This window comes from Clostridium sp. chh4-2, assembly GCF_002899675.1.
Classification (GTDB): Bacteria; Bacillota; Clostridia; order Lachnospirales; family Lachnospiraceae; genus CHH4-2.
The window spans coordinates 115,343-173,013 of sequence record NZ_PKUU01000004.1 but is presented as its reverse complement, the minus strand read 5'-3'; the positions used below and the strand labels follow the sequence as shown (position 1 = coordinate 173,013).

Here is a 57,671-nt window from a genome sequence, read left to right as displayed (position 1 = left end):
CCAACTGGATCAGGAGCTGGAGACGGCTTGGCGCAGACAGAGGAACCTCCGGGAGCAAAGGACGTATGAATGGGAAATCCGGCAGACAGAATTCCTGATCAGCATCTTTAAAAACCGCCCGTCAATCATCGAGCAGTTTGATGAGGAGTTGTTCCGCCTGATCATTGAACAGGTCACGGTTTATCCGGAGAAGCGGCTGGAATTTCAACTGAAGAATGGATTGAAGCTGGAAGAAACCGATAGAAAGGAGGTGGGCTGATGGCTCAGAGACACATACCACTGGGATATCGCATACAGAATGGGAATGCGGTCATTGAACCGGTTTCCGCCACTGCGATCCAAATCATTTTTACAGACTACAGAAAAGGAAAATCTACATACCAGATAGCGAAGGAGCTTACTGAACAGGGCGTATTAAATGCCAATCATGAACCAAAGTGGCATCACGGAGGGGTAGGAAGAGTTCTGGAAAACCGGAAGTATCTGGGGGATGACTTTTATCCCACAATCATCGAAGCAGAGCTGTTCGATGCGGTACAGGAGCGCAGAAACATGCAAAGAAAAGATCTGGGCCGTCTGATCCATCCAAACAGTTTTGCTGAACAAACCGTATTTTCCGGGAAGGTGTACTGCGGCGTCTGCGGGAAGCCTTACCGAAAATATATCGAACACTGCAATCAGCCGGGTGAGAAGACCCGGTGGAGATGCAAGCAGTATATTAAGAACCATGCGGTGCATTGCCGGAATATCCCCCTGCTTGAGGAAGAGATTCAGGCTGCGTTTCTGAGCGCGGTGGACTTTCTTGTAAGCCACCCGGATTTTATTGACAAAGTACCAAAGGAAAAAAGGGAACCGGCCTGGCAGGTGTTGAAGCTGGAACGGGAAATACAGAGGTGCAATGACAGCGAAGAATATCAGGCAGAAGAGATAATCCGCTTAATATATGAACGGGCAAAGGCACAGTACCAGTCAGCGGTAGTCCATGACAGCTTCTATCAAACGGAAAAGCTGAAGGCTGCGCTTAAAGAGTATGGAAGTATAGAGGAATTTCAACCGGATTTTTACCAGAAGGCCATCAAAAAGATGGTGGTTCAGGAGGATGGAATCCTTCAGGTCATCTTTATCAACGGAGTCAGCCTGGGAATCCAGGCGGCTGATTATCAGGAAGGGAGGAAAAACCATGGCAAGAACTGCAGCTGCAGTAAAGAAAAATATCGCGGTCATACCAGCGAAACAAGAGTATGACCGGAGCATCCGGCCGCAGCTTCTGCGGAAACGGGTAGCGGCGTACTGCCGCGTCAGTACCCTGGAAGAACAACAGGCGACCAGCTATGAAGCACAGGTTGAGTATTATACAGAACTGATCCAAAACACACCAAACTGGACGCTGGCAGGCATCTATGCAGATGATGGAAAAAGTGCCACGATGATTCGGAAACGAGATGATTTCCAGGCAATGATTGATGACTGTATGGCAGGGAAAATTGATATGGTTATCACAAAATCAATCAGCCGATTTGCCAGAAATACGGTGGATTCCCTCACTTATATCCGAAAGCTCAAGGAGCGGAACATCTCCGTATTCTTCGAGAAGGAGAACATAGATACCCTGGGAAGCGGCGGGGAGATGTTGATCACCATCTTAAGCAGCCAGGCTCAGGAGGAAAGCCGGAATTTAAGTGAGAACGTACACTGGGGATATGTGAGAAAGTTTGAAAACGGAGTCGTGTATGTAAACTGCAAAAAGTTCCTTGGCTATACAAAAGATGCAGACGGCAACCTTGTGATTGTTCCGGAGGAGGCAGAGCTGGTGCGCCGGATCTTCCGAATGTTTCTGGAGGGCAACAGCAGTATGAAAATAGCCAAAATCCTGACGGAAGAGGGAGTCAGGACTGTGACGGGGAAGAACACATGGCATGCAACCGTCATTGACAAGATGCTTTCCAACGAGAAATATATGGGAGATGCACTACTGCAGAAAACTTACACAGTGGACTTTCTATCCAAGAAGAAGGTCATCAACAAAGGGCTTGTGCCTCAGTATTATATCGAGGGGAATCATGAAGCGATTATCCCCAAAGAACTATTTTATAAGGTACAGGAAGAAAAGGCGCGCCGGGCGAACATCTACCGGCCGGCAAAGAAAAAGGGAGCGACCATAAAGAGTAAATACAGCTCTAAGTATGTGCTGTCCGATATCATGTACTGCAAGGAATGCGGGCAGCCTTACCGCAGACAGGTCTGGGTGAGAAACGGAAACAGGAAGCCGGTGTGGCGCTGTGACAGCCGTTTGAAGCAGGGAGCCAAGCGGTGCAGACATTCCCCAACTCTGGAGGAACGGACGCTCCACGGGGCGATTATGCAGGCCATCAACAGTGTCATCGAGGATGACGGGGAGTTCGTGGAAGCCTTCCGAGAGAATGTTATCCGGATTTTTGGAAGCTATGCAAAGGACGTAGAGCCAACTGAGTATGATGAAGCGATCGAACGGCTTCAGAAGGAAATGTTGCAGTTGATTGAGAGGAGCGCCAGAGAAGAGTGTGTGGATGATGAGTTCGACCGGGTTTATCAGGAGATCACGAATCAGATCAAGATACTGAAAAAGGAACGGTTGAAAGCACAGAGAGAAAAGCAGCTGGCGGAATCCTATGAGGAACGGGAAGCCGGATTGGATGGATACGTGAAAAAAGTCAACTATTTAAAGCAAGAATTTGACGATGAACTGGTCCGAAGCCTGTTGGAAAGAATAGCGGTGGTAAGTGAGGACAAAATAGAAATCCAATTCCGATCCGGGATTGTGATGACACAGAGAATCGACTACTACGATTAAGGCGAGCGGCGGGCGGGAAAAGCCCTGCCGCCGATTATCCCATTGTTAACAATAAAATCCTCAGACATGGGAGCTGAGGACTTTATTGTTGGCAATGCGTATAACCAGATGGAAAGAAAAGAGGGAGGGATACTGTATGGGACATATCGATGAATTGAAACGATTGTTTGAAAATAGGATTGCCATGAGTGAAACCAAATTTTTTGGCAGGACCTGCATGGGGAGAATTGGGGATGGCCTGATCGGAAAGATTGAGTTCCATAACACTTCAGGAAGAGAGTTTTATCCTCATATAAAAGTATCTGTGTTTGAACGGACGAATGGAATGGTGGATCAGATAACCTTTTTGATGATGGATGTCATTGGGAAGAATCAAAAGAATGACAGTGCTATCATTCCGGCACTCATTCATTCAGAAGGAAAACTGGTATGGAATTTTGATATTACAGAAGAGGACCGCAAAGAACTGGTGGATGCAGTCAATGAATATTTGGGGATGTTCCAGAGTCTGGAGGAAAGGCAGGCCCAACTCCAGAACAGCCATGCGCTTCCAGATCATGTCCTTTTCTGATATCTGTGAAACTACGATTCAATCATATTGTTTATAAGGAGGAATGTGGATGGAAGTATTGGTGAAACGAGAGAACTGGGACGAGGGAATTTGGCTGGAACTGCCTGCCACGGAGGAAGCAGCCAGGCAGGTGTATGAGCAGCTCAGACAGATGCATCCATCAATAATGGTACCATTTATTGGAGATGTCGCAGAAATGAAATTGATTACGGAACTTGCGAAATGTCTGAGAGGGGAATCTGTTTTTTCCGAAGGGCATCTTGAACAGCTCAATTCCCTGGCAGAGAAGATCAACGTCTGGAGGGATGGGGAACAGCTTCTGTTTAATGCGGCACTGGAGATGGAGCAGCCAGATACGATAGAGAAAGTGATGGGAGTGATTGACCATCTGGATGAATTTGAGTGGAGGAATGATATCACAAACATGTATCAGCTTGGCCTGTATAAAATGAAGGAAATGAACCTTCACCTTCCGCTGGAGCTGGAGAAGTATTTTGATTATGAGTATTTTGGAAGGCTGAACCAGACTTCCAATGAAGTTATGACAGACTATGGATTGTTACAGAGGAAAAAACCAGAACCAGATCTGAGCCAGAAAGAAAACCAGGACGCAGTACGGTACGGACGCATGATTTTTGAAGTGCGTGTACCATCCAATACAAGACGCTATGAGAATCACCGATTCGGGCTGCCAATGAAGGAATCAGAGTTGGAAGAGGAAGGAAATCGACGGGAATTGGACCATCTGGCAGAGAGGACAGATTACTATGTGTCCAGTAAACTTTCCTATCTGGATGCATACCTGCCTCCGCTAAGTTCCATTGGGGAACTCAACCAGGTGGCATGGGAGATCTGGAAGCTGGCCGACCGGATGGAAGTGTCACAGAGAAAGCTGTTGGCCATCCTGGAGGCGGAAGCCCCCAGAACCATCGATGAGACTTGCCGGGTAATTCGGGAATATGCAGATTATGAGATATTGCCGGATGATATCATAAAGCCGGATGACTATGCACGTTATTTATTAAACCTTCACCATATACAGATACCGAAGGAATTGGAGCCTTGTGTCCGGTTCCGCGAGTATGGATTAGACTTGTTAAATGGAGCAGGCCCTTATCGGACCTCCTATGGACCTGTTATTAACCGATCACATGCGCTGAATCAGCCAGAGGGAGAGATTCGGGAATTCTGTCTTTATAATTCCCTGACTTTAGCCGGATATTGGCATGACCGGGAATCCTCCCTTCCGAAGATGCTGAGTGGGGAAGAAGCCATATCCTATCAGGATATGGTGGAACAGAAAATCACCAAGAGCTTATTGGACTACGATAGCCGGGGGCTGGGGGAATCCATATATAATGAAGTATTAAAACGCAGAGTCGCTTCCATGGTACCGGGGGTGACGGAGTATGCAGGAGAGCTCTGGGGCATACTGACGGTTAAGACTTATGGAGAACTGACGGACAGGGAAATGGAGGGGCTCAAGGCAGAGTGGAAGGAGATAGCAGAGATCGGCTGGGGAGAGCAGTTGATGGAACGCCCAATCCGCTTGGAGCGGGGCGACCTCTTTGTGGGGTTCTGGGACCGGGATAATAATGAAAATCTGTTTATCAAGACAGAAGAGGAATTCAAACAGGGATTCCAGTCTGGGCCGGCGCTTGGATGAGTGTGAGCAGTGTGAGAACCGTCTGAGGTAGAAATCGGGAAGATGCAAGGATACCAATCACTGAATCATTTTATACGGGTGTGATTTTATGAAAAAGAGCTTCTGGTCAAAATCCAGCGGCTTTTTATTTTCTGTGGAGAGGAGGTGAGGAAACATTTAAGGACAATAATACAATAAAACAGTTGGCTGCCCAAGGGGATACTGGTTGAAACCGGTATCCTTTTTCTCTTGCAGGAGAACAAAAAAGAAGGAGGCAGGGTTCCGGCCGGGAAAAGATATCTGACTCTTTTCTGAATGGATTTAGAGAAAAAGGCAATCGAAAGGGTAAAGACAGCGTCCGAAATGTCCCTTCGTCTCTATGGAAGCCCATTGGTGGTAACCGACAGTGGTGGGAAAGACAGCACTGTGTGCCGGGAAATTGTGAAAAGAGCAGGAATTCCTTACGAAATCCAACACAATCTTACCACCGCTGATGCTCCTCAAACCATCTATTATGTTCGTGAGATATTCAGACAACTGGAACAGATCGGGGTTCCATGCCGCGTGAATTATCCTACTTATAAAGGGCAACAGGTAACGATGTGGACCCTGATCCCAATGAAGAAGTTCCCCCCTACGAGGCTGCAGCGGTATTGCTGTCAGGTGCTTAAGGAGAACTACTGTCGGGATCGGTTTATAACAACCGGGGTTCGTTGGGCGGAAAGTACAAAACGTAAGAACAATCGCGGTGTATTTGAGAATTTCACAAAAGATCCAAATAAGAAAATCATCCTGAATAATGACAACGATGAGAATCGGAGGCTGTTTGAGAACTGTGCAGTGAAGGGGAAACGTATCTGCAATCCGATTGTAGACTGGGAAGACCGGGATGTGTGGGAATACATTCATTGCGAAAGACTACTTGTGAATCCGCTTTATGATATGGGATTTCATCGGGTCGGCTGTCTGGGCTGTCCGATAGCAGGCAAGAACCGCTGGACGGAATTCCGCCTGTTTCCGACCTATGAGCGGGCCTATATCCGGGCCTTTGGGAAAATGCTGGAGGCCATTCATGCGAGCGGAGTAAAAACAAAGTGGAAAACAGCAGGCGATGTGTTTTCGTGGTGGATGGAGGAGGGTATGGTTGAGGGGCAGATCAATCTGTTTGATCTGCCGGAATGGCAGGGAGAAAATGGAACATAGCAGAGAAGAATAGGATTTATGGCGCGGAGCCATCGGAGCGGAGGCAGTCTGATACAGCGCCCGAACTCCGATGGATACATAGTACCAGCAATCAGGTGTATAGAACGATAGCTGCAGGGAAATTGAGAAGAATCAAGCTATCATAAAAATAGAAGGAGGAGTTTCATGGAGATCACAATCAATGAGTTACGTCGAATGAAAACGGAGGGACTGATTTTGCAGGGCTGCGCAGGCGATATACAGGAGTGGGTGGATGGGATCAATGGACTATTGGCGCAGGAAGATATCTTACTGGAAGGGACCAAGTTTAAAAATGTGAGGTCCTTTTGCCATGATGGATTAACCAACCTGCTGTTTCCATTTGAGGATGTGAAAATCAATGTCGGAAAGTTGGCGATATGGAGGCTGCGCAGTTATGGGACATTTGGAGGCACATGGCTGTCTGATTATGTTCCAAACAAGTTAGGAGGTTTTCTTGATGGAGGGCCGGAACAAGAGACGGAAGAGCATCAGCAGACGGCGCTTTGTCAGGATATTTCTGTCGAGGAGAACGAGGAGCCTGGGCTAAGTGATATATCCATGAGATAGTAGGCGCAGGAACAAGACCGCAGAAAATCAACTCGGATTATGATAATGATGACCAGGCTCTGGTGGGTACATAATATCCAACAGTTTTACAAAACGAACAAATGTTCTTCTGGGGCTTGCGTGATAGAGGCTGGTCCGATATAATAGAGAGAAGAGGTAAGGAGGCAGAGAGATGATTCGACTATTTGAATTTCGGGATTTAGACAAGATTATGAACATATGGCTGGAGGGAAATCTGGAAGCTCATTCATTTATAGATGCAGAGTATTGGAAGAAGAATTTCGATTCCGTAAAATCAGTGTTGCCCAATGCAGAGGTATATGTATACGAGGCGGGGGGAGAAATTCTGGGATTCATCGGAATGGATGCGGAATACATTGCCGGGATTTTTGTAGCGATAGGACATAAGGGACAGGGAATCGGCCATCAGCTGATTGAAACGGTGAAAAAGAAGAAGAGGCTGTCCCTGCATGTGTTTGAAAAGAATACAGGGGCAATGGCCTTTTATCTGGCAGAGGGGTTCAAGGTCCGGGAGCGAATGACAGAAAAAGAAACCGGAGAGAGGGAATGCCTGATGGTCTATGAGGACGGACAATAAGGGCTTGATGAAAGAAAAAAGGCGCTCCCGGCGTATTTGATGGAGGAAACCGGAGGTGGTGATATGGCAACCTGGAATCCATGGCACGGATGTAAAAAAATCAGCCCAGGCTGTGCAAACTGTTATGTATATCGGAGGGACGCTGAATTTGGTAAGGACAGCAGTATGGTGACCCGTACCTCCAGCTTTGATATGCCAATAAAACGTAACCGCAAGGGTGAATACAAGCTGCAGCCGGATGGTGAGAGCGTGTATGCCTGCATGACCTCTGATTTCTTTCTGGATGAGGCAGATGCGTGGCGTGCGGAAGCATGGGATATCATTCGCAGGCGCAGCGATCTGCACTTTGTTATTATTACCAAACGTATACACCGATTTGAGGTGGAATTACCGGGGGACTGGGGAAGCGGATATGAGAATGTGACGATCTGCTGTACTTGTGAAAATCAAAACCGGGCCGACTACCGTCTTCCTGTTTTTCTGGAATTGCCGATCAAACATCGGACTGTGATTCATGAGCCGATGCTGGAACAGATTGATATCAGGAAGTATTTGGCTACAGGAAAGATAGAAGGGGTTACCTGCGGAGGAGAGTCCGGACCAGATGCAAGAATCTGCGACTTCGCCTGGATACTTGATTCCATGGAACAGTGTGTGGAATATGATGTACCTTTCTGGTTTAAGCAGACTGGGGCAAGGTTCAAGAAGGGGACTAAGATATATCTGATAGATCGGAAGGATCAGATGAGTCAGGCGCAGAAGGCCAGGGTGAATTATAGAAGTGCTATTAATATTAAAATATGAGAAGTTGCGAGATGGCAATTGCGTCACGATAAAAACGATAATGCAATAAAAAATAACTAAAAACAAAAATATAATAACAAAAATGTTGACTTTAATAACAAAAAGAAGTAATATATTAACATGAAAGAGATAGAGGGAGTGATGATAAGTGTATACCGAAATAGTGAAAATTATTGAGGGAGGTTTAATTGGAGATAAAGAAAAAGTACAAAATTATGCAGAGGTATTAGCGAATAATCTGGAAAAAGAAGGTGAAGTTGCCCTTTCAAAAAAAATTCGTAATGCTATAGTTAAGAAAAAAGGAAGTTTAATGGCATTAGACAGCTTTGCGACTAAACCAGTGGATACGGAAAGCAGAATGGATATAGTTGAGATAACAGCTCCCCAGATATCAATTAATCAAATTGTTTTGAGTAAGTACACAGAAGAGGAGATATCCTCTTTTGTAGAGTGTTATAAGAAAAGAGATAGTCTCTTAAAAGCTGGTATAGAATTATCAAATTCATTGCTTCTATATGGTCCTCCTGGTTGTGGGAAAACAACAGTTGCTCAATATATTTCTACATTAACGGGACTCCCATTAGTAACAGCAAGATTAGACGGATTAATTTCTTCACTGCTGGGAAGCACTGCGAAAAACATTAGAAAAATATTTGATTATGCAGCTAAACGTGAATGTATTTTATTTTTAGATGAGTTCGATGTTATTGCTAAACTGCGAGATGATAAAAATGAACTGGGGGAATTAAAACGAGTTGTCAACAGCTTAATTCAAAATATTGATGGGTTGAATAATGATAGCATATTGATCGCAGCAACAAACCATCATGAATTGCTGGACCCTGCTATATGGAGACGATTTTCAAAAGTAATTACATTAGATAAACCGCAAGCAGAAGATATCGGTAAACTTATTAATATTTTACTGGGTAATTACGAAAACAGCATTGTAGGGTATGATAAGAAGATTGAATTACTTGAAAAAGCATTTGCAGGTTTGAGCCACTCGGATATAAAGACAGTAGTTAATAATGCGATACGCGAGAATATAATAAGAAAAAAAGCGACATTGTGTTTTGCGGATGTTTTGAAGGAGATATATTTTCACCGGTTTCATAATATTGACAACGAAGATAGTTACATTCAGTATCTTTTACAATTTGGAGCAACACATAAGGAAATGAATGAAAACTTGGGAATTCCATTAAGAAAGATTCAAGGAATTTCTAAAGCAGAGAAGGGAGACTAATTTATGGAGAATGAAAAATTACCGATTAAATTTTTTGCTCCACGAGATATTGATGAATTACGGATTGAACCAGGTGGCAATTCTGAAGCGCCTAAGTGGGTTTTAAAGGGAGAGGAGTTGCAAAAAAAAGCTCAAATGTTATCTACTTCTCTGGATGGTATTGAAGATCTGATGAAAGATCATATAAGGAGACAGACGGTTATTCCGTTTGTATTTGTTGCAAAAACAAAAGATGATGCAACTGCAAAATCAAAACGTAAAGATATATCTGCTTTTTTTCAAGTCAAGCAAAATGATAGTTTGATAGGTCTTACATCAACTAGCCATTTACTTGTTCGTATGGATACTTTAGAAGAGATGCAGGAGGTGTCCTCAAGAATTCGGAATTATGAAAATTATGATTATGCAATTTCCTGTCTGGAGACTTTTGAACCATTTGAACCAGAAGTACGGATTATTGACGAAGAGTATAACTATAAAGTAAAATTATTGGATTATCAGAACTATGAGCAAAATGTTGTTATCAAACGTTTATTAGAGAGGACATTAGAAAATAAAAACGTTGAATTTCAGAAAACAGAATATTCGGAAGAATATCATGTATATAAGCTAAAGAATTTAACAAAAGCTAAATTGGATGAGTTAAAAGAGACCGAAGTTTATAATGCGCTATTTTCAATAGAGCCAATGCCTAAATATTGTGTTTCGTTGGATAGCCTAAGTCAAGAGAATGAAATCTCTATTCTGAAACCAAATCCCAATAAACAATATGTCACAATTGGAATTTTAGATAACGGAATTGAACCAATCCCTCATTTGAAGGATTGGTTGAAACCAGATAGATGGTCTGTTTATCCAGAGTCCAGTATCAATCCAACACATGGCACATTTGTAGCAGGAATTGCACTATATGGAGATGCGTGCGAAGATGAAGATTGGGTTGGCCATCATGGAATTCAGATATTTGATGCAACTGTATTTCCGGATACTACAAAAGAGGGATTGGATGAAGATGAATTAATAGAAAATATTAAAGAAGCTGTACGGTTATATCATGAAAATATAAAAATTTGGAATTTGTCGATTAGCATTACTCGACCGGTGGTTGATACAAAATTTTCCGATTTTGCTATTGCGTTAGATGCAATACAGGAAAATTATAATGTGTTGATTTGTAAATCGGCTGGGAATTGTGACAACTTTGTAAATAATAGACCTAAAGGTAGAATTCATGAGGGTGCGGATTCCGTTCGCTCACTTGTAGTGGGCTCTATTGCTCATAAAAAGGGGCCTTTTGATTATGCAGAGATTGGAGATCCATCGCCCTTTTCTCGTGTAGGTCCTGGGCCGGAATTTATTATTAAACCAGAGATTTCCCATTATGGTGGAAATGCGGGTATAAACAAAAGTGGGAAATTGGTGACAACAGGTGTTAAATCGTTTTCAAAAGATGGAGGACTTTCTGAATCTGTTGGGACAAGTTTTTCTACTCCAAGGATAGCAGCATTAGCGGGGGGACTGCAGCAAGAATTAAATGAAGAATTTGACCCGTTATTATTAAAAGCCCTTATTATTCATTCTGCCTCTTATCCTAAAGGAATGACTGTACCATCAATCGAAAGAACAAAGCAAGTAGGATTTGGTGTTCCGAAGAATGTAGCAGATATACTCTATAATCATCCATATGAAGCTACGCTTATTTTAAGGGATAGCTTGGCTAAAGGGGAAAAAATAGACATTATGGATTTTCCTATGCCGCAGTGCTTGATAAAGGATGGGTTTTATACAGGACAAATAATTGCTACTTTAGTTTACGATCCGGTGCTTGACCCATCGCAGGGGATTGAATATTGCCAGTCTAATTTAGATATTAAGTTTGGTTCTTATGATGAGAAATTTGCTCGAGATACTTCCCAGCGACACATTTTGAATCCAGTCGGACGTAAAGGTGCACAAAATTTATTCTTAGGTAATATGTTTAGTAAAAATAAGATGAAGAATAAGGCGGAGGATTTCGCTTTAAAAGAAAGATTGTTAATCCAATATGGTGACAAATATTATCCAGTAAAAAAATATGCTATTGATTTATCAGAATTAACAGAGAAGAAAAAAATAGATTTTCTGTCCGAGGATAAAAAATGGTTTTTGTATTTACAGGGGGTATATCGGGACCATATGGAAAAAATGGCTATACTTGAAGAATTTCAACTGAGTCAAGAATTTTGTTTAATTTTGACAATAAGAGATCCGTTAGCGAAGGAAAATGTTTATGATGAGGTAACACAAAAATTGGATGAATATAACTTTTGGCATAGTAATATTAAGGTTAGTACAGATATTAATATACCAGTATAGCGAGCGTGTGTCAAAAGGAGCGCTTCAATTCGTTGTGTTAAATGTAAATACATAAGAAGCTGACATAATGCTGGATTCAGTTATTTATGACAGCTTCTTTTCTATTCCCATTCTGAATATTTCGAAATGGGTTATCATTAAAGGAGAAAGGTGGTAGAATGACTTTTTTTGAAGAAGAGCTGAGGAAGCTCATGGAAAAGAGCTGCTATAATGATAAGGTGACTTTTTTTCCCTCGATGTGTTATGTAAAGGTAGGGAGCTATATTCGGATGCGCATGGAGTTTGAAGGGGATGGAGGATATCGTTATAATGGTATAAAAATGACGATGATCAATTATCGTGAAGCAGAGGTTGATAATTATACTTTGTGGTTTAAAGATGTATTAGGAGTTGAAAAAAATGATAATCCTTTGTTTAGAGATGGATTGGTACCACACATATGGAATGAAGGAAGTAAATGGGAATGGTACATTTACAAGCCGGAGCCAGAAGATTATCAGGAATTAGCTAAGGTGATAGACAGTTATGCAACATTGTTTCAAGAGCCGACCATGGGACAGGGATGGCAACTTCATCAATAGTGTGAGTGAATGAAAATACTTAGTAAAAATATTTTTAATGGATCACAATATATTTGTTTTGATGCTGAATTGCCACTGGAGAAATCCGGTGGCAGTTAAAGCAAGTATAGAGAAAGTTACATAGGTATGGTAAATGCTTTGCTCTACTGTTAAGAATAAAGTTTTTGATACTTGTGGTATCAAGAATTTTATTGTTGGCAGTAAGGGGCCAGCAAAGGACATATCTAAAAAAGCGCTTCCGGAAAAAACGGGAGTCGCCAGTTCTAGAAAATCATGTTATAATTTTGTGGAGGATCATCACATCAATCGGTCTGCAAATAGAAAGGTTGATTCGTTAGTTGGAGTGGATTATGGCGTTTACGCCAAGGCCCTTTTGCGCCTTTTGGAAATCAGAATCACACACTCCAGACATACAGAGGTCTGTGTCGAATTGTGTCGAAAATAGGAGTATATGAATCGATAAAGGACGGGAGAAACAGCTATGAAAATAATAAAGAGTTGTATTCAATGCAAAGCATGTGGCGAGGAGATTGAATCAAAATCCGAGCATGATTTCGTTCGTGACCTGTTCTTGTGGGAGATGTAGTGTTGATGGAGGAGTGGAGTATCTCTGGCGAACTGCGGAAACAAGGGATGCTTTTGTAGAAATGTCGCAGTTTGAAAAAGATTAGTTTTTTGCCGGTTGCGTTAAAACGGTGCCAGATGCTTCAGAGCAGAAACAGGAAGCGCAGAAACCGGAAAATAAAATATGGGAACTCAAAAGCAGAACTATGTATTGCAGAAAGTCCTATTGGACGGTGGTATTGGTTCAGCTTTTTATAGGGAAACAGCAGCTACCGGATCAAGCGGGTGCTGGAAGCGGACGGCGTCAAGACTGTCACCGGACACACGGTATGGAGCGCCACGGTCATCGACAAAATGCTCTCCAATGAAAAGTACATCGGTGACGCCCTTTTACAGAAAACCTATACCGTGGACTTTCTAAATAAAAAGCGGGTGCAGAACAACGGCATTGTCCCGCAGTATTATGTGGAGAACAGCCACGAGCCGATCATTCCCCGCGACCTCTATATGCAGGTGCAGGAGGAGATGGTGCAGAGGGCGAACCTCCATAGCGGAGAGAAACGCAAGAAACGGGTTTACAGCAGCAAGTATGCTTTATCCAGCATTGTCTACTGTCCGAAATGCGGAGAAATCTACCGCAGGATCGCCTGGAACAATCGGGGCAAATCCTCCATCGTCTGGCGGTGCTGCACCCGCCTGGAGCATGGACCGAAGGGGTGTGATGCACCTACGATTCAGGAATCCGACCTGCAGGCGGCGGTGGTAGAAGCCATCAACCTTGCCCTTGGAAACCGGGATAGCATAATCTCCACTCTACAGAAGAATGTGGAAACGGTCATCCGGCAGGAGGATGAAACCTCATCGGAGAGCATTGACGCCAAGCTGGTGGAGCTGCAAAAGGAACTCCTAAAGCTGGCAAATTCCAAAAAGGACTACAACGGCATTGCGGATGAGATTTACCGCTTGCGTGAACTGAAGCAGAATGCCCTAGTGGAGTGCGCCGAGCGTGAAGGCTTGAAACAGCGGATCAAGGAGATGCAGAACTTTCTGGCCAGCCAGCCCACAGAGGTCATGGGGTATGATGAACTGCTGGTGCGACGGTTGATTGAAAAGGTCACAGTCTACGAGGAACGGTTTGAGGAGGAATTCAAATCTGGTGCGAAGGTGGATGTGGAAAGATAAAGAATAGAATGAATGGAGTGCCTTGTGACTTTGGAATAGCTGCAAGGTGCTTTTTTAATGGGATGTAAATTATGGAATAGATGGATTGTGTTTATCAACCAGATGGTTTATAATAGTAATGTACTGATGGAGGTGGAAAATGACAACATCGGATATGATAAGAGAACTGTGTAAGAAAAAGAATATCAGTATTGCGGAGCTTTGCAGACGGATTGGACAGACTCCGCAGAATTTTAATAAGAAACTGCAACGCGAGACGGTTTCCTTTGAAGAGATGATGGAGATTGCGGAGGTTGTTGGTGTTGGATATGAGCAGGCTTTTATTCTTCCAGATGGTGATGAAATAAAGATGGGAAACAAATAGGCAGGAGGTACATATATCGCAATGGGAGAAATAACAAAACGGGAGGAAGGAACATTTCTGATGCTGTTTAACAGGAGCGGATATGTCCTGAATTTTTCAACTAATGATTTTGATGTATTTACGACAAACAGTATAGGAGAGGCATTATGTGAGAAGTTTGGTTTATCAAAGGGTAAGTCGCTTACTGCATACTTAAATAGTGCGTCTGATGAAGATAGGGTTAAGTTGCTTTCTGATTTGTTTCACTATTATGAAGACAATATGGAATATGAGTATAACGAGAATTATGAAGATGATGCCTATTGGAGGAGCAGCATTTCAAGGTATGATGAAAGATATGCAAAGATTTTCAAAAAATGCAAGGTCATTATAGATAGAGTAGAAGGGGTGTCCTCTGCTATTGCGAAGACAGCCGATAATTTAAAATGCAAGTTTTCGAGTGAATATATGTCTCAGCAAATAGAATTAATGGTTTCAATGCAGTTGACAAACCCTACAAATGCTATTGGACTGGCAAAGGAACTTATAGAGAGCTGCTGTAAAACAATTTTAGACGAATTGGGAATTGAATGGAGCAAGAATGATGATGTTCCCCAGCTTACCAACAAAACAATGGGGGCACTGAATTTATTGCCTGCAAATATACAAGAAACAGATCAAGGCGCAGATGCGATAAAAGCTGTTTTAGGGAATTTAAGAGCTATTCCGACAAAATTAGCTGAAATCAGGAATCCTTTTGGTAGCGGACATGGGAAAAGTGCGTCTTTTCAAGGATTAGAAGAACGACATGCTAAACTGGCAGTGGGAAGTAGTATTACATTTGTTGATTTTATTTGGAGTACATTTGAAAATCAGAAGAAAACAGGAACAAAGGTGATATAACTCAAACAGTTTCAGGGTGTCACTGTTTCTATTAAGAAAATGTTGAAAGATAGGAATGTAGTTACTGTAAGGAGTAGATTTATGGATGAAAAAATAAAAGAATTAAAAGAAAAACTTCAATATATTGGCACGAGAGATTTGTTGGGTATGATTGGGATTCATTTTATAACATTTGCAAACGGATCAGCAGACATTGCCGAGCAATCAGACATATTCAATAAAACGGATTTAACTTCTCCACAAAAGCAATACACTTATTTGGCGGGGTTACTTATGAGTACAGATGATAAAAGTAACGGTCATATTACGAGAGATGAAGAAAGTGGAATATACAATGAGTTAGAAAATGATGTTCAAGAGATCACTTTGGAATATGCGAAAACTTTTCTCAATATTGATCCGACATCGAATTTTGATGACATAAAAAGAAATTTGGTATCAATGGATGCCTTTACATCTTATTTTGATACAGGAATATTAAGATATGCAGAACAAACAATTAACCTGATTAAAACACTTTATAGTCCTTTTGATTCGGAATTAGATAATTTGACGGGGTTAAGAACTGAGGATTATATTTCATTCTATCAATTGGTATGCGATGAGTTTGAAAATGCAATGAGTTCATCCAAATATGCAATGAATAGCATAAAAGAGCTTTTAAATTCATTAAATCCATATGCAGTTGATGTTGAAAAAGAGTACGAACGTCTAATGGCATTTGCTCAAGGTTCGACAAGTGTAAGTATACAAAATGCAATGGATAGTTTGAATTCAATAAAGGCATCAAAAGTACAGGATATATTCGGAAAAGAAAAAGGAACGAAGTTATTAGATACTTTTGGACTATATAGAGAACCAAGAGATTTCTTGTATTACAATGGGAAAAATCCGTTTGCAGAGCGTCCCCTTTGCTGGATTGATGAAGGAGAAACATTATTTATTGTTCACCCACAGTTTCTATTAAATGCAATTTATAATTACATAACCGAAGTTTTAGAAAAACCGCAGAATAAATTTGCAGACAAGTATAAAAAAGTTAAAGCCGAAATTGTTGAAAACCAATTTCTCGGTTATTTAAAAAGTATTTTTGGAGATGAAGCAATATATCATACAAGTGTGTGTGAAGAACGAGGAACGAAAGAACATGATATTTTAATTGAGTTTAATAATTACATTTTGATAGCAGAGGTGAAAGCCTCAAAAGTTAGAGAACCATTTTTTAATCCCCAAAAAGCATACAAACGTATTACTGATCATTTTCATTCAGATAGCGGAATCGGGGGAGCTTATGCGCAGGCAATTACTCTGAAAAGATTAATTGAAGGACAGGAAGATATAGTTTTGTATGAGAATAAAAACAGTAAATTTCACATTCAAAATATTTCACAAAAGACGATATTGCCGCTTGTACTTACTTTGAATCAATTCGGAGGCTTGGCCGTAAACACATCTCTAATATTGGAAAAAGACTTAGATGAGCCTTACCCGTGGGTATGTAATTGGCATGATTTTGAAAATATAATAGAGATTTTGGAATATTTACATAAAGGAGCACAGGATTTTATAGACTATCTTGTTTGGCGAATCAAGAATCATGTCAATGTTTTATCTTCGGATGAGTTGGACGTTATAGAAGGATACTTTTTGGATTCTCACTTAAAAGAAAGTATAAAAAGTAGTGCGGCTTTTTTTCCACCTACTGGTCCAAGTCTTATTGATAAACTTTATTTTGAAAAGCATGGTATTCCATATGAGTATCCGGGGATTGGATATACAGGCATAAGGAAAAAGAAAAAGATAGGAAGAAATGATCCATGTCCTTGTGGTAGTGGGAAAAAATTTAAAAAATGCTGTCTTGGGAAAGGTGTTTATGATTAAAGGGATATGATATGTTTCCTATTACGACCGAGAGGTCAAAAACAGCGGTGGATTAAGCTGGACGAACCGACAAGCAAATGACGTACTTCCTATCCTCTCGTGCCATGTGGAGTCGGTGATAATGATGCGGAATTGTGGTTCAGATGAGAAAAATTGATAAAACTAATACGGGCGTTTATTGCTGTGTATCTGTCAACAATATTGACTTTAGCTGAGTTTCGGGATAGAATACAACATGTGTATTTATATGTTTGAAAACGTGGCTTTCATAAAAGATAGAGAGGTACAACATGGGATATTTACCAATTAGTTAGATGACAGAAAAATGGCTATTTCTGGAAGAATTCAATGATTATAATGGGAAGATAGAATTCCAAAGGCTGTGAAGATTGGATCATATAGGACTGTTCTGGAAGTGTCAAAAAAGCTAAGATGAGAGGATTAAGAACGGGAAATATATCAAGCAAAGTACTGTAAGTGCAAAGTAACTAAAGAGGAGAAAGAACTATGGCTATACAACCTCGATGGAATAAAATGGAGGCTGCAATTCTTCTTGAGGCTGTATTAAATGTTGAAAATGGATTAGAAAAACGGAAGGATGCAATAGTACGGGTCTCAGCTACGCTAAGAAAAATGGCTGAGACTCAGGGCTTTGAAATTGATGATAAGTATCGGAATGTTAATGGCATAACTTTTCAATTTCAAAGCATGGAGTATTCTGCACTGGGTCGCATAAGCCCTACAAACAAGACTGGTTCAAAACTATTTGATGAAATTGTGGGTATAAAAAATCAGTTCCCAAATGAATACAATGTATTGTTAAAACAGGCAAGAGATTTTTTGAAAACAGATAAGACTAAGCCTAAAGATGAAGTGAATAAAATGAATATTAGAGAAGGTTTCAAAGAGTGGCTTCTTAGCCATGGAAAAGATGAGCGTGCTACGGATTATATTACAAAAGAATTTGATGCCATATCAGATTATGCAAAGGATAAGAAAGTCTCTGTAGTAGATATGTGGGAAATATCCAATTCAAAGCAATATCAGAAGTATATGCATGCATTACAGGAGTATAAGTTTTTTCGTGTTTTACAAAAAGAAAAATATAATTTCTTTAAAAATAATTCAAAGATTTATTTGACTTTCCTTAAAGATTGCATCACACCTGTTAAAATGACTCCTCCAGCACAGCAAATCCCAGAGAGTGAATTTGCGGTGACGGATGTTGATAAAAAATTGTATTCCAGCTTTCCTAATGAGCTTAGAAATATTTATCGAATTTTGAAATTAGATTCTAGACATGCATACCTTACTATGAAGCAAATCACAAATCTTGCTAAATGCGAAGAGGCTGCTGCTAGAACCATTCTCTCTGATGCAACTTGGTCTGAGATGTTAGGCGATGGTTTTGTCCTTGGCAGTAATATTAAGTATCGCTCGAAGAAAACAATAGCGTTCAGCATTGACCAAGCATATGGACGGGATAATAAAGAAGATGAAATTCTAAAAAAGGATTTTCGTCGTGGCTTCAGATCTCATTCCATCATGGATAGAAAAAGGTTCATCAATGCTTATGCGGAACAGTATGGTGAAGTGCTGTCTGATGATGAGGCAGTGAAACGCATTTCTAAGGAGTCGTTTACTTTCGATGACCGTCTGTTTTTGCCTAAAGCAGTCGTTAATAAGCAAATTGCTGAGTCAATACGCGATTACGTTGAAAATTACTTTGCACAGCAAGAAATCCTGTTTTATGATGTTCTGTTCAATGTGTATAAAGAACAATTTAATTCTCTGGTTTACAGTCCTAAAATGCTTGCAGCTTTTATAGAATATACCTTTATAGGAACGCCCCTCTTCTTTAGAGAAAAGTATTTTTCATATAGCCAGAGCGCAAAGCCGGATATTTCAAGCGAAGTGATTGATTATTTAATCAGGATGGATAGGCCTTGCTCATATGATGAAATATATGCGGAATTGTCTCATCTTAAGAAGGAGGATATTTATTCTGTTCTTCATTACAATAACCCTGAAATTTTAGGCAATAGTAAGACAGAGTATTTTCATGTTGAGGTGGCCCACATTAGTAGCCGAGAAAGAAATATTCTCGAAGAATATTGTGACAGATTGTTGGGGGGCTGCAGATACATAACATGTAATGAGATCATCGAAAATCTTTTCCAAATTGATGCTATTTTGTATGAAAAATGTGATGGCAGATTTACGAAGCTGGGTTTAAGAAGAATCTTCACATATTATCTGAGAACAAGCTTTGATGTTATGACTGGTATTATCACTAGAAAAGGTGAACAGATGGCGCCTAAGGATGTGTTTGCCGATTTTGCAAAAAGACATCCAACATTTACAATTGATGATGTTCAGGAACTAGCTGAGTATACTGGAACAGTGCCGTATTGGGATTCTATTCATTCTAATGCCATTCGAATTAACAGCAAAGAGTTTGTTTCAGACGGAATGCTGGATTTCGATATAGATGCTATTGATGATGCTATTGCCTTTTATTGTGAGGATTATTTGCCTTTAGCTGGTATTACTGATTTCATGCGTTTCCCATCTTGTGGATATCCATGGAACATATTTCTTTTACAGGAATATGTCTATCGCTTTAGCAAAGCATTCAAGCTATTGTTCTTAGGGTTTGCTAAAGGAAATGCAAGTGGAGTAATAGTAAAGAAACAGTTGGAGTATTCCGATTTTGATTCTGTGGTTGTTGATGCGTTGTCCAACACAGATATTACAGTAAAACGGGATGCCATGAATTATCTTTGTGACCATGGGTTTATTACCGATAGGCGTTACAAGAAGGTGGAGGAATTATTAAAGAAGGCAGTGGTTCTCCGAAAGAAAAATAATGAAAAGTAAGGTATAAGTAATGTATTCATATGAATGGGATGTGGAAACTGGCGGATATAAACTGAATAATACGCCGCTTTCTTTTAGCAAGGAGCCTAGGCCGGTTTACTACAAAGAATTGGATATTCTTGGCTTTGATCAGTACTGGAAATATGACAAAAGTGATGTTTTTCCATATATGTGGGCTGAAGCAAATAATTATTATTATCGCGGGCGGCTGGTTGCAAAAACAAAAGGTGGCTCTTTATACAAGAGGCCAGAAATTATTTTGATAGATGATCCGGAACCAGATGGCGATTACCTGCGATTTGTAGATATTCCAGTTATGGTTGAAAAAAATCGCGAGATTATGGAAAGCCTTGCACAGGAGACAATAAAGAAAATCTACAATTATTTTATGGAATTTCGTAATAAGGTAGATGTTTTCTATGTTGCTTTTAGTGGAGGTAAGGACAGTGTTGTTACACTGGATTTGGTATCGAGAGCGTTGCCACATAATGATTTTAAAGTTTTATTTGGCGATACAGGGATGGAGTTCCCAGATACTTATGAAACAGCAAATAATATTGAGGAATGGTGTGGGGCACAAAACATTGATTTCTTGAGGGCAAAATCCGAATTTAATCCTGAATATACATGGAGCCAATTCGGCCCACCGGCTACGGTTATTCGATGGTGCTGTAGTGTTCATAAAACCTCCCCACAAATACTGATGCTTCGAAAAGTTACTGAGAAAGAGGACTTTACAGGAATGGCCTTTGTCGGGGTTAGAGGAAGTGAAAGTATTTCAAGGAGTGAATATGACTATGTCAGTCTGGGTGAAAAACACAAGGGACAATGGAGTTGCAATCCAATATTAGAATGGAATTCTGCAGAACTTTATTTATATATATTTACTAGGAAGCTAATCCTTAACGAGGCTTATAAAAAAGGAAACAGACGAGCAGGGTGCCTAGTGTGTCCAGGAGCATCAGAACGAAATGAGTATATGGCAAGAGCTTGTTATTGTGATGAGTTTGATGCACTAGTCTCAAAAATAGAAGACCATTATAGGCAGAATTTCCAGTCCGATGAACGCCTAAAAGAGTTTATTGAGAACGGCGGTTGGAAAGCAAGAAAAAACGGTAGGGATTTGCACTTTCTCCCTAAATACTCAGACCACATAGAGAAGAATAATATTATCATTCAGCTTAATAATCCCAATACGGATTGGAAGATATGGATGAAAACGGTTGGTGTTCTTCAAGAAGACAATGGTAGCTATAACATTATACATCGAGGCAAATGTTATTGTTTTGAAGTGATTGAAAGTGTTGATAGTGTTACGGTTTCAATTGCCAATGAAATAGCTAAAAGAGATCCGCTATTTATAAAATTTTTTAAAAATGTATTTAAAAAAGCAACTCAATGTATAGGATGCCATGAATGCGAAGCTGATTGTCATAATGGATGCTTGACCATGGAAAATGGGACAGTCCATATTAGTGATAAATGCAAACATTGTTCGGACTGCCATAAAGCTTTAAAAGGATGTTTAGTCTACAATTCAATTGAGATGCCAAAAGGAGAAACAGGAAATATGAAAGATATGAGTTTGAACAGTTACTCCCATTTTGCACCCAAAGTAGAGTGGTTTGAACAGTTCCTGAAATATGAAGACGAATTCGATGATAATCATTCTCTTGGATCGCAGATGTATAGCTTCTTTAAACGGTTTCTACGTGATAGCAATATGATTATTAACAATCATTTTTCGCCAGTCGCAAGGGTGGTAAAGAATCTTGGACTGAGTAATCTGTCGGCTTGGGGAATCATGCTTGCGAATGCTGTCTATTCACCACAGCTTAGGTGGTTCGTGCGAAATTTGGAGTTTTATACAGATTATCCAAAGGATTATACCATTGCCATGTTACAGGATGCTGGTGCCAAAGAAACATGGGCAAAAGACATATGGAGTTGCTTTAATAGATTTACGGCCCTTCATTTTGGAAATATAGGCATGGGGACTGGGAAAAGGGAGAAGAATAAGCTGGTTGCAGTGTATAGAACAGCATGGAACAATCCGGATCCAGTGGTGATTTTGTATTCTTTGTACAAGTTTGCCGAAATGTGTGGAGGATATTATAATTTTACACTTAGCCGTTTGCTTGATCATGACGTTGATAGCGATGGCATCAGCCCTACGCAGATTTTCGGCTTGAATCGGGATACAATGGTTAGGCTGTTGAATGGTCTGGCTGCTAATTACTCGGAATTCATTACAGTGTCATTTACTATTGACTTAGATAATATTTACCTAAAAAGCGAAAAATCATCAGAGGACGTTCTTGAATTATTTTAAGTGGGGGTGTGGACATGGCGACCAGTACCTATAGAAAGTACTTTAATATTAAGAAACAGTATTATCCTTGTGTTACGGATGAACTGATTAGAAAAGGCAATGTGGATTGGCGAGATTTTTATCCGCATCCTACATTTGTGAATTTGCTTGAGACAGCGGCTAATGTTATTGAAAGAAAGCAACCTTTGGGTATCTGGGTCGAGGGCGGATACGGAACAGGTAAGTCATATGCAGCATTGGCTCTCGATAGCCTTTTGAAGGCAGATAAAGAAGCAACGGAAGCGTATTTTGACAGATATAACCTTGATAAGACTCTTAAAAAGCGTTTCTGTGCTATTAAGGAGCGCAAGGATGATAGCGGTGAAATTAAGAAGATTGTAACTGTTCACTGCTACGGGACCTCATCGATAGATGGTGATGCTGATCTATGTTCAATTATGCAGCAGAGCATTCTCAAGGAATTAAAGAATGATGGCTGTGAGTATACTGGACAGGCGTCTTTAAAGGATGCTGCTTTAAATTGGCTTTCTATAAATCGTAATAAGATATATTTCAATTCAATCATTTCTGAGGACAGCCGATTTATTGGACAGACGGTCGATGACGTTATTGATGGATTAAATACCTATACCGGTGAAGCCTTGACCATGCTCATGGGAAAGATTGCCAAGGTTGGCAAGGAGAATGGCATTGATCCGATGAAACTCGATGTCAAAATTTTTATCAAATGGCTGAAAGATATTATTAAAGGAAATAATCTGCAGAGCTTGTTCTTTATTTGGGATGAGTTTACAAAGTATTTCGAGAATCATATCCATGATCTGACGGGATTTCAGGAAATTATGGAGGTAACTGAGACAAATAATTTCTGTCTCCTTGTTGTGACGCATACTGGTGTTAGTGAAGATGTCGTGGCCAAAGAAGGTGGAAGTGATAAAAAACTGATTAATCGCTTTGTAAAGCCTACATCGGTTATTGATCTCCCTGATAATATTGCGTTCAAGCTGATTGGGCATGCACTTCAAAAAAATGATGATGAGCAGATTGCGGAAGAATGGAAAGAGATTTGCGAAACCCAGTTTTTTGATACAGCTAACAGTAGAAAACTTGTCATGGATAAGCTTAATCGGCTGACAGATGAGGATATTGCTGATGAGGATATGATGAATATCCTGCCCATTCATCCATACGCTGCACTTATCTTGAAATATATTGCATCGTCTTTTCAGGAGAACACCAGAAGCATGTTTGAATATATTAAAAATGATGCCGGTGTGAAATTGAAAGATTTCCAGTGGTACATAGATACTTATGGACCTTATACTGGTAATCCGTTTGTGACAATAGATATGCTTTGGGAATATTTTTATCAAGATGAAGGCCGTTATCTGCGTCAAGAGATTAGAAATATTCTTAGTTCTATCAGTAAATCGAAGAGCTATAAGCTGGATGATGATCAGACCAAAATTTTGAAAACCGTTCTTCTTATGCAGGCTATTTCCTATATGAATGGTGATGCGGTAGAGTGTTTCTTTGCAACAGATAAGAATTTGAATCTGGCATTTGAAGGAACTCCCATCGGTAATAGCGCGTCCAGTATTGCAGAAACGCTTTGCAAAATGGATATTCTTTTTCCAAAAACGATTCAGGGGAAAACAGTTTACATTGTGCAGTTGATTGCTACTTCCACGGTTAGTCGGGAAGATGTTGAAGCAAAATGGTCAACGGCAAAATTGATTGAAGATCCTAAGTTTAGTGATCCATTATCATGGCCGGGGGCATTGAAACTTCGCTATAACTTTATGTCTGCAACATTGGACACTATACCCGGTTGCATCACGAAGTTTAAAAAGCAGGCTTATCGAAAGTGCAGCTTTAATTGTCTATGCGTATATTCGAAGAATGACGAAGAAAGCAGAGCAATAGTAGCCGAAATCGACAAATGCTTGAAAGAACCCAAAAATGAGGAACTGAATTTGATCATTGTCGATACAGGTGCGACTCCTTTTGGCAACGACAAGTGGAACACCTTCATTGATTATATGGTTCAGAGCGAATCATTCGATAAGAACGATAATACTCAGAGTCAGAACTATTCGCAGAAAGCTTCTGAAGTTATAGCAGATTGGAAGCAGACGATGCAGGATAGTGGCGCTTTTTATATCTGCCGACTGGCAGCTAACGGTACTGTTAAGCGTGAACGAAGAAGCAATCTTGATGATTTGTATTCCGGCTTGTATACCATCATCAGAGATATTTATCCGCAAGCGCCAGAGGTGAATTATGATCTAATAGATGGTGTTTATATTATTAGCGCATTGAAGCAGGGCGTAAAGTCCGCGGTAAATGGAAAGACCGAAGGCCCTTATAATGCACCTCAACAGAAGAAAAAACTTGAGAAGGCATTAGAGGGCGCATGGGGAATGCCTGCAGAATACCGCTATTGGGAAGAAAAGACGCATTTACATATTTCCCAGATTAAGACATGTGTAGAGAAGATTATGGCTGAAGAATTTGATAAGAGTGATAGAGTGGCTATTTCTACAATCTACAACAAATTGACCGAAGCGCCATTCGGTTTCATGCCGTGTAATCTGACAGCGTTTCTTCTGGGATTTGTTTTAAAGGATTATGTTGGAGATAAGTACGGATATGATGATGGTATAGCAGGTGGAGAGATGAATCTGGCAAACCTGCAGGCGATGGTCGAATGGGTAATTAAGTATGCTGCTGGTCAGGATACAAAATATCGTGAGAAGTACATTGTCACAATGACGGAGGAAATCCGTAAGTTTAATGAATTGACTTGCGCTGCCTTTGGAATTAGCCCTGAACAGTGCACAAATATTCCTAATACCAGAAATTATATCCGCAACCGAATGAAGGAGCTGACGTTCCCTATTTGGTGTGTGGAATACTGCCTTAGTGATGTTACATTAGCTTCCAGCGAATCAGTTGTAGCTGATGTGATTCAGCTTTATTCTGGTTTAGCAAACAATGGTAATATGGGAAAAACGGAATCGGATATAGCTAAAGAAATCGGTACTCTTTACAAGAATAACCTGACTCTGATTCAAGATTTACCGTATCTTTTTACAAAGGATATGTGTCGGGCTGGCATGACTAATTATTTGGCTGAATACAATGATGGCGAACTTGTTCAGTTGGCAGGGCAAATTGAGGATGACGGCCAGTTCCTTAATGAAGTAAAGAAAAAATTTGATGCAGATTCAGCTAACTGGGTATGGATTAAAGAAACTGCTGACACGAAGATTTCTGAAGTTATAGTGGAATATTCTATCATAGCAGAGAGCAACCGGCTTATTGGAAAGGCAAAAACACTTAGAGAGGCATTGGATGGTTGGAAGTCTAAATGCGGAAATATCAGAGTGTCATATGAAGCCTCTAAAAATTATCTTGGAGATGTTGAACCGCTTGCCAAGGCTTTGTACGACTTGAAGCAGCAAGGATCCCTTCTTGATTCACAGAAAGCATCATTCCTAAAAGTGCTACAGGACAAGGGCGACCTTTTTGATGAGTATTATAAAGGACAGTTTAATCTTTTTGTTAAGGTCTGTAGCTTTTATGTGAATGAGTTTGACACAGAAGAGCAGAACAATTTATTCATAAAACTGCCTACCGGAGACATATTCACCAAAGAAAAAGCACAATATTTTCAGATAATTGAAAAGTCGGTGAAAGACTTTAAAAGCACGTTAGGAAAAATCAAACTTAAAAATTTGTGGAGGGCTAGAACCGGAACCGAATCACCAGAAGAGTGGTCTAAGATCAATTTAACACCTATCATATGCATGGTCGACGCACAGGACTATGATGCGGCTTGTCAGGCGTTTTTGACGCTTTCGCGTGTGCATCCGGAAGATAGCGAAACCGAAAAAGCTATTAGCTTCCTTGAATCTGCAACATTTTATGAAGCTTTGGAGGATTCGAAAAAAATTGATGATGCCTTCAACAGGAAAATCCTTAAAGAGTATGCGGTTTTACTTAAAGCCGATGAAGTTAGGAAGTATTTGAAAGAACGTGCAACAGCACAGCCTCATGATTGGTATTCAAATCCGATGGTTGAAAAGCTTATAAAGGAATATGCTTCTGCCAGATACGATACTGAGGGCAGTGTTATTGCGACCAATATTGTTGATGCAATGGATGATATTAACATGTTAAAGGAATATTTGAAAAAACTTATTCAGGATGACATATCGGTTGGCCTTAGTATTATCAAAGATGCGGACCGAAAGTAACGAAAGGTGACAGCGATGAACGATTGTATTGAAAGAATCAATAATTATCTGCAGGATGAGAATACAACATACCCGCTCTTTGTGAATGTGGAGAATGCTACGCAAAAAATGGAAATCCTAGACTATTACAGAGTGGGTGATAATAAAATCGTTCATATTGCTGATTTTGCTAAGAAAGATAGCCTGCCTAATGTGATGGGTGTCATTGATGACATAAAACACGCATCTGGCAATATGTTTGTATTTGAATTAACCACCTATCTTAAGCTGATTAGTGGATCAGAGCTTCAAAAGACCATGCAGACACTTTGCAATATGAGCATTGCAAAGAAAGCAGTTATTGTATGCTTTCATTGTGGTGATATCCTAAAAAAGATAATACAAAAGGATTTAAGAGTAGCTAAGCGCATTGTTGCAGTTGATTCTACAGTTGATTCTGTAAAACCACATATCACATTTGTGGCTCCGGAATTTTCTTTTGATTCAGCGAATGTCGTGGAAGGCGTGGAGTTTCTTCCTGTGGCGATTGAAAGTGCTGTTCAGTCAGAAATATACATTCGGACAGCTAAAAAGGCGGCTGTTTTTGCCAATGGACAGTATGCCATTGCAACAATGGATACACCTCTGCGGATACTTCAGAATAAATACCCAGAGCTTGAGGGATTTAAATATGATGAAGCAGAAGGGTTCTATTGGAAATATCTATTAAATCTTAGTGAAAACAAGGCCTCGTTCCGAGCAATAGTAATAGCACATTTTAGTAATACAAATAACTATGAATATACGCTGCAAGAATGGTATACCTATGAGGACAGAATGCAGTGGTTACTGTTTATAGCGATGAAGGTCTTTCCAGATGCAAAGAACCAAATTATACAAGATGCGGTTTCGTTTTCCAATAAGCATACCGAAGTTATGCGTAATTTGATAAGGGCGATTTTGAACTATCCTCAGAATGGAAAAGCTTTTTCTCAGATATATAAACAGTGGAAGTCTCTGAGATACAGGTTAAATATCCCGGAAGAGGAAGTTGCAGATTATTGTGAGTTCGTGGATCAGAAGGGAAAGGATGCACTGTACTATCTTTCAGATTTGACCAAGATGGAGAAGGAAAAGGCGATTAAAATTATAGGAACATACCAGGCCGATTATGATGATGAAACGTTACTGAAAGTGCTTAGGAGTAATTTCCTTGACTTCTATAATTATGTCAGTCCTTTTTATTTCGGTAATGATTTGTTGGATTACTACTTTTCACAATATACAATGCAAAAACTTCGGAATGTGATATATCCAGAGTTTGAGAAATTTGTCAATACTGAGGCTGAAGAACAACACTTTGTAGAACTTCCGGCTAGGACAGAAATTGTCAGTGATGCAGATAAGCATAATTCTATTCTATATTTCGTAGATGCATTAGGGGTGGAATTCCTTAACTATATTCTGCAAAAATGTGCTGCGAAAGGTTTGTTTGCTGAAGCTAAAGTTGGAAAATGCAATCTTCCTTCTATTACATCAGCAAACAAGGAGTTCGTTGATGCATTTAAAGCGTGCGATGCTGAAATAGTGGACTTCATTAAGAAAATTGACAAAGATAAGCACGAAGCAATTGGCGACTATAATTTTGAAAAATCAGAATATCCAATTCATTTGATTGATGAACTTGCAGAAATCGAGAAGGTGGTTGCTAATATTTACACAAAACTCTCTTCGAATAAGTACGATCAGGCTTATATCATTTCTGATCATGGAGCGAGCCGATTGGCAGTTATTAAAAAGTCTGTTTTGCCTATTGAATCAAAACGGACTGGAACTCACGGGGGACGGGTTTGCGAGGACAATGAATCAACCAAAAAGCTTTCACATGCAATTCATGAAGGTGGACTTTGCATTTTGGCTAGCTATGATCGATTCGATGGTTCACGACCTTCCGCAGTGGAAACTCATGGTGGCGCTACACTTGAGGAGGTTGTTGTTCCTGTTATCAGGATTACAATGAATAATATTGTCTGGGAATTTAAGGTGATGAATGATGGACGCAAGGTGATATTCAGTTACAAAAAGCAACCAGTTCTTGTTATCTGGTCTAAGAATGAGCTGAACAATCTTTCTGTGAAAGTTAACGGAAAGATGTATGCAGGGAAGCAGGATGCGGATAAGAAAACGTTCAGGTTTGAATTGGATAAGCCTGAAAAAGCATGTGACTGTAGCGCTGATATTTATGTATCAAGCAATTGTGTTAAGACGGGAGTAAAGTTCAAATTTGAGCGTGAAGGAGTCAAAAAATCACAAAAGTTTGAACTTGGTAATATGATGTTTGGAGGAGAAAAGAAGTTATGATAGATAAGTTTCGAGATTGTTTCAACGGAATGATCGTATATAAAGATCTAAAAAAGAACAATTTCTTTTCAACATTAAGTCTTCCATCCTTCATGAGAGACTGGCTTCTCGCAGAGTTTCAGAATGAAGATGGGGATTTTGAACCAGCGCAGATTTCTGAGTTTGTGAAAACATATATCCCAAGAAAAGAAGATTGGACGGCGATTAAGGACAAAATCATTTTTGAACGTGATAAGGTTCAAATCTTAGCAAAAATAACAGTTGATATTGATATTCAGACAAGTGAAATCACGTTCACACTTCCTGATTTTGGCTTGACGGATAAGGATACTATTATCGAAGATAGCGTATGGGAGCAAGTGAAGGACGAACTGATTGCTGAACATGAAACCTGGGGAATGATTGAACTTGGATATCGTGCGCCTAATGAGTATGACCAGCAGTTCGAAGAAGATAAAGTTAAGAAAGGCAAAAAAGGTAAAATTAAGCTCACGAATTTTAAGAATTTCTGTCCGTATACAATTGACCTTGAATATTATAAGGATGTTCGAAATGAGTTTGATATCGATGAATGGATCGATATCCTGCTTGGTGCAATCGATTATAATGCCCCTGGATATAAAAACAAGGAACAAAAACTTGCGATGTTGTCCAGGCTTCTTCCGTTTGTTGAAAAACGTTTAAATATCATCGAATTAGCTCCTAAGGGAACAGGGAAATCATATGTCTTCGGCCATGTTAGCAAATATGGTCTGCTGACCGACGGCGGAAAAGTAACAAGAGCAAAAATGTTCTATGATACTTCGCGTAGAAGTCCAGGCTTTATTATTGGCAATGATTTTGTGGTAATAGATGAGGTAAAACTTGTCCAGTTTGGTGATGTAAATGAAATGCGTTCTGTTATGCAGGGCTACATGGAATACGGAACATTTAACATAGGTGGATATGACGGAAAATCCGACGCTGGCGTTGTGTTCCTTGGAAATATTCATCAGGATAATATGGATGAATATACCAATATGTTTACAGAACTTCCAAAACTTTTCCAAGAAAGCGCTCTGCTTGATAGAATTCATGGCTTTATCAAAGGGTGGGATATTCCTCGAATGAATGATGACTTGAAGATTTGCGGATGGGCATTGAATTCAGAGTATTTTAGCTCTATTTTGCATCATTTACGTGAGGATATAAGTTATCGAGCCGTAGTAGATGCGCTGGTGGAATTACCTGATGGAGCGGATACCAGAGATACAGAGGCGGTAAAAAGAATTTGCACCGCATACCTCAAGCTATTGTTCCCTAATGTGCGGTCACCAAAGGATATAACGATGCATAATTTCAATTTGTATTGTCTGCGACCGGCGTGCAAGATGAGAGGCATCATTAAGACACAGTTGGGTATACTTGATATTGAATATAGGGGAAAGAGCGTTCCTCAATTTGCAGTAAGGGATTTGTCTAATGAAGATTAAGTGTGTTGTATGTGGAAGAGAGGATTTTGATAAAGATACTATCGGTCTAAACAAGAAGCTTTTGAGTAAGAATATTACAGAATTTTATTGCCTAGATTGCTTGGCATCTTATCTTGACTGTACAGTAGAAGATTTGCAGGACAAAATTGAAGAATTTAAAGAAGAAGGATGTATCCTTTTTAGGTAAATAGAGGTGATTAAATTGATATACGCAGACAATGCAGCTACTACACAACTCTCACAAGATGCGTTGGAAGCTATGCTGCCATTTTTTAAGGCTGAATATGGAAATGCTTCTGAACCATATTCCTTTGCGCGGTCAGCAAAAAAAGCATTGCTATTCGCTAGAAAAATGATTGCACAGTGTATAAATGCATTACCAGAAGAAATCTATTTCACCTCAGGTGGAACAGAAAGCGATAACTGGGCGCTGAAGGGCACAATGTTTGTATATGGGGATAATCGGAAGCTTATTACTTCGCAGATTGAGCATCATGCGGTTCTAAATAGCGCGAAATCAATAGAAAAAATGGGTTATCCTGTAGTATATTTGCCAGTAGATGCAGAAGGTGTTGTTCAATCAGACACATTAGAACGATATATTACAAACAGGACGAAGTTGGTTTCTGTAATGCTGTCAAACAACGAAATAGGAACTGTTCAACCGATAAAAGAACTGGCTGAGATTGCACATACTTATGGGGCGCTGTTCCATACAGACGCAGTACAGGCAGTTGGTCATGTTTGCATAGATGTCAAAGAACTTGGAGTAGATATGCTTTCTGCGTCGGCTCATAAATTTAATGGGCCAAAAGGTATAGGCTTCCTATATATTAAAAAAGGAACAGAAATTGCTCCTTACTCAGATGGTGGTGCGCAGGAATCCGGTAAAAGGGCAGGAACAGAGAATATTGCGCTTATTGTAGGAATGGCTACAGCATTGCATGAAAATAACCTCACTATTAGGGATAACGAGGTTCACCTTCTCAAAATGGAGCGGACTTTATTGCGTCATTTAGATGAGGCAGGTATTGATTATATTCGTAATGGCTCAAAGAATCGTATACCGGGAACCCTGAGTCTTTCTTTCAGAGGTTATGAAGGTGAAATGCTATTACATCGTCTTGATCTTAAAGGAATTTGCGTGTCTACCGGATCGGCATGTGATAGTGAGAATACACGTATTTCGCATGTTCTGCAGGCAATTGGACTCGAAGAAGAGTATGCGTTAGGAACCATTCGGATATCCTTGGGAAGATTGAATACTACAGCGGAAGTGATTGCAATAGCGGATGCAATTATATCGATAATCAAGTAAATCAGTAATTGGATGGAAGAACATTGTAGACTTTAATAGCATCTGTAAATTTATCCTATCATGGGCAGTAGGGAAATATTGAAACACCACAAACTGTAGACGAAGTCCGAGGCTCACGCTTCGGATTTTTCTTTAAAAGAACTATAAAGTCTTTTGTTTTTGGGACTTTGTAGCTCTTTTCTGATATAATGGAAGTATCGTGCGAGCTGTGAAATTAGCATAGCTGTTTTCCTTTAGCGAGCGGAAGAAATTCTGCAAAGCTTTGGTAAGCTGATAAAATATAGTGGGAAACCCACCAAGGGAAGAGCTAACCCACCGCCTTGTACCGAGTCCTTGGAGTCGAAGTGGTAAAATAAGCTTTAAGCGTAGGACAGGGAGCAACAGAGCCGAAACGTAAGTGACGTGATTTAGCTGGGAAATTATTATGAGAACGGAAAAGGCTGAGACGTTAATACTTGTCGTAGGCAATATCGGGTAAAATGTTATGGTGAGAGTTACCTGGCATCCTCCAGTCTGAGAACTTGGTCAGATTGGTGATAAGTAGTTTATCGGAACAGCTGAGGACCTGCTATTTCCTCACAAGCAGGTATGGAAAACGAATCAAAGAAATGCGACAGGGATTCAAATGAGTGGCAGGAAGCCCGACACATCATAGTATCGAAGAAGCCGCTAATCACGGTGGAGAGAAGGGCTACGCACTTTATAGCTTCAAGTAAATCAGAATCATGCAGACATAGGAGAGTTGAAGGACATGGTAAATGAGTTGTTTGGAATACAGTATAATATCAGGAAAGCAAATGTAACCGACAGGAAAGTCCAGAATCGTGTGTTATATCTGAATGTAGATGCGCTGACAGCAATTTATAGTAAAATGAAGAGCGGAAAAGCAGATGGCATAAATAAAGTGACAAAAGAGGACTATGGGATGGACATGAAAGAAAACCTTGAAAATCCTGTAGAACGGATGAGAAATGGAAGCTATTAACCGAATCCAACAAGGTGGGGTTATAATCCCAAGGAAACAAAAGGCAAGATGAGACCACGGGGAATATCCTGTTATGAGGATAAGCTGGTGGAGAATGCAATCGCATATATACTGGAACAAGTCTATGAATCGGAGTTTCTACAATGAGAGCTATGGGTTAAGACCAAACAGGAGATGTCATATGGCAGTCAGTGAGGTAATAGAAATGGTACAGTACCGGAAAACGAACTATGTTATGGAAGTAGATATCTGAGAATTCTTTGATAATGTCAACCATGCGCGGTTGATGAAGATGCTGGAATACAATGTAGCAGACAAGGGATTTCTTGAAATCATTGGGGAGTTTCTGAAGGCAGGCAACATGAAAGATGGAAAATACTTGGATAGTGAACAGGGAAATGGAGCAAGTCCAATACTGGCATATATTTATCTGCACTGTGTATTGAATAACTGGTTTGATGTTAGTAAAGAGACAGTGTAAGGGCGAATGTTATCTCATCCGCTATGTGGATGAATTTTTATGCTATTTCCAGAATAAGTGGGAAGTGGAAATATTTCGTAAACGATTGGAAGAGCGGTTCCAAAAATGTGGATTGGAGCTTGCAGAAGAAAAGACTAAGATACTGGAATTCGGGAGATTTGCTAGAGAGAATAGGGAAAGAAGAGGAGGAAAAGCAGAAACCTTTGACTTTCTTGGTTTCACGTACTATTGTAGAATGGATAAAAGACTATAGAACGCTTTCATTGGAGGCGATATTCAAAACAGTAAATGCAAAGTTACGAGGACACTATCAGTATTATGGTGTTACGGACAACACGAGGGAAGTAAAGAATTATCTTTTGCAGATCAAGTGGCTGCTATTTGAGTGGTTAAATTGGAGAAGTCAGAGGAAAAGTCAGAGGAAAAGTTATACATTAAACTCCTTTTATAAAGGACTTCTTATAACCTTTCTGTACTTGAACCAAGTATCAAGGTAAGTTTGTTTTATAGATAGGTAGAATATAAAGTGAAAAAGCCGTATGCGTTAATAGCGCACGTATGGTTTTGAATAGGGGCACTGGGGCGTAAGCCCCGTGACCTACTAGAGAAAGTGAAAAATCTGGCGAAGATTAATGTAAAATGGGGACTCCTGGAGGTCAGGGAGACAGCTGATGGGACATAGCGATGAACTAAAAAATTATAATAGATACCAATCAATAAGTAAAGGTGGCTGGAGATGCGTTTAGATGAATTAATAAACGATAATTACAACAAACTAAATGAAAACGATTTATTAATATGGCAGTACATACAGGCACATAAAGATGAATGCTGTTCCATTTCGATAGAAGAGTTGGCAGGCAAATGCTGCATTTCCAGAACGACAATATCAAGATTTACCCAAAAACTTTCTTTTGAAGGCTTTCGGGAATTTAAAATGCATTTGAAATTAGAATATGAAGCAGAGAAAAAGCAGAAGGATGTTCTTTTAGATGATGTCTGCTTAAACTATGAAAAATGTATTCAAACTGCCAGGGATACAGATATGCAGGAAATATGCCGGCATATTTATAAAGCGAAAAGATTATTCGTGTTCGGCACGGGGGAAGCGCAAAATTCTGCGGCACAGATGATAAAACGCATGTTTATGTATGCGAAGCGGTTTTTTGTAGTGCTTGCAGGGAAAAGCGAGCTTACAATGGCATTAGAGGATTTGGAAACAGACGATTTTATGATTATAATATCTCTTTCCGGAGAGACTGATTTAGCAGTAAAGGCGGCTAAGAAGGTGAAAAGCAAGGGAGCGTATTTATTGTCTATAACGGGGCTGAGCAATAATACGGTAGCAAAGTTAAGCGACAAAAGCCTGTACATCACTACAAATCATTTGATGAAAATCGGCGCGGTTTCCTTTGAAACATGTAGTTCGTATTTTAACATGGTTGAGATCCTCTGTGTAAAATATCTTCTTTATCTGGAACAGAATGAAAAAGAAAACTGAACAATGAATGAACAAAGATTAAAATAATGCTCAAAAAATCCTGGTTTAATTCTGGGTTTTTTGAGCATTTTTATATTTATTTGTGCCGGACGCACAGAAAATGTGCAAAGGAATCAACTGTGTTCTTGTTCCTTAAATGCGCCCAATTCCTTGTAAAAGCGTAAAAACCGCGATATTATGAGTTCATCAAAGACGTCTTGAAAAACAAAATAACAGAAGATTTTGAGGAGGTTTCTATGAAAGGAGTCATGCAAAAAGTACAGCGCTTTGGCGGCGCTATGTTTACACCGGTATTGTTATTTTCCTTTGCTGGTATTATGGTGGGGCTTTCGACATTATTTATGAATGCATCCATTTTTGGAAACATGGCGACAGAGGGACACGTGTGGTATCAGCTGTGGTATCTTGTGCAGGAAGGTGCATGGATGGTGTTCAGGCAGATGCCGGTGCTGTTTGTGATCGGTCTTCCGATTGGGCTGGCAAAGAAACAGAACGCAAGGTGTGTATTGGAAGCATTCGTGATTTATGTAACATTTAATTATTTTCTTGCAGCAGTTTTGCAGTTCTGGGGACCGCTTTTTGGCGTAGATTATGCGGCGGAGGCCGGCGGTACCAGCGGACTTGCGATGATATGCGGGATAAAGAGTCTGGATACAGGAATGTTTGGGGCACTGATCATATCCGGAATTGTAGTATGGATTCATAACCGGTATTTTGACAAAGAGCTTCCGGACTGGCTCGGTATTTTCTCCGGCTCCAGCTTTGTAGTAATGATTGGATTTTTTGTTATGATACCGATGGCTTTTATTTTTGCGGGAGTATGGCCTAAAGTGCAGGCGGCGATTTTTATGCTGCAGGATTTCTTTAAAGCTAGTGGAACATTGGGCGTGGGACTATATGCATTTAGTGAGAAAATTCTGCTTCCAACCGGGTTACACCATTTTATTTATGCACCATTTACATTGGATTCCGCGGTTGTTCCCGGGGGAATTGAAGCATACTGGGCGCTACATTTAAGTGAGTTTGCCAACAGTACGGCGCCGTTAAAAGAACTATTCCCGGCAGGTGGGTTTGAGCTGTTTGGAAATGCAAAGGTATTTGCGCCAATCGGGATTACGCTGGCATTTTTCAGCACTGCGAAGAAGGAGAAACGTAAACAGGTTCTGACGCTGATGATTCCGGCGGCATTGACAGCTATGCTTACAGGTATTACAGAACCGATTGAATTTACATTCCTGTTTGTCGCTCCGGTACTTTTTGTAGTCCACGCTCTGCTCTGTGCCTGTATCAATGCGGTTATGTATATGGCGGGGGTATCCGGCGCTTTTGGAAACGGTCTGATTGCATGGCTCTCTCTGAACTGGATTCCATGCGGGAAAAATCATTGGCAGACGTATGTGATTCAGGTGATCGTGGGACTGGCATTTTCAGCTATTTGGTTCCTTGTATTTCGTTTTCTGATTAAAAAATTTAATTTTCTTACTCCGGGACGGGAGGAAGACGGGGAAGATGCAAAGCTTTACACAAAGAAAGATTACCGGGCGAAGAAGGCGGGAGAAAATGATTTGGGCTATGCAGCGCAGATACTGGCTTTCCTGGGAGGAAAGGACAATATTATTGATGTTACAAACTGCGCTACCAGACTCCGGGTCAATGTAAAGGATGCCGGGCTGGTTCATCCGGAAGTGGACTTCAAGCGGATTGGCGCTCATGGGCTTAGTAAAAATGGCACGGCGATACAGGTGATTGTCGGTCTTAAAGTGCCAAAGGTAAGAGAACAGTTTGAAGAATGTCTGGCAAAAAATATTTTGCCTCAGGAAGACATTGATGACAAAGAAGAAAAGGCGGAAAAGAATGATACAGAAGAAAATAATGGTTCGGCAAAGGGATGTCTATATGCAGCCCAGACCGGCGAGGTGATTGCGCTGGAAAAAGTTCCGGATGAGGTATTTTCTCAGAAAATAATAGGAGAAGGGATTGCAATTATTCCAAGTGATACAATGGTAGTCGCTCCGGCAGCAGGTGAGATTGTTGTAGTTGCTGAAACAAAACATGCTTATGCTATAGCGGCGGAGGACGGCGCGGAAGTGCTGATACATATTGGCCTGGAAACCGTGAATCTCCAAGGCAAAGGGTTTGAGGCGCTTGTGAAACTGGGAGATAAAGTTCAGGTAGGAACGCCACTATGCAGAGTAGATGAGTCTCTGGTAAACGGGAAAACACCATTGTATACACCGATGATCATTACGAATTCCAATGAAATGAAGGATATGAAGTTTCAGTCAGGCAACGTTACGGCAGGTAAGGATTGCGTGGTTGAATACATACGGTAAGGAAGCGCAGTTACATGAGTTCCGGTAAATTTTGAATGGAAAATAAATGAAAAAGGAGAAAAATCATGAAGAAATTTTCTATTACAGTAGCAGGCGGCGGAAGTACATTTACACCTGGAATTATTATGATGCTTTTGGATCATCAGGAGGAATTTCCGATCCGCAGGTTATGCTTATATGACAATGATAAAGAACGGCAGGAAATAATCGCAGAAGCGTGTAGAATCCTGTTAAGCGAGCGCGCTCCGGAAATTGAATTTTATTATACGGTTGAACCGGAAAAGGCATTTACCGATGTGGATTTTGTTATGGCACATATTCGTGTGGGAAAGTATGCAATGCGTGAAAAGGATGAAAAAATCCCGCTGAAATATGGTGTGGTAGGGCAGGAAACCTGCGGGCCTGGCGGAATCGCATATGGGATGCGCTCCATCGGAGGTATTTTGGAAATCTTGGATTATATGGAAACATACAGTCCTGATGCATGGATGCTCAATTATTCCAATCCGGCCGCTATTGTGGCTGAAGCCACCAGAAAGCTGCGTCCAAAATCCAGGATTATTAATATATGTGATATGCCTCTTGGCATTATGGTACGTATGGCCAGAATTCTCGGGATTCCGGAAGGGGATTTGGACATCAGCTATTTTGGACTGAACCATTTTGGATGGTGGACACAGGTGAAAGACAAAGATGGAAATGATTTGATGCCTGCGCTGAAGGAATACGTAAAAGTAAATGGTTATGACATTAATATTGAGGAAGACCAGCATGCGGACCAGAGCTGGCATGAGACATTTAGAAAGGTGAGAGACGTTTACGCAGTGGACCCGGATACGCTTCCAAATACTTATTTGAAATACTATTTGTGTTCCGATTATGTGGTAGAGCATACGGACCCTGAGTATACCCGTGCAAATCAGGTTATGGATGGCAGGGAAAAGGAGGTTTTCTCTGCAGCCAGGGAAATTATCGAAAAAGGGACTGCACGGAATTGCAAATTTATGAAGGATGACCATGCTTCTTATATCGTTGACCTTGCCAGGGCGCTTGCATTTAATACAAAGGAAAAAATGCTGTTGATTGTACCGAATGAAGGCGCAATAGAGAATTTTGATCCTGAGGCTATGGTTGAGATTCCGTGTATCGTAGGAAAAGGCGGCTATGAAAAAATTGCCCAGGGAAGAATTCCGCAGTTTCAGAAAGGTCTGATGGAACAGCAGGTAAGCGTGGAAAAATTGGTGGTAGAAGCGTGGACAGAGGGCAGCTACCAGAAATTATGGCAGGCACTTACGCTTTCAAAAACAGTTCCGAGTGTGGAAGTGGCAAAAAAAATTCTGGACGATTTGATTGAAGCGAATAAAGGATATTGGCCGGAATTAAAATAAAGCGGAGGAATATCAGATGAAAAGTGCAGTATTTTATGGAAAACATGATTTAAGGGTGGAGGAGAGTATCGTCCCAAAGCCCGGCCCCACAGAAGTTTTAATACAGGTAATGGCTTGTGGTATATGTGGTACCGATATACATATTTATGAAGGAGATAAAGGTGCGGCAGAAGTGAAGCCTCCGGCAATTCTGGGACATGAATTCTCAGGGATTATTGCGGATATTGGAAGCGAAGTGCAGGGATTTCAAGCCGGTGACAGGGTTTGCATAGATCCGAATTGCTATTGCGGCGCCTGTGATTTCTGCAGGAACGGAGAGGTTCATTTTTGTGAACATATGATAGGATATGGAACTACGGTTAATGGTGGATTTGCAGAATATTGTGTGGTGAATGAAAGCCAGGTGTACCGGCTGGGTGAGAATACCAGCTTCGAGCAGGGAGCCATGACGGAACCGGCCGCCTGTTGCCTTCATGGGATTGACATGTGTGATATAAGACCCGGATATCAGGTGGTTATTATTGGCGGCGGTATGATTGGTTTACTGATGCTTCAATTGGCAAAGCTGGCAGGTGCATCAAAGACGGCACTTTTAGAGCCGGTGGAGAAAAAAAGAGAAATAGGAAGGAAGTTGGGAGCAGATATTTGTATTGACCCTTTAAATGAGGATGTGAAAAAGAAACTGGCAGAGGCCGGTATGACCTGGATTCGCACGGTTATTGAATGTGCAGGCCTTCCATCTACAGTGGAGCAGGCTATTGATTTGGCCGGAAAAAAGGGGACAGTCATGATGTTTGGTTTAACAAAACCGGATACGCAGATTGCTCTCAAACCATTTCAGGTATTCCAAAAGGAGTTGACGCTCAGAGCTTCTTTTATTAATCCATGTACACAGCAGAGGGCATTGCAGCTCATAGACTCAGGACAGCTTGATGTGGAAAGCATGATATGTAAAACGATCGGGCTGGATCAACTGGAAGAAGTATTAAGTAATCCTGCGATAAGAGCGGAAGGAAAGTATATTGTTAATCCTGTGAAAACAACTAAAATATCAGATTAGCTAAGAGGCATAGGGAGCAATGAGAAAGTTTTTTGAGGAAAATTTGTAATGAGACAGTACAGCCAGACTTTTGTTAATACAGTATAAAGTCTGGCTGTATTTTTATATCATAGGGATATGCCCTTTGATATAAAAGGCCCTCCAATGCCAACTTTGTTGGCTATGGGAGCGCACTGCGGCGGTAAGGTATCATGTCGCTGAGGCGATCCGCCGCAGAGGGAGAATCCCGCTTGCGGGATTCTCCCTTGTTTAGAAGGGGGACGCATTATGAATATTTGGCATGATATTGGAGAAGTCAGGATATTTCCTACGGATTGTGTGATGACGGATATGCAGAAAATGAGATGCCCAAGGTGCGGGAGACGATAGGCGCTGTAGCATTCTATCAAGGGGAGGGCTTTCAAATCGAAAACAGCGTGACAGAGAAACAAAATGGGAACAAGAGTACCTTATGGTGTTTCAAAAAGATTCTTAGAAATCTTCTTAGATGAATTGCTCATGTCGTATTTTTACAAGAATGCATTGGATGTTTGTGATATAATTTCCCCAAGAGGGCATTTCCCTGTACTTCTCTTTCTTTCAGTCGTGAGACGATTATAATAAGGTTAACTTTGACAGATTAGACGTACCGTTATACAAGAGGAGGTGTCCGAAAGCGATTTTTTTAAATCAAAATACTATATGACCTTCATGGTGAAAAAACATTCTGAAATACATATTCGAGACAAACAAAGTGCATCCATTAAAACTAAACCATAATAAAAAATATCCATCAAAACTGAATTAAAGCATTATAATGCGGTCCGGGCAGAAGCCCCGGTCATCTAAACCAATACAAGACAGGAGGATACAAATTTGATTACACCAATGACTAAACAACTAGAGGCAGAACTGTTGTGGTCCGAAGAGGAACTTACGAAAAAGAGCAAAATGAAAAATGAAGGGGCAGGCCTTTTGATACTGGGAATCGGGGCGATGGCAATGGGGGGTCTCAACTATTTACTGCTTCATATCCTATACGAGAGCGACATTATTTGGATTGCAGTTAGCGCAGGATGTGTGGTTTTAGGCGTTGTTTTAAGTATATTTGGGGTAAAATTGATAAACAAAACTGGCGATTCCGTTGCAGAGATGACGGCCAAGGACAGCGGTTACAGCGAAGGCGGGATTCTGGAGTTTTATAGGGAATGCCGTCAGACGGATTCCCTGCTGCTCTCTTTGACGCCTCAGCCGACCAAAGAGAAGGATTTTACAAAAGTTGGTTTCTTAACAAAGAACTGGCTGAGACTGCCGGATAAGATTTATCATGGTGTCATGCGAATTTCTGACTTAGCAGTGATTTGGTATGAAGAGACAGCGCTTCCAGGTTATGATCCGGGTATTTTCGCTGTGAAAAGTGATGGTAAGATGCTGTATGCAAAATGCAAGCCGGAAGTTGGAACAGAAATTGTTGATGTGATTGCCGGTAGAAATTCTAAAAGCATTACCGAGCGGTTTTTTGCATATGATGGTAAAGAATTTGATGCATTTCGGAACCCGCAGGATGCAGCAAACCTATATCGGATGATGCAGCGCTGACAGATTTCAAGCTGCGTTCGTATGAATATTATGGTTCGTCAGCAGAACTGTAAAAATTGATTGACATGGTAAATCCAAATAAATAACAGTAATATGTTAAGGCGTGAAAGCTACTTGCTTTTGCGCCTTTTTATTATGAAAGCGAAATGAATGTTGGAAATAAGGCATAACAAAACTAAAGATAAAACTAAGGAGCAAAGTAAGAAATGTTTTCAGATGGCAAAGGCTGGGTGAATATGGTAAAATATAGCAATACGCATGCAGAATGCAGAAAATTAAATATATTAGCAGATACGATGAAAGACGGTGTAACCCCAAAAGGTAATTCTCTGGGAAAATACCGGCCTGGATTCATACAGCGGAATATCTCTTCACAGTATTATCATCGTTTGCTCAAGAAACCGGTTAAAGGCAGAAAAAACACAATTTTAATAATCAAACTACAAAGGATACATCACTAATGGATATCAATGAAATCATGATTCTCGTCCATGGAGAAGATAAAACAGATCAGATTAAATTGTTTTCGCAAGATAATTTAGGCGATAAGATTATGATAAAATTTAATAACATGTCCAAGCAATATCTATACGATAAGCGAAATGTTAAAATTATTAAGAACCCTAAGGTGATTGATCTCAACGGCAAAACAGCATATATCGATGATATGCCGCTCTACAATCCACGGAGAATTCTTGATTTCGGGGAGAAAATACGGATCATAGAATATGACGGGAATTCTTTAATCGTTGATCCCGACAATTTTAAGATGGTGGAAAACAGTGTAAAAGATGAAAATGTGCATCAAATTATGGAATATTTTCGGGATATCGCGCAGTATATAGGGGATAGTAAAGAAGACGCCTCATTTTTGAAAAAGGAATTGGATCAGCTTACATTTATTCATCCGGAAAGTGTGCTGGGGAGGTATTTGCAAAAGAGGCCAATTGAACGTCGCCCTGTTAAATTAGAGCAGATCATTTTTCCATTTTCATTCAATTTAAGCCAGAAAACTGCATTGGAACAGGCGCTTACAAATTCGATTTCTGTGATTGAAGGACCGCCGGGTACGGGAAAGACACAGACCATCTTAAATATTCTGGCAAATCTGGTTGCTATCGGGAATAAGAGTGTGGCTGTGGTATCCAATAACAATGAAGCGGTAAAAAATGTAAGTGAGAAGCTGGAGAAAAAACAATATCAATTCCTTACGACATTTTTAGGGAGAAAAAAGAATCAGGAAGAGTTTTTTACCAATATGCCGGTTCCGGATGTGGAGGGCTGGGACTGTGAGGAGACGGAAAGCGAGCTATCCCAATTGATTCAAAAATTGAATATCCGTTTAACTGAATTAATGGAAAAAGAGAGAGCAAAAGCAAAACTTGAGCAGGAACTTAGGGCCTGGCAACTGGAACAGGAACATTTTGAGCATTATTGTTCCGTACAGGATGTGGAAGGGGAGATCCGTCTTCCTTTGGTGTGCCGTACACCGGAGAAGATTTTGGACTTTTTAGCAGAGACATCGGCAGCGGAAGAATTTCAACTGAAGAAGAAGCTGCTTTACCGAATAAAAATATTGTTTAAGTTTGGAATTTTGAATGTCAAAAAATTGGAACAGAATGACGTGTCGATTCTGCTTACGTTGCAAAGCAGATTTTATCAGATGCAGATTCAAAGGCTGGAACAGAGAATTGAGCAGCTGAGGGGAGAGTTGGAGAAAGATTCATTTGAGAAGTTGAAAGATATGCATCAGATGGCATCAGAGAAGCTGTTCCGTAAATACCTTTACAAACGGTTTCACATCAGAAGCAGGCAGGAATTTACAAAAGATAGTTACAAAAAGAGTTTTTCTGATTTTATTAAGACATATCCAATTCTGCTCAGTACAACTCATTCTCTGCGGCGTTCTATTGCGCAGAATTATCTGCTGGATTATGTGATTATTGACGAATCTTCCCAGGTAGACCTCCTCACTGGCGCGCTTGCATTGTCCTGCTGTAGAAATGTGATTATCGTAGGTGATTTGAAGCAACTGCCCCAGATTACCAATAAGAATATAAAAAATAAAATCAAAACATCGCCGCCGGGGCCGGAATATGACTATTTTACAAATAATATTCTATCGTCTCTGATGTCTGTTTATGGAGAAGAACTGCCGTCCGTTACATTAAAAGAACATTACCGCTGTCATCCGCAGATTATTGAGTTTTGTAACCAGAAATACTATGGCGGAGAACTGATCGCATACACGAAGTCAAAGCCGGATGATTGTCCGTTAATCGTGTATAAAACCGCCGAAGGCAATCATATGCGCAGAGTTACCCGGGGAGATGCGAAAGGGATTTTTAATCAGCGAGAGATAGAAGTTATTATGGACGAAATTTTGAATAGAAGTGAGTTAACAGGCAGCCATAAAGATATTGGGGTTGTAACTCCTTTCCGCAAGCAGGCGGATAAGGCAGCCGAGGAGATTGACCGGTCGATTGAAAGCGATACCGTACATAAGTATCAGGGGCGTGAAAAAAATACGATTATTATGTCTACGGTGCTGGACAACTCTGGGGATGGAAAAAATAGGATTGCATTTATCGATGATCCCCAAATGGTTAATGTAGCAGTGTCCAGAGCAATGAATCAATTTATATTGGTTACGGATCACGATTTGTTCGTTAAAAGTGGAGAACATATCGGTGATCTGATTCGGTACATGCAGTACAGCACGTTGGATGAGAATGTGGTAGAGAGTCAGATTGTATCCGTATTTGATCTGTTGTATCGGCATTATTCCGCCAAACTTCTTTCATTAAAGGCGAAAATGAACCCCAAAGCCCGCTATCAGTCACAGGAAGGGGTGCGCGTAGTGCTGGAAGAAATATTGGAACAGCCAAAATACTCCAGGTTTGGATACTCTCAGGAAGTGTTATTACAAAATCTGCTGAAAGATACGGATTTATTGACAATGGAAGAGAAAGCATTTGTCAGAAACAGGGCATCTTTAGATTTTGTGATATTCTATAAACAGGATAAAAGCTGTATTTTTGGAATTGAGGTGGATGGTTTTGAATTTCATGAAAATCGTCCGGAACAGCTTCGGCGAGATAAGATGAAAGATCATATTCTGCAAACGTATCAGTTACCACTTTTGCGGCTTGCCACCAATGTGAGCGGGGAAAGAGCGAAAATAGAGGAAATGTTCAATCACATAATGGGACAGGATTCAGAGAGAACTTGAATTGAAACTTAAAGGATATATGAAAATAAAATGACAGTAAAAGAGGCAGAAAATATATTAGAAGTTGGCAGGTTGGATGATGCAGTTAAGGTTAAAAAAAAGTTCCGTAAACTGATGATACAGTATCACCCGGACGCCGTGGGATCGGATACTCCGGAGTATCGTAAGAAAGCCCAGCAAATCAATGAGGCTTATTCCATACTTCGTGAGAAAAGAGCAGTAAAAGGAGACATTCCGGCAAAAACTGATATATGGAAGGGAAGAATTGTAGAACAGGCTTTTACCGAGAGAAGCATCTACATGATCTTATGGGAAGGGTATAAAACAGAATATTTGCAGGTTACAAAAGGAAAATATACATGGGACCCGGATTTGGAGGAGTTTGACTGTCTCCTGAAAAGTCTGAATGAGGCGGCTCTGGAGTTGTTGGAAATTATAGAATGCCGGAATGGAATCTATAGTGATGAAGAATTTGATATCAAAACGGAGCGATTCCCATATCAGGTACGCCTATTTCATCTTTTGGCAGGACAATATATATCACCGTCATACTGCCTGAAAAAACTGGCGGTACCTGTAAAAAACGATGAGAACAAAAGAAACTCATATAAAGTGCGTGCCTTTCTCGGGGAAAAAGGGAGGAGCCGGGCCTTCCGAACCATGTCAGGATTAACAGCTGGCGATCCGCTATATATTGATACATTGGAAAACAACAGGATCATGGTATCAGATGGGAAGGGTGTTCCTTTAGGATACCTTTCTCTGGCAGAAAATCAGATGTATTATGTGGTGATTCCCATTCTCCGGAAACATCTGGCACAGGCTAAACTTTCAGTAAGCGACGTAGAGGTGAGAAAAAGCTCCCGCCCCTATAGGGTTCGTGTGAATATAGATATATATTTACAAGTGGAGAATATGGAAGAACAGGAGAATGTCTCTGAATACAATACTGAAATAAATACAATTTTGGATAAATATGATATTTATCTGAAAGAGATTGGCCGGACGAATTGAAAGCGGATTATAAAAGATCAGCAATGGTACTGATAGATGCCAGGCCTTTTGAAAGTGTGCTCTTAGTGATAAGAAGAATAATGAATCGAGGAGGATTTTTGCCATGGAAATCTGGGATGGATATTATAGGGACGAAACAATCGCCTCCATTGACTTAACCCGAGGAAATCCAATCCCCACCGGACTATACCACCTGGTATGTGAAGTTCTTGTCCGTCATGCAGATGGTGATTATTTATTAATGCAAAGAGATCGGGCCAAACATACCTTTCCCGGCTATTATGAAGCAACAGCAGGCGGTTCAGCACTAAAAGGCGAAGACAAATTAATTTGTATTAAAAGAGAATTGCGGGAAGAAACAGGTATTATTTCAGATAACTTTAAAGAAATAGGCCATCTCATATTAGATGATCATAACTGTATTATTTACACTTTTTTATGTATAACAGATTGCAGCAAAGAATCCATCGCGCTTCAACAGGGAGAAACCATGTCCTATAAATGGGTAAATGAATACGAATTTATCCGCTTTATCAATTCAGGAGAAATGATTATTCCTCAGAGAGAACGGTACCTCAATTATTTTACAGAAAAAGGATATATTCCCCAAAGCGTAAAAGCATTTCTAAGTAGCAAAGCTAATTGATCGAATATCCACAAACTTACAAAAAGCGATCCCTGAATTGCTCCAGTAAGTCCACTGAAAGGGGGAGCTGCATGAATTATAATAAAGCATATATTGCCAGATTGGGAGTTTCTGCCGTAAGCAGTATCGTACAGGAAGAATTAAAGTGGATATTCCGCGAACAGCCCAAAGATGATTTTGGAATAGATGCCTACATAGAAATTTGTGACAATGGAATGCCCACAGGAAGATTAATTGCTGTACAGATAAAATCTGGGAATAGTTATTTTGCCAGAAAAACGACAGAAGGATATATATTTAAGGGAAATAACAGACATTTGGATTATTGGCTGTCATATTCTCTTCCAGTGATCCTTGTACTTTACAATCACATGGACAAGAAAGCGATATGGACGCCCATCACACAAGAATTGGTAAAGCAAAATGATAAAAGCTGGAATATAACAATACCGGAAGAATCATATTTTAACTTGAGTTCTATGGATAGAATTAAAAATATGGTTACACCTATTATAAGTAAAACTTTGTCTAAAGATGAGCTTTTATGTCAATTTGATAATAACAATTCTTCTGAATTAAAAATGGAAGGATTTTTAGATACCTTAAATGAGATTGAAAAATGTGTTGATATAATTAACCCAATCATAGATTCAACATTTGCCAGATTATTGAAAACTTTGTCTTATAGAATAAAAGTCCGTCTGCTGACAAATACAAAATATTGTGAAAAAATCTTATGGATGAGAAATGCTCCTGGCATAGAAGTCCATTGTATGCCGCAAAATCATTCCATGCTCCATTCGAAGTTCATGATTATTGATGGAGAAGCGGTACTGTATGGTTCGGCTAATCTGTCAGAACATTCCTGGAACAGTAGCTATGAAGTCGTTTTGGCGAGTAAGGAAACCAATATTGTTGATAGCTACCGGTCTGAATTTTGTCAGTTGTGGAAGGAATCTATACCAGTTTAAAGACGAAAAGTTACATAAAATCGCTGCAAAAAACATTTCAAGAGGGGAATATAAGGAGAGAAAATGGAAGAATATTTTTTTGGTGATGTAAGTCTCGGAGCACAGCAATTATCCGATATTTTAGAAGGAGAGTTTGCAGAATCATTTTTTATAAAGGGAGAGCTGGATTACTGTCTTGGAACGTGCCTTAAAAGGTGTCCGGAATCTATTCTGGATTTAATAACAAAGGAATATAAGCTGGAAGCAGGGAGAGGAAAAGGAAGAAAAAGATATTTAAAACAGCTGGAACGAAAGATCATAGAGGAGATGCCGGCACAGCTCGAAACAGTATCGGCACAGGAGTTTGAATTGCTAATAAAACTGGCGATGGAAAAAGGGGATGTAGAGGAGGCGGTAGAGGGCTTCAGTCTTCAGAGAAAAGGCTGGGTGTTTTATTATGAGAAGCAAAGTGCAATTCCTATAGTTCCATATGAAATTTTGAACAGGTTAAAGGGGCTTGCAAAAGATCCAGGATTTGTCGCACGTATGGCTTACTATGAGATGCTTCGAAGCTATATCAGTGCATTTCTGAATCTGTATGGAGTTTTTGAAAAGAAATGGCTGTCTGATATAATCCGGAAGCATGATATTCCAGAGGAGAGCACAAATGGGGCATCAGAAGATACATCAGAAGAAAAAAAGCCTGGGACGTTAGATAGAACGGAAATATCAAACGAAATGCTGGAAGAAGCGGTTATCAGGCTGAAAGAAGAATCAGAGGATTTTGGGATGGAGGAGGAATATATATTCAATTCCGATTTGGGAGATGATGAGGATTATAAAGAACGTTTTAATGCGGTAAAGGACATTCCATATTATGAGCCTTCTATGGAGGACATTATGCTTTACCGTGATAATTGCATTAACAAGAATTTAAAAGAGTACCAAATATTAAAACGGTATCTGAGTAAAAAAGTGGATGACAATGTGAAACTGGAGAGGCTCCTGGACGAACTTTCTATAGAAGTTGTGGAAGAATTGGGAGGAATATTTGCAATTTCAGAGATCATTGAAAGATATGAGGGTGTGTTTTCTTCTGTCGGGGAATTAAAAGAATTTGAACAGCTTTTCAGGAACTGGGAAGACCATGTGCGGAAATGGAACAACCACGGGTTTACCAATGCAGAAATGAAGGAACGTGGGAAGAACGGCTCCTGTGTAAAGATTGACTGGGATCTTGCAAAAATAAAGTTCAAAGACAACACCCCTGATCCTGAGGCCCCTTGTCCATGCGGCAGCGGGAAGAAATATAGACAGTGCTGTAAAAGATTGAAGCTTTGATAAAGTACTGATTGAAGCACCCTATTCATATTCATATAGTAAAAACAGAGAAGTATGGTAAAATAGGAATGATACGACTATGATTTGAAAAGGATAAAGACATGGAAAATAATGTAAGCTCCAAATATAGAAAATTTCATTTAATCTTCAGATTCCTCAAAGGCTCCAAAATCTATTTTGCAGCGGCCGTGGCCGCTTCACTGATATCAACCATATTAAATGCCCTGACCCCACAGATATTCCGGTTCAGCATCGATAAAGTTCTGAGCGGAAATGGTGGATCAGGAGGCAGTTATCTGACCAACCACCTCTGGACTTTAGCCTTGATGATCGTTGCGGTTGCGGTAGCCTCAGGAATTTTCACCTATATCAGCCGGACCAACACGGCGAAAGCTGGGGAGAATTTTGCTAAAAATTTAAGAGATACGCTGTTTATCCACGTACAGAAGCTGCCGATGAAGTGGCATGACAGGAATCAGACCGGAGATATTATCCAAAGATGTACCTCTGATGTGGAGGTAATACGGGGATTTGTGGTGACACAGCTTTTAGAGGTGTTCCGGACCGCATTTTTAGTGATCACTTCTTTTGTCATGATGTTTTCCATGAACGTGAAGCTTTCCTGCATCGTTCTTCTGTTCGTACCGGTTGTAGCCATATATTCAACCGTCTTTTATAAATTGATTGCAAAGCGGTTTACCACTGTGGACGAAGCGGAGGGAGAGCTTTCTACTGTTGTGCAGGAAAATGCCACGGGAGTTCGTGTAGTGCGGGCATTCGGCCGGGAGCAGTTTGAGATGGAGCGGTTTGATGAGAAGAATGAGGCCTTTGCGAAGCTGTGGATCAGGCTGGGGTCTTTATCAGGTCTGTACTGGGGAATTGGCGACCTGATAACAGGTCTGCAGGTGGTTGCGGTCATCATCTTTGGAGTGATGGAAGCGGTAAACGGTTATATTTCAGTGGGTGAATTTATCGCATTTGCTGCTTATAATTCAACGCTGGTGTGGCCGATCCGCGGACTTGGGCGTATTCTTTCAGATATGAGTAAAGCCGGAGTTTCTTTCGAACGTGTGGATTATATTATTCATTCCCAGGAAGAAGCATATGGGAAATCGGATGAAAAATCCGGGAAGGAAAGTGAAGAACCAGGCGGAAAATATGATATTTCCTTTCAGCATGTTTCCTTTGGGTATGAGGACGGAAAAGAGGTATTGCGGGACATTTCCTTCACGATACCACAAGGCAGGACGTTTGGAATATTGGGCGGAACGGGAAGCGGGAAGTCCACAATCATCCAGCTTCTTTCAAGGCTGTATGAGCTTGGGGAGAATGACGGCAGTATTTGTTTAGGCGGCAGGAAGATCAAAGATATCCCGATTGAGGAGTTGAGACGAGATATAGGAATGGTATTGCAGGAGCCGTTTTTGTATTCCAGGACGATACGGGAAAATATAGCGGCTTCAGTGCCGGAGGCGTCCATGGAGGAGATTCGGTATGCGGCGCAGATTGCGTGTATCGACGATGCCATTATGAGCTTTCCGGATGGATATGAGACGCTTGTGGGCGAACGCGGAGTCACGTTATCTGGAGGGCAGAAGCAGAGGATTGCCATTGCGAGAATGCTGCTTCAGAAAGCGCCGGTTATGGTATTTGACGATTCCTTATCGGCGGTGGATTCCCAGACGGATTATCGGATCCGCTGTGCGCTGAAAGAGCATATGAAAGAAGCAACGGTCATCCTCATATCCCACAGAGTGACCTCTCTTATGGGGGCGGATGAGATTATGGTGCTGAATCAGGGCGGAATTGAAGAATGCGGAATCCACGAGGAGCTGATACAGAAAAATGGAATCTACCGGAAGATTTACGACATACAGATGAGCCGGGATGACAGAGAGAAGATGGAGGGATAAGAAATGGCAGCATATGAAGAAAAAGAATATAATAATCCCTTCAGTTTTAGGATTTGGATGAAATTATCTTCCTTTTTTAAACCATATAAAAAGTTTTTTGCTGTAACATTGGGACTGAATGTCCTGCTCGCAGGAGTGGATATTCTTGTGCCGCTGTTTCAAAGCTATGCCATAGATACATTCATAATACCAAACCGTTTGGATGGGCTTGGGATATTTGCGCTGGTTTATATTTTAGTTATTGCCTCCCAGACGGTTTGCGTCTATCTGTCGGTTCATGCGGCTACAACGATTGAGATGAATGTGGGAAAAGATTTAAAAAGGGCGCAGTTCCAGCATTTGCAGACGTTATCATTTTCTTATTACAATACGACGCCGGTGGGATATATTCATGCCAGGGTGATGAGTGATACGTTAAGGATCGCGGGGATGATCGCGTGGGGGCTGGTGGATATGTTCTGGGCCCTGATCTATGTGGTCTGTGTGTTTGTGATCATGTTTATTCTGAATGCCCGGCTTGCATTAATCATCATCATGATCGTTCCATGTATCGCTTTGCTGACGGTGTATTTCCAGAACCGGATTTTGAAATGGAACCGGAAGGTGAGACGGATCAATTCCCAGATTACAAGCGCGTACAATGAAGGGATTACGGGGGTTAAGACGTCAAAAAGCATGGTCATTGAAACGGACAATGAGGAACGTTTTTTTGAAAAGACATCGGATATGCATCAGGCGGCGATCCATTCGGCTAAGCTGAATGCGGTCTACATTCCGGCCATTTTATTTTTCAGCTCGGTTGCTTCGGCGGTTGTGTTGGCAAAAGGTGGTTATATGGTTCAGGAGAATATCATAAAACTGGGAACCTTGTCTGTATTTATCTCCTATGCGGTGGTTATATTTGAACCAATCCAGCAGCTTGCCAGGCTGCTGGCGGATCTGATCTCCTGTCAGGCTAATATTGAGCGGGTGATGGATCTTTTGGAGCAGAAGCCCAATGTGGTGGACCGGCCCGATGTGCTTAAAAAGTATGGTGACGCTTTTTCGCCCAATAAGGAAAACTGGGAGAAAATACAGGGTGATATTGTGTTTGAAGACGTTTCCTTCATGTATCCGGACGGAAAAGAATATGTGCTGGAGCATTTTAACCTCCATGTGCCAGCCGGAATGAATGTCGCGATTGTAGGCGAGACGGGAGCAGGTAAGTCCACTTTAGTGAACCTGGTGGGACGGTTTTTTGAACCCACAAAGGGAAGAATCCTGATTGACGGCGTGGATTATCGGGAGCGTTCGCAGCTGTGGCTTCACAGTCAGATTGGTTATGTGCTGCAAAACCCTCACCTGTTTTCCGGAACGGTGCGGGAGAATATAAGATATGGCCGCCTGGATGCAACGGATGAAGAGATAGAAGAGGCGGCGAGAAATGTGTCCGCTGATATGGTTGTGGGAAAAATGGAAAAAGGATACGACAGCGACGTGGGAGAAAGCGGAGGACTGCTGTCCACAGGCGAAAAGCAGCTGATCTCATTTGCACGGGCTGTTCTGGCTAATCCGGCTATCTTCGTTCTGGATGAGGCTACTTCCTCAATCGATACGCAGACGGAAAAATTAATTCAGGATGCGACAAACCATCTGCTGAAGGGCCACACGTCCTTTGTGATCGCACACCGTTTATCTACAATACGTCAGGCGGATCTGATATTAGTTGTAAAAGATGGAAAGATCATAGAGCAGGGCAGCCACTTAGAGCTGCTGGATCAAAAGGGGTACTATTATGAGCTGTATTCCAGGCAGTTTGAGGAAGAAGCGGCTATGAAAGTATTTGCGGAAGAGCAGGCGGATCATTAGCAAAAATCTATTATGATAAAATATCCCCAACGATAAATAAATATTGTGAGGTCTAAAAAATGAAATGTCCAAAATGCGGCGAAGAAATGCAAACCGGCTATTTACAGGCAGGAAATCTAATGGCCTTTAATAAGAAAAGGCATAAAGTTTCCCTTCTTTCAAAAGATCCGGAAGATGTAATGATTGTTCAAAAGAGTTTTGCTGCCGCTGATTTTAACGGCTGTCTGTGCAGAACTTGCGGTTTAATCGTATTTGATTATAAAAATCCAATCACCCGCTGGTGAGTTCCCGTTTATTTTTGTGTTTGCATATAACAGCGGCCATGATTCGCGTATCTTCCTGTCATGGCCGCTGAATTCTGTCCCGCCGCCCCAGCGGCTCTTCAATCTTAAAATTCTTCAACCGATCCCTTGCTGTATTAACCATATTTTCATCATGATTTTTTGCGGCGTCAGTTTAGACAGCAGATGAGTAAATTTCACATAGAGTCCATACACCGAAATATCTTTCCCTTTTCTCGCATCATCCATCGCCTTTTTCGCCACCACATCGGGAGTGACAATGCCTGAGAATTTGTTCGTGCCCTTTTTCGCGCCGACGATGCCGCGGTCAAATAGCTCCGTTTTCATCCATCCGGGACAAACGGCTGTTGCGATAATCTGTTTTTCCTGCAATTCAACATTCAGAGCTCTTGTATAATTGCGGACAAATGCTTTCGTAGAGCTGTAGATATTTTGATATGGCAAAGGGAAAAAAGAAGCTTGAGATGCAATATTGATAATATGGCTGCCTTTTTCCATATAGGGAATGCAAATCAGTCCCAATGCCACAACGGCGCTGATGTTTAAATCAATCATATTTAAAGACTCTTCTATGGCAATATCGTCATAGGAGCAGAACTTTGCAAATCCGGCATTGTTGATAAGATATTTGATGACAGCCGTCTCATTTTTCAGCAGCGTTTCTAATTCTTTAAAACAGTTTCTATTGGATAAATCCATGGGGATGATCCTGATTTTATTACCAAATTCATTTGAAAGCTGTTGGAGTTTGTCTCTATTACGGGAGACCGCCCATATTTCCATGATATCATTTTCTTTCACCAATAATTTTACAAATTCTCTGCCCAGCCCTTTGCTGGCTCCGGTAACAATGGCTATTTGTTTTTTTGACATAAATGGTTCCTCCTAACGTTTACATGTTTAATCATTTGAACCTAATCTGCTAAAATATAACGCCCGCTATTCAGGCGTCATATTCTTGTCGTCTTCAATGGATGCCAGCAAATCTTTTAACAATTCTATGGCATTATCCATGCAAAGACTGTAGATCCGTTCTTTCCCATTTTTTGCAACGCGGACAAGTCCGCTGTCCAGAAGCAGTTTCAGGTGATGGGAAACGGCCGGCCTGGATAAGGACAGCTGTTCTGTCAGCTCAGTGACGGTCATATTTTTTCTGTCAAATAACAGCATAAGTATTTGCTGACGGTTATCGTCCTGGAGCATTGTGAAAATGGGGATGCATTCAGACAGGATATGCAAAGTTTTTTTGCTCATAATGCCTCCATATGTTTAAGCGTTTAAACCTATTGTATGATATCGGGATGATATTGTCAAGGGAAGATTGACTCTCCCCACTGCACGTCACTTCTTTCACTAAGCCTTCCTATTTAAAAGCTGCTTCCCAACCATCAACCGCACCGTGCACCCATCACCCGGAGCAGAGTGAATGGTCAGACCGTATTCCTGCCCATAATAGAGCTTCAGGCGCGCGTCCACATTGCGAAGCCCCACATGTCCAAGGAGCCCTGAGCCTTCTGCCGCTGTCTCGTCGGAGGCAAATCCCACGCCGTTGTCGGTTATGATGAAGATCAGCTGGTCATCTTCTTCCTGAGCGGTCACCGTGATGAACCCGGGGCCGTCTAAAGGTTTAATGCCGTGATAAATGCTGTTTTCCACGATGGGCTGGAGAATGATCTTGGGTACGGTGTAGTCCAAAAGTTCCTCCGGGGAGTGGATTTCATAATTGAGCTTGTTTTCATACCGTTCTTTTTGGATATAGAGATACTGCCGCACGTGTTCCAACTCATCCTCCACGGTGACCAGTTCCCGTCCCCCGTTAAGTGACAGGCGGAAGAATGCGGCCAAAGACTTGGTGAGGGCGATGACTTTTGTGCTGTCGTTGAATTCAGCCATCCAGACGATCGTATCCAGGGTATTGTATAAAAAATGAGGGTTGATTTGGCTGACCAAGGCGTTCAGTTCAGTTTGACGAAGGTTTTTTTCCTTATCCTGAATCTCTTCCAGCAGTTCCCGGATGCGGCGGATCATGCGGTTGTAATTGGCGGCCAGCAGCTCCACCTCGTAAAAGCTGCTTTTCCGAACCGAGATTTCCGCCAGCTTTTCGATCTCGCTCATGCCCCGTTCCAGATCGGCCATGGGAGTGGACAAACGGCGGGTAAAAAAGATTCCCAGCAGTAAAACGCCTAAGAAAAGCAGTCCGCCTGTCAGGAGAACCGATTCAAAGAGCTGGCGTTCCAGCATTTTAAGGGTGTCCAGGGATACTACGCCCACCATGGTCCAGCCGGTGTTCTCGATCTGCGTCTGGTAAGTGAGTACATTTTTATCTTTGTCATAGCTGTCGCCGGATGCCAGAATCTCCAATAGCTGAGCCTGTTTCTCTGGACTTGAAAAATAGCTGGTGTCCCTGTGATAGACCGGTTCGCCTTTGTCATTGAGCAGAAAGACATAGCCTTCAGCGCCCAGATCCAGGCTGCGAAGCCGGTCTTCAATGACGCTGTAATCCATATCCATCAGCAGAACTCCCAGATTTTCACCGGATGATCCGGTGATTTCAGTGCTTACGGAGATCACCCAATTGTCTTTGTCGGTAGAAAAACTCTGCATTCTGGCTCCGGTGAGTACGGGCATGGTATTGTGAATGGATTCCATATACCAGTCCTCTTTCATCATGTCTGCGGAGACAGACATGTCAAGTCCATCTTCGTTGGAAAGAATGCGCCCGTCTTTGGAAACCACTACAATGGATTTGAGGGCGGGATCATTTTTCAGAAGTGCATAGATGCGGGACATCAGGCCGGGCTGCAGGCTTTCATCGCCTTCTGACAGATACTGCCGGAGCGTCGGATCGCTTGCAAAAACATTGGACGCTCCTTTGACACGGCCGATATAGGTGCTGATGTTGGTACCGCTCATTTCCAGCAGGTCGTGAGTTTTTGTGACGGTCTCGTCCATTAAAAGATTTGCCGCGTAATAATAAAGGGCTCCGCCGAGAAGAAGAATGACCGCCAGACCTGCGCCAAGGAAAAAGAGGGAGAGCTGCACGCCGAATCGCCTGCTCCAATGATGAAACCTACATTTTTTCTCCATGACCCGCCTCCGTTCTGAACTCTTTCGGAGTCTTTTTATATTTGCGCCGGAAACATACGCTGAAATAATTGGGATCATCGATGCCCACCGTAGCTGCGATCTCGTAATTTTTCATCTGGGTAGTGAGAAGGAGGATTTTAGCCCGTTCCAGCCGGAGTTCCAGCAGATAATCCCTGAAATTCTCACCAAAACAGCGTTTGAAAAGAGTGCTTAAATAGCTGATGCTGTATCCCAGTTCCGAGGCCATGGCGCTGAGTGTAAATGCAGAATCGGAAAGATGTGCTTCCATGGTTTCGGCCATCTGGGTTCTGACGCTTTGATTTCCGTCTGCTCCGACATCTTCGGCCAGTTTGTCCACCGCATGACGGACAGCGGCGAAACTGTCGGCTTCTTTTTTCTTTTCCACAAGGTGAAAGAGGAGTTTTTGTACGTCGTCACGGGAGAGTGGTTTTAGGACATAGTCATCCACTCCGATCTTGATGGCCCGGATGGCATAATCTAAGTAGTCATAGCCGGTCAGTATGGCGATTTTGACGGATGGATCGTTCTCTTTGGCCAGACGGCAGAAATCCAGTCCGTTCATTTTCGGCATATTGATATCGGCCAGAATCAGGTCTATGTGATGATTATTGAGTATTTCCAAGGCGCCTTCGCCGTTCTCCGCTTCAAAAAATTCTCCGATGCCAAGGCCGTCGAAATCGATAAATGTGCGGATACCCCGGCGGATGATGCTCTCATCCTCTACGACTAATAAGTTATACATATGGGCGCCTCCTCGCTGCTACAAATTTTATCTTGTGCTATTGAGATCATTATATAGCACCGGGGCCTGGAAGGCAACATTCCAGGCCCCGGCGTAAACGTTACATGTCAAAGATTTGTTTTAAGAAGCCATACCCTTCGGCTTCCAGATTATCATATGGGATAAAACGGATGGAGGCGCTGTTGATGCAGTAGCGCAGCCCGCCCATCTCTGCGGGGCCGTCGTCGAAAACGTGGCCTAAATGGGTATTGCCCGCGCGGCTGCGGACTTCCGTGCGCACCATGTTAAAGCTGGTATCGGATTTTTCGGTCACCACTTCAGGTATAATCGGCTTAGAAAAACTGGGCCAACCGCAGCCGGACTCGAACTTATCCTCGGAACTGAACAGCGGCTCTCCGGTGACTACGTCCACATAAATCCCTTTTTCAAAGGTGTCGGCGTATTCGTTGGTGTAAGGGCGTTCCGTGTCATTTTTCTGAGTAACCCGGTACTGGATGTCGGTGAGTTTTGTTTTCAGTTCCTCATCGCTGGGAACCAGGTAATTTTCTGGCAGGATCAGGCCGGAAAGGTCATTCATGCCGCTCATCCCTAAATTTTCTTCTGCGATGAATTCGTCGGCATCATTTAAATTAATGTGGCAGTAGCCGCCTGGGTTTTTATCCAGATAATCCTGATGGTAATCTTCGGCCAGATAGAAATTATTCAGAGGCAGGACTTCCGTAACCACGGGTTTTGTATATTTTTCTTTCTGTTTTTCCACCGCGGCCTCAGCGATCGCTTTGTCTTCTTCATCGATGTAGTAAATGCCGGAGCGGTATTGGCTGCCTCTGTCATTGCCCTGTCTGTTTACGCTGGTCGGGTCCACCACTTTGAAAAAGCCTTCCAGCAGCAATTCTGTGGAAATGCTGTCGGGATCATAGACCACCTTTACGGTTTCCGCATGGCCGGTATTGTTGTAGCAGACCTGTTCATAAGTTGGGTTTTCCGTGTCTCCGTTGGCATAGCCCACATCCGTATCATATACGCCGGGCAGTTTTTTCATATAGGCTTCAATGCCCCAAAAGCAGCCGCCTGCAAGGTAGATTGTATGCAGATTTTCTTCGTTCATCATTGTTTTCTCCTCTTTCATTTTTTCCTGTTCCATGGTCATACTGTCTGTGGCCTCTTTTGAAGCCGCGGCACCTATGTTCAGTGCGGCGGCAGAGCATCCGGACAGCAGAGCCATGGCAGCTGCCAGCATTCCTGCCCCGATAGATTTCTTCCAATAGTTTATCATATTGCCAGCTCCTTTCCATCATTTTTTATGTTTATTGAATTAGTTTATGGATTCAAATGCAGTCTTAATTGT

The 57,671-nt window shown here is 41.3% G+C and carries 44 protein-coding genes and 3 pseudogenes (2 of these 47 running past the window's edge); 41 read left to right on the top strand and 6 right to left on the bottom strand.

Annotation, left to right across the window (positions count from 1 at the left end; translation table 11 throughout):
- From C0033_RS05700 to C0033_RS05500, 41 genes and pseudogenes are all read left to right on the top strand, one after another.
- Positions 1-259 carry the 3' portion of a recombinase family protein gene (locus tag C0033_RS05700; RefSeq protein ID WP_103226909.1) on the top strand. It extends 1,352 nt beyond the left edge of the window, so 259 of the gene's 1,611 nt are visible here — the last part of the coding sequence; its start codon lies off the left edge, out of view; it ends in the stop codon at positions 257-259.
- Positions 259-1,245 carry a recombinase family protein gene (locus C0033_RS05695; RefSeq protein ID WP_103226908.1) on the top strand — a complete coding sequence of 329 codons (987 nt, stop codon included), beginning with the start codon at positions 259-261 and terminating at the stop codon, positions 1,243-1,245. Before C0033_RS05700 ends, C0033_RS05695 begins: the two co-directional genes overlap by 1 nt.
- The gene (locus tag C0033_RS05690; RefSeq protein WP_103226907.1) at positions 1,181-2,830 is read left to right on the top strand and encodes a recombinase family protein; all 1,650 of its coding nucleotides are present in this window, start codon (positions 1,181-1,183) and stop codon (positions 2,828-2,830) included. Before C0033_RS05695 ends, C0033_RS05690 begins: the two co-directional genes overlap by 65 nt.
- A 94-nt stretch (positions 2,831-2,924) precedes the next feature.
- On the top strand, positions 2,925-3,401 hold the full coding sequence (locus C0033_RS05685; protein ID WP_180994580.1) for a hypothetical protein: 477 nt from the start codon (positions 2,925-2,927) through the stop codon (positions 3,399-3,401).
- A 49-nt stretch (positions 3,402-3,450) separates the two neighbouring features.
- Positions 3,451-5,067 carry an antirestriction protein ArdA gene (locus C0033_RS05680; RefSeq protein ID WP_103226905.1) on the top strand — a complete coding sequence of 539 codons (1,617 nt, stop codon included), beginning with the start codon at positions 3,451-3,453 and terminating at the stop codon, positions 5,065-5,067.
- 294 nt (positions 5,068-5,361) lie between these two features.
- Positions 5,362-6,249 carry a phosphoadenosine phosphosulfate reductase family protein gene (locus tag C0033_RS05675; RefSeq protein WP_103226904.1) on the top strand — a complete coding sequence of 296 codons (888 nt, stop codon included), beginning with the start codon at positions 5,362-5,364 and terminating at the stop codon, positions 6,247-6,249.
- 165 nt (positions 6,250-6,414) lie between these two features.
- Positions 6,415-6,837: a hypothetical protein gene (locus C0033_RS05670; protein WP_103226903.1), complete on the top strand. Its 423-nt coding sequence runs from the start codon at positions 6,415-6,417 to the stop codon at positions 6,835-6,837.
- 172 nt (positions 6,838-7,009) lie between these two features.
- Positions 7,010-7,435 (top strand): GNAT family N-acetyltransferase, encoded by a 426-nt coding sequence (locus C0033_RS05665; protein WP_103226902.1) that lies wholly within the window; start codon positions 7,010-7,012, stop codon positions 7,433-7,435.
- Positions 7,436-7,474: 39 nt separating this feature from the next.
- Positions 7,475-8,239, top strand: coding sequence for a DUF5131 family protein (locus tag C0033_RS05660; protein ID WP_347501040.1), 765 nt, complete (start codon positions 7,475-7,477; stop codon positions 8,237-8,239).
- Positions 8,240-8,402: 163 nt separating this feature from the next.
- Positions 8,403-9,488, top strand: coding sequence for an ATP-binding protein (locus C0033_RS05655; RefSeq protein ID WP_242984431.1), 1,086 nt, complete (start codon positions 8,403-8,405; stop codon positions 9,486-9,488).
- Positions 9,489-9,491: 3 nt separating this feature from the next.
- The gene (locus C0033_RS05650) at positions 9,492-11,843 is read left to right on the top strand and encodes a S8 family peptidase (RefSeq protein ID WP_103226899.1); all 2,352 of its coding nucleotides are present in this window, start codon (positions 9,492-9,494) and stop codon (positions 11,841-11,843) included.
- Between the two features lie 158 nt (positions 11,844-12,001).
- Positions 12,002-12,424 carry a hypothetical protein gene (locus C0033_RS05645; protein ID WP_103226898.1) on the top strand — a complete coding sequence of 141 codons (423 nt, stop codon included), beginning with the start codon at positions 12,002-12,004 and terminating at the stop codon, positions 12,422-12,424.
- An 834-nt stretch (positions 12,425-13,258) separates the two neighbouring features.
- Positions 13,259-13,510, top strand: a pseudogene (locus C0033_RS27760) (recombinase family protein); the annotation flags it as partial.
- Positions 13,496-14,170, top strand: a complete 675-nt coding sequence (locus C0033_RS05635; RefSeq protein WP_347501046.1) for a zinc ribbon domain-containing protein — start codon at positions 13,496-13,498, stop codon at positions 14,168-14,170. The pseudogene C0033_RS27760 and the gene C0033_RS05635, both read left to right, overlap by 15 nt.
- 139 nt (positions 14,171-14,309) lie before the next feature.
- Positions 14,310-14,534, top strand: a complete 225-nt coding sequence (locus C0033_RS05630) for a helix-turn-helix transcriptional regulator (protein WP_103226897.1) — start codon at positions 14,310-14,312, stop codon at positions 14,532-14,534.
- Between the two features lie 21 nt (positions 14,535-14,555).
- Entirely contained in the window at positions 14,556-15,416 is an 861-nt protein-coding gene (locus C0033_RS05625) for an abortive infection family protein (RefSeq protein WP_103226896.1), read from the top strand.
- Positions 15,417-17,207: 1,791 nt separating this feature from the next.
- A pseudogene (locus C0033_RS05620) lies at positions 17,208-17,297 on the top strand (SEC-C metal-binding domain-containing protein); the annotation flags it as partial.
- 507 nt (positions 17,298-17,804) lie between these two features.
- The gene (locus C0033_RS05615) at positions 17,805-20,177 is read left to right on the top strand and encodes a hypothetical protein (protein ID WP_103226895.1); all 2,373 of its coding nucleotides are present in this window, start codon (positions 17,805-17,807) and stop codon (positions 20,175-20,177) included.
- Positions 20,178-20,187: 10 nt separating this feature from the next.
- Complete coding sequence (locus C0033_RS05610) at positions 20,188-22,509, top strand: phosphoadenosine phosphosulfate reductase family protein (protein ID WP_103226894.1); 2,322 nt, start codon at positions 20,188-20,190, stop codon at positions 22,507-22,509.
- Positions 22,510-22,523: 14 nt separating this feature from the next.
- A complete protein-coding gene (locus C0033_RS05605; RefSeq protein ID WP_103226893.1) occupies positions 22,524-26,771 on the top strand; it encodes a hypothetical protein in 4,248 nt (1,415 codons plus the stop codon).
- Between the two features lie 15 nt (positions 26,772-26,786).
- Entirely contained in the window at positions 26,787-29,111 is a 2,325-nt protein-coding gene (gene pglZ / locus C0033_RS05600; RefSeq protein WP_103226892.1) for a BREX-4 system phosphatase PglZ, read from the top strand.
- Positions 29,108-30,583, top strand: a complete 1,476-nt coding sequence (gene brxL, locus C0033_RS05595) for a BREX system Lon protease-like protein BrxL (RefSeq protein WP_103226891.1) — start codon at positions 29,108-29,110, stop codon at positions 30,581-30,583. Before pglZ ends, brxL begins: the two co-directional genes overlap by 4 nt.
- A gap of 193 nt (positions 30,584-30,776) precedes the next feature.
- Positions 30,777-31,901, top strand: coding sequence for a cysteine desulfurase family protein (locus C0033_RS05585; protein ID WP_242984430.1), 1,125 nt, complete (start codon positions 30,777-30,779; stop codon positions 31,899-31,901).
- A gap of 751 nt (positions 31,902-32,652) precedes the next feature.
- The gene (locus tag C0033_RS05580; RefSeq protein ID WP_103226889.1) at positions 32,653-32,886 is read left to right on the top strand and encodes a hypothetical protein; all 234 of its coding nucleotides are present in this window, start codon (positions 32,653-32,655) and stop codon (positions 32,884-32,886) included.
- Positions 32,887-33,010: 124 nt separating this feature from the next.
- Positions 33,011-33,139: a hypothetical protein gene (locus tag C0033_RS27605; protein ID WP_278320741.1), complete on the top strand. Its 129-nt coding sequence runs from the start codon at positions 33,011-33,013 to the stop codon at positions 33,137-33,139.
- A gap of 33 nt (positions 33,140-33,172) precedes the next feature.
- Positions 33,173-33,367: a hypothetical protein gene (locus C0033_RS27400; RefSeq protein WP_242984429.1), complete on the top strand. Its 195-nt coding sequence runs from the start codon at positions 33,173-33,175 to the stop codon at positions 33,365-33,367.
- Positions 33,368-33,396: 29 nt separating this feature from the next.
- A complete protein-coding gene (locus C0033_RS27390) occupies positions 33,397-33,864 on the top strand; it encodes a group II intron maturase-specific domain-containing protein (protein WP_347501039.1) in 468 nt (155 codons plus the stop codon).
- 239 nt (positions 33,865-34,103) lie between these two features.
- Complete coding sequence (locus C0033_RS05570; protein WP_103226888.1) at positions 34,104-34,868, top strand: MurR/RpiR family transcriptional regulator; 765 nt, start codon at positions 34,104-34,106, stop codon at positions 34,866-34,868.
- Positions 34,869-35,116: 248 nt separating this feature from the next.
- Positions 35,117-36,664 (top strand): annotated as a pseudogene (locus C0033_RS05565) (alpha-glucoside-specific PTS transporter subunit IIBC); the annotation flags it as partial.
- Positions 36,665-36,676: 12 nt separating this feature from the next.
- Positions 36,677-37,201 carry a PTS glucose transporter subunit IIA gene (locus C0033_RS27385; RefSeq protein ID WP_278320742.1) on the top strand — a complete coding sequence of 175 codons (525 nt, stop codon included), beginning with the start codon at positions 36,677-36,679 and terminating at the stop codon, positions 37,199-37,201.
- Positions 37,202-37,266: 65 nt separating this feature from the next.
- On the top strand, positions 37,267-38,589 hold the full coding sequence (locus C0033_RS05560; protein ID WP_103226886.1) for a 6-phospho-alpha-glucosidase: 1,323 nt from the start codon (positions 37,267-37,269) through the stop codon (positions 38,587-38,589).
- Positions 38,590-38,605: 16 nt separating this feature from the next.
- Entirely contained in the window at positions 38,606-39,649 is a 1,044-nt protein-coding gene (locus C0033_RS05555; RefSeq protein WP_103226885.1) for a zinc-dependent alcohol dehydrogenase family protein, read from the top strand.
- Between the two features lie 867 nt (positions 39,650-40,516).
- Positions 40,517-41,227, top strand: a complete 711-nt coding sequence (locus tag C0033_RS05545; RefSeq protein ID WP_103226884.1) for a hypothetical protein — start codon at positions 40,517-40,519, stop codon at positions 41,225-41,227.
- Positions 41,228-41,687: 460 nt separating this feature from the next.
- The gene (locus tag C0033_RS05535; RefSeq protein ID WP_103226882.1) at positions 41,688-44,459 is read left to right on the top strand and encodes an AAA domain-containing protein; all 2,772 of its coding nucleotides are present in this window, start codon (positions 41,688-41,690) and stop codon (positions 44,457-44,459) included.
- A 30-nt stretch (positions 44,460-44,489) separates the two neighbouring features.
- Positions 44,490-45,473, top strand: a complete 984-nt coding sequence (locus C0033_RS05530; RefSeq protein WP_103226881.1) for a J domain-containing protein — start codon at positions 44,490-44,492, stop codon at positions 45,471-45,473.
- Positions 45,474-45,576: 103 nt separating this feature from the next.
- The gene (locus C0033_RS05525; RefSeq protein ID WP_103226880.1) at positions 45,577-46,119 is read left to right on the top strand and encodes an NUDIX domain-containing protein; all 543 of its coding nucleotides are present in this window, start codon (positions 45,577-45,579) and stop codon (positions 46,117-46,119) included.
- Positions 46,120-46,190: 71 nt separating this feature from the next.
- Entirely contained in the window at positions 46,191-47,090 is a 900-nt protein-coding gene (locus tag C0033_RS05520; protein WP_103226879.1) for a DUF4365 domain-containing protein, read from the top strand.
- Positions 47,091-47,153: 63 nt separating this feature from the next.
- Positions 47,154-48,410 carry an SEC-C metal-binding domain-containing protein gene (locus tag C0033_RS05515; protein WP_103226878.1) on the top strand — a complete coding sequence of 419 codons (1,257 nt, stop codon included), beginning with the start codon at positions 47,154-47,156 and terminating at the stop codon, positions 48,408-48,410.
- Positions 48,411-48,511: 101 nt separating this feature from the next.
- Positions 48,512-50,323, top strand: coding sequence for an ABC transporter ATP-binding protein (locus C0033_RS05510; protein WP_103226877.1), 1,812 nt, complete (start codon positions 48,512-48,514; stop codon positions 50,321-50,323).
- 3 nt (positions 50,324-50,326) lie between these two features.
- Positions 50,327-52,171, top strand: coding sequence for an ABC transporter ATP-binding protein (locus tag C0033_RS05505; RefSeq protein ID WP_103226876.1), 1,845 nt, complete (start codon positions 50,327-50,329; stop codon positions 52,169-52,171).
- 59 nt (positions 52,172-52,230) lie between these two features.
- Complete coding sequence (locus tag C0033_RS05500; RefSeq protein WP_103226875.1) at positions 52,231-52,455, top strand: PF20097 family protein; 225 nt, start codon at positions 52,231-52,233, stop codon at positions 52,453-52,455.
- Positions 52,456-52,569: 114 nt separating this feature from the next.
- Here C0033_RS05500 and C0033_RS05495 read toward each other — a convergent pair whose 3' ends face one another.
- The 6 genes from C0033_RS05495 to C0033_RS05470 all read right to left on the bottom strand — a co-directional run.
- Entirely contained in the window at positions 52,570-53,346 is a 777-nt protein-coding gene (locus C0033_RS05495; protein ID WP_103226874.1) for an SDR family NAD(P)-dependent oxidoreductase, read from the bottom strand.
- Between the two features lie 66 nt (positions 53,347-53,412).
- Positions 53,413-53,727, bottom strand: a complete 315-nt coding sequence (locus C0033_RS05490; RefSeq protein ID WP_103226873.1) for a metalloregulator ArsR/SmtB family transcription factor — start codon at positions 53,725-53,727, stop codon at positions 53,413-53,415.
- A gap of 99 nt (positions 53,728-53,826) precedes the next feature.
- Positions 53,827-55,560, bottom strand: a complete 1,734-nt coding sequence (locus tag C0033_RS05485) for a sensor histidine kinase (RefSeq protein WP_103226872.1) — start codon at positions 55,558-55,560, stop codon at positions 53,827-53,829.
- Entirely contained in the window at positions 55,544-56,323 is a 780-nt protein-coding gene (locus C0033_RS05480) for a response regulator (RefSeq protein ID WP_103226871.1), read from the bottom strand. The genes C0033_RS05485 and C0033_RS05480 overlap by 17 nt, the downstream gene beginning before the upstream one ends.
- 100 nt (positions 56,324-56,423) lie before the next feature.
- On the bottom strand, positions 56,424-57,599 hold the full coding sequence (gene msrB / locus C0033_RS05475; protein ID WP_103226870.1) for a peptide-methionine (R)-S-oxide reductase MsrB: 1,176 nt from the start codon (positions 57,597-57,599) through the stop codon (positions 56,424-56,426).
- Between the two features lie 39 nt (positions 57,600-57,638).
- On the bottom strand, positions 57,639-57,671 hold the 3' end of the coding sequence (locus C0033_RS05470) for a redoxin family protein (protein ID WP_242984426.1). The gene runs 756 nt beyond the window's last position; the window shows 33 of its 789 coding nt (coding positions 757-789); the start codon falls outside the window, past its right edge; its stop codon occupies positions 57,639-57,641.

Bases quoted from the DNA above. Each gene is read 5' to 3' on its own strand.
- C0033_RS05485 (WP_103226872.1), bottom strand. From the start codon at position 55,560: ATGGAGAAAAAATGTAGGTTTCATCATTGGAGCAGGCGATTCGGCGTG.
- brxL (WP_103226891.1), top strand. From the start codon at position 29,108: ATGATAGATAAGTTTCGAGATTGTTTCAACGGAATGATCGTATATAAA.
- C0033_RS05555 (WP_103226885.1), top strand. From the start codon at position 38,606: ATGAAAAGTGCAGTATTTTATGGAAAACATGATTTAAGGGTGGAGGAG.
- C0033_RS05660 (WP_347501040.1), top strand. From the start codon at position 7,475: ATGGAGGAAACCGGAGGTGGTGATATGGCAACCTGGAATCCATGGCAC.
- C0033_RS05520 (WP_103226879.1), top strand. From the start codon at position 46,191: ATGAATTATAATAAAGCATATATTGCCAGATTGGGAGTTTCTGCCGTA.
- C0033_RS05635 (WP_347501046.1), top strand. From the start codon at position 13,496: ATGCAGGTGCAGGAGGAGATGGTGCAGAGGGCGAACCTCCATAGCGGA.
- C0033_RS05500 (WP_103226875.1), top strand. From the start codon at position 52,231: ATGAAATGTCCAAAATGCGGCGAAGAAATGCAAACCGGCTATTTACAG.
- C0033_RS05690 (WP_103226907.1), top strand. From the start codon at position 1,181: ATGGCAAGAACTGCAGCTGCAGTAAAGAAAAATATCGCGGTCATACCA.
- C0033_RS05625 (WP_103226896.1), top strand. From the start codon at position 14,556: ATGGGAGAAATAACAAAACGGGAGGAAGGAACATTTCTGATGCTGTTT.
- C0033_RS05525 (WP_103226880.1), top strand. From the start codon at position 45,577: ATGGAAATCTGGGATGGATATTATAGGGACGAAACAATCGCCTCCATT.
- pglZ (WP_103226892.1), top strand. From the start codon at position 26,787: ATGAACGATTGTATTGAAAGAATCAATAATTATCTGCAGGATGAGAAT.
- C0033_RS05630 (WP_103226897.1), top strand. From the start codon at position 14,310: ATGACAACATCGGATATGATAAGAGAACTGTGTAAGAAAAAGAATATC.
- C0033_RS05675 (WP_103226904.1), top strand. From the start codon at position 5,362: ATGGATTTAGAGAAAAAGGCAATCGAAAGGGTAAAGACAGCGTCCGAA.
- C0033_RS05510 (WP_103226877.1), top strand. From the start codon at position 48,512: ATGGAAAATAATGTAAGCTCCAAATATAGAAAATTTCATTTAATCTTC.
- C0033_RS05650 (WP_103226899.1), top strand. From the start codon at position 9,492: ATGGAGAATGAAAAATTACCGATTAAATTTTTTGCTCCACGAGATATT.
- C0033_RS05535 (WP_103226882.1), top strand. From the start codon at position 41,688: ATGGATATCAATGAAATCATGATTCTCGTCCATGGAGAAGATAAAACA.
- msrB (WP_103226870.1), bottom strand. From the start codon at position 57,599: ATGATAAACTATTGGAAGAAATCTATCGGGGCAGGAATGCTGGCAGCT.
- C0033_RS05645 (WP_103226898.1), top strand. From the start codon at position 12,002: ATGACTTTTTTTGAAGAAGAGCTGAGGAAGCTCATGGAAAAGAGCTGC.
- C0033_RS05530 (WP_103226881.1), top strand. From the start codon at position 44,490: ATGACAGTAAAAGAGGCAGAAAATATATTAGAAGTTGGCAGGTTGGAT.
- C0033_RS05695 (WP_103226908.1), top strand. From the start codon at position 259: ATGGCTCAGAGACACATACCACTGGGATATCGCATACAGAATGGGAAT.
- C0033_RS05560 (WP_103226886.1), top strand. From the start codon at position 37,267: ATGAAGAAATTTTCTATTACAGTAGCAGGCGGCGGAAGTACATTTACA.
- C0033_RS05545 (WP_103226884.1), top strand. From the start codon at position 40,517: ATGACTAAACAACTAGAGGCAGAACTGTTGTGGTCCGAAGAGGAACTT.
- C0033_RS05605 (WP_103226893.1), top strand. From the start codon at position 22,524: ATGGCGACCAGTACCTATAGAAAGTACTTTAATATTAAGAAACAGTAT.
- C0033_RS05490 (WP_103226873.1), bottom strand. From the start codon at position 53,727: ATGAGCAAAAAAACTTTGCATATCCTGTCTGAATGCATCCCCATTTTC.
- C0033_RS05610 (WP_103226894.1), top strand. From the start codon at position 20,188: ATGTATTCATATGAATGGGATGTGGAAACTGGCGGATATAAACTGAAT.
- C0033_RS05680 (WP_103226905.1), top strand. From the start codon at position 3,451: ATGGAAGTATTGGTGAAACGAGAGAACTGGGACGAGGGAATTTGGCTG.
- C0033_RS05515 (WP_103226878.1), top strand. From the start codon at position 47,154: ATGGAAGAATATTTTTTTGGTGATGTAAGTCTCGGAGCACAGCAATTA.
- C0033_RS05570 (WP_103226888.1), top strand. From the start codon at position 34,104: ATGCGTTTAGATGAATTAATAAACGATAATTACAACAAACTAAATGAA.
- C0033_RS05505 (WP_103226876.1), top strand. From the start codon at position 50,327: ATGGCAGCATATGAAGAAAAAGAATATAATAATCCCTTCAGTTTTAGG.
- C0033_RS27390 (WP_347501039.1), top strand. From the start codon at position 33,397: ATGAATTTTTATGCTATTTCCAGAATAAGTGGGAAGTGGAAATATTTC.
- C0033_RS27400 (WP_242984429.1), top strand. From the start codon at position 33,173: ATGAAGATGCTGGAATACAATGTAGCAGACAAGGGATTTCTTGAAATC.
- C0033_RS27605 (WP_278320741.1), top strand. From the start codon at position 33,011: ATGAATCGGAGTTTCTACAATGAGAGCTATGGGTTAAGACCAAACAGG.
- C0033_RS05685 (WP_180994580.1), top strand. From the start codon at position 2,925: ATGCGTATAACCAGATGGAAAGAAAAGAGGGAGGGATACTGTATGGGA.
- C0033_RS05665 (WP_103226902.1), top strand. From the start codon at position 7,010: ATGATTCGACTATTTGAATTTCGGGATTTAGACAAGATTATGAACATA.
- C0033_RS05495 (WP_103226874.1), bottom strand. From the start codon at position 53,346: ATGTCAAAAAAACAAATAGCCATTGTTACCGGAGCCAGCAAAGGGCTG.
- C0033_RS05670 (WP_103226903.1), top strand. From the start codon at position 6,415: ATGGAGATCACAATCAATGAGTTACGTCGAATGAAAACGGAGGGACTG.
- C0033_RS05480 (WP_103226871.1), bottom strand. From the start codon at position 56,323: ATGTATAACTTATTAGTCGTAGAGGATGAGAGCATCATCCGCCGGGGT.
- C0033_RS05615 (WP_103226895.1), top strand. From the start codon at position 17,805: ATGGCTATACAACCTCGATGGAATAAAATGGAGGCTGCAATTCTTCTT.
- C0033_RS05580 (WP_103226889.1), top strand. From the start codon at position 32,653: ATGGTAAATGAGTTGTTTGGAATACAGTATAATATCAGGAAAGCAAAT.